General features: G+C 53.0%; 59 protein-coding genes, 3 tRNA genes and 1 pseudogene (1 of these 63 cut by a window edge). 34 read left to right on the top strand and 29 right to left on the bottom strand.

The annotated features are described in order from the left end of the window. The 6 genes in view from fliK to fliF are tightly spaced (at most 21 nt apart) and all read right to left on the bottom strand, a layout consistent with a single transcriptional unit that may run on beyond the window. Positions 1-89 carry the beginning of a flagellar hook length control protein FliK gene (gene fliK / locus USG84_RS07965; RefSeq protein WP_151412563.1) on the bottom strand. Its footprint begins 1141 nt before the window's first position, so only the first 89 of its 1230 coding nucleotides appear in the window; the start codon lies at positions 87-89; the stop codon falls past the left edge of the window. Beyond that, the gene (gene fliJ, locus USG84_RS07960) at positions 86-529 is read right to left on the bottom strand and encodes a flagellar export protein FliJ (RefSeq protein WP_045631642.1); all 444 of its coding nucleotides are present in this window, start codon (positions 527-529) and stop codon (positions 86-88) included. Before fliJ ends, fliK begins: the two co-directional genes overlap by 4 nt. 21 nt (positions 530-550) lie before the next feature. Next, the gene (fliI, locus tag USG84_RS07955; protein WP_023330814.1) at positions 551-1921 is read right to left on the bottom strand and encodes a flagellar protein export ATPase FliI; all 1371 of its coding nucleotides are present in this window, start codon (positions 1919-1921) and stop codon (positions 551-553) included. After that, positions 1921-2628 carry a flagellar assembly protein FliH gene (gene fliH, locus USG84_RS07950; RefSeq protein ID WP_061097759.1) on the bottom strand — a complete coding sequence of 236 codons (708 nt, stop codon included), beginning with the start codon at positions 2626-2628 and terminating at the stop codon, positions 1921-1923. The genes fliI and fliH overlap by 1 nt, the downstream gene beginning before the upstream one ends. Further along, positions 2621-3619, bottom strand: a complete 999-nt coding sequence (gene fliG / locus USG84_RS07945; RefSeq protein ID WP_008500327.1) for a flagellar motor switch protein FliG — start codon at positions 3617-3619, stop codon at positions 2621-2623. Before fliG ends, fliH begins: the two co-directional genes overlap by 8 nt. Then, a complete protein-coding gene (fliF, locus tag USG84_RS07940) occupies positions 3612-5291 on the bottom strand; it encodes a flagellar basal-body MS-ring/collar protein FliF (protein WP_151412564.1) in 1680 nt (559 codons plus the stop codon). Before fliF ends, fliG begins: the two co-directional genes overlap by 8 nt. A 228-nt stretch (positions 5292-5519) precedes the next feature. On the opposite strand from fliF, the gene fliE reads away from it, so the two are divergent. Beyond that, the gene (gene fliE, locus USG84_RS07935; RefSeq protein ID WP_028013699.1) at positions 5520-5834 is read left to right on the top strand and encodes a flagellar hook-basal body complex protein FliE; all 315 of its coding nucleotides are present in this window, start codon (positions 5520-5522) and stop codon (positions 5832-5834) included. Between the two features lie 26 nt (positions 5835-5860). On the opposite strand, the pseudogene USG84_RS07930 reads toward fliE, so the two are convergent. The 5 genes and pseudogenes from USG84_RS07930 to USG84_RS07910 form a co-directional block, all read right to left on the bottom strand. Continuing rightward, a pseudogene (locus USG84_RS07930) lies at positions 5861-6053 on the bottom strand (integrase); the annotation flags it as partial. A gap of 392 nt (positions 6054-6445) precedes the next feature. Next, positions 6446-7540 (bottom strand): acyltransferase family protein, encoded by a 1095-nt coding sequence (locus USG84_RS07925; protein WP_253542642.1) that lies wholly within the window; start codon positions 7538-7540, stop codon positions 6446-6448. Between the two features lie 107 nt (positions 7541-7647). Continuing rightward, positions 7648-9282: a DUF6056 family protein gene (locus USG84_RS07920; RefSeq protein WP_266178829.1), complete on the bottom strand. Its 1635-nt coding sequence runs from the start codon at positions 9280-9282 to the stop codon at positions 7648-7650. Beyond that, entirely contained in the window at positions 9279-10202 is a 924-nt protein-coding gene (locus USG84_RS07915) for a glycosyltransferase family 2 protein (protein WP_266178830.1), read from the bottom strand. The genes USG84_RS07920 and USG84_RS07915 overlap by 4 nt, the downstream gene beginning before the upstream one ends. Further along, on the bottom strand, positions 10199-10561 hold the full coding sequence (locus USG84_RS07910) for a GtrA family protein (protein WP_151412606.1): 363 nt from the start codon (positions 10559-10561) through the stop codon (positions 10199-10201). Before USG84_RS07910 ends, USG84_RS07915 begins: the two co-directional genes overlap by 4 nt. Before the next feature lie 384 nt (positions 10562-10945). Between USG84_RS07910 and yedD the strand changes: the two genes are divergently transcribed. Further along, a complete protein-coding gene (yedD, locus tag USG84_RS07905; RefSeq protein ID WP_045260349.1) occupies positions 10946-11359 on the top strand; it encodes a lipoprotein YedD in 414 nt (137 codons plus the stop codon). Between the two features lie 102 nt (positions 11360-11461). Here the strand turns inward: yedD and amyA are convergent, their stop codons facing one another. From amyA to fliD, 4 genes are read right to left on the bottom strand one after another with little or no spacing between them, the layout of a single operon-like run. After that, positions 11462-12949: an alpha-amylase gene (amyA, locus tag USG84_RS07900; protein WP_151412570.1), complete on the bottom strand. Its 1488-nt coding sequence runs from the start codon at positions 12947-12949 to the stop codon at positions 11462-11464. 52 nt (positions 12950-13001) lie between these two features. After that, positions 13002-13376 (bottom strand): flagella biosynthesis regulatory protein FliT, encoded by a 375-nt coding sequence (gene fliT, locus USG84_RS07895; RefSeq protein ID WP_045260347.1) that lies wholly within the window; start codon positions 13374-13376, stop codon positions 13002-13004. A 5-nt stretch (positions 13377-13381) separates the two neighbouring features. Then, entirely contained in the window at positions 13382-13786 is a 405-nt protein-coding gene (fliS, locus tag USG84_RS07890; protein WP_253542636.1) for a flagellar export chaperone FliS, read from the bottom strand. Positions 13787-13807: 21 nt separating this feature from the next. After that, positions 13808-15232 carry a flagellar filament capping protein FliD gene (gene fliD, locus USG84_RS07885; protein WP_253542633.1) on the bottom strand — a complete coding sequence of 475 codons (1425 nt, stop codon included), beginning with the start codon at positions 15230-15232 and terminating at the stop codon, positions 13808-13810. A gap of 398 nt (positions 15233-15630) precedes the next feature. Between fliD and USG84_RS07880 the strand changes: the two genes are divergently transcribed. The 9 genes from USG84_RS07880 to sdiA all read left to right on the top strand — a co-directional run bounded on the left by USG84_RS07880 (position 15631) and on the right by sdiA (position 23542). Continuing rightward, on the top strand, positions 15631-16455 hold the full coding sequence (locus tag USG84_RS07880; protein ID WP_151412571.1) for a flagellin: 825 nt from the start codon (positions 15631-15633) through the stop codon (positions 16453-16455). A 62-nt stretch (positions 16456-16517) separates the two neighbouring features. Next, entirely contained in the window at positions 16518-17723 is a 1206-nt protein-coding gene (gene fliB, locus USG84_RS07875) for a flagellin lysine-N-methylase (RefSeq protein ID WP_151412572.1), read from the top strand. A gap of 129 nt (positions 17724-17852) precedes the next feature. Beyond that, entirely contained in the window at positions 17853-18572 is a 720-nt protein-coding gene (locus USG84_RS07870) for an RNA polymerase sigma factor FliA (protein ID WP_014170714.1), read from the top strand. A 54-nt stretch (positions 18573-18626) separates the two neighbouring features. After that, positions 18627-19178 (top strand): flagella biosynthesis regulatory protein FliZ, encoded by a 552-nt coding sequence (gene fliZ / locus USG84_RS07865; RefSeq protein WP_061097767.1) that lies wholly within the window; start codon positions 18627-18629, stop codon positions 19176-19178. An 86-nt stretch (positions 19179-19264) separates the two neighbouring features. Continuing rightward, a complete protein-coding gene (gene tcyJ / locus USG84_RS07860) occupies positions 19265-20065 on the top strand; it encodes a cystine ABC transporter substrate-binding protein (protein ID WP_047652374.1) in 801 nt (266 codons plus the stop codon). A 107-nt stretch (positions 20066-20172) separates the two neighbouring features. Beyond that, positions 20173-21159, top strand: coding sequence for a D-cysteine desulfhydrase (gene dcyD / locus USG84_RS07855; RefSeq protein ID WP_320738231.1), 987 nt, complete (start codon positions 20173-20175; stop codon positions 21157-21159). Between the two features lie 21 nt (positions 21160-21180). Further along, a complete protein-coding gene (gene tcyL / locus USG84_RS07850) occupies positions 21181-21849 on the top strand; it encodes a cystine ABC transporter permease (protein ID WP_028013677.1) in 669 nt (222 codons plus the stop codon). Further along, positions 21846-22598: an L-cystine ABC transporter ATP-binding protein TcyN gene (gene tcyN, locus USG84_RS07845; RefSeq protein WP_041909387.1), complete on the top strand. Its 753-nt coding sequence runs from the start codon at positions 21846-21848 to the stop codon at positions 22596-22598. The genes tcyL and tcyN overlap by 4 nt, the downstream gene beginning before the upstream one ends. A gap of 221 nt (positions 22599-22819) precedes the next feature. Next, on the top strand, positions 22820-23542 hold the full coding sequence (gene sdiA / locus USG84_RS07840) for a transcriptional regulator SdiA (protein WP_151412573.1): 723 nt from the start codon (positions 22820-22822) through the stop codon (positions 23540-23542). 66 nt (positions 23543-23608) lie between these two features. Here the strand turns inward: sdiA and USG84_RS07835 are convergent, their stop codons facing one another. Beyond that, positions 23609-23833, bottom strand: coding sequence for a DUF2594 family protein (locus tag USG84_RS07835; RefSeq protein ID WP_014832453.1), 225 nt, complete (start codon positions 23831-23833; stop codon positions 23609-23611). Positions 23834-24298: 465 nt separating this feature from the next. Between USG84_RS07835 and uvrY the strand changes: the two genes are divergently transcribed. The 6 genes from uvrY to USG84_RS07805 all read left to right on the top strand — a co-directional run bounded on the left by uvrY (position 24299) and on the right by USG84_RS07805 (position 27836). Continuing rightward, positions 24299-24955, top strand: coding sequence for a UvrY/SirA/GacA family response regulator transcription factor (gene uvrY / locus USG84_RS07830; protein ID WP_013096026.1), 657 nt, complete (start codon positions 24299-24301; stop codon positions 24953-24955). Then, positions 24952-26784: an excinuclease ABC subunit UvrC gene (uvrC, locus tag USG84_RS07825; RefSeq protein WP_151412574.1), complete on the top strand. Its 1833-nt coding sequence runs from the start codon at positions 24952-24954 to the stop codon at positions 26782-26784. The genes uvrY and uvrC overlap by 4 nt, the downstream gene beginning before the upstream one ends. A gap of 56 nt (positions 26785-26840) precedes the next feature. Beyond that, positions 26841-27389, top strand: a complete 549-nt coding sequence (gene pgsA / locus USG84_RS07820) for a CDP-diacylglycerol--glycerol-3-phosphate 3-phosphatidyltransferase (protein WP_041909393.1) — start codon at positions 26841-26843, stop codon at positions 27387-27389. Positions 27390-27541: 152 nt separating this feature from the next. After that, positions 27542-27617, top strand: a tRNA-Gly gene (locus tag USG84_RS07815). Between the two features lie 46 nt (positions 27618-27663). Then, positions 27664-27737 (top strand) — tRNA-Cys (locus USG84_RS07810). Positions 27738-27749: 12 nt separating this feature from the next. After that, positions 27750-27836: transfer RNA gene (locus tag USG84_RS07805), tRNA-Leu, on the top strand. Between the two features lie 147 nt (positions 27837-27983). Here USG84_RS07805 and USG84_RS07800 read toward each other — a convergent pair. Beyond that, entirely contained in the window at positions 27984-28475 is a 492-nt protein-coding gene (locus tag USG84_RS07800; RefSeq protein WP_320738230.1) for an Hcp family type VI secretion system effector, read from the bottom strand. Between the two features lie 203 nt (positions 28476-28678). On the opposite strand from USG84_RS07800, the gene USG84_RS07795 reads away from it, so the two are divergent. Beyond that, complete coding sequence (locus USG84_RS07795; RefSeq protein WP_080329511.1) at positions 28679-29071, top strand: polymorphic toxin type 44 domain-containing protein; 393 nt, start codon at positions 28679-28681, stop codon at positions 29069-29071. Then, on the top strand, positions 29049-29513 hold the full coding sequence (locus USG84_RS07790; RefSeq protein ID WP_151412576.1) for a hypothetical protein: 465 nt from the start codon (positions 29049-29051) through the stop codon (positions 29511-29513). Before USG84_RS07795 ends, USG84_RS07790 begins: the two co-directional genes overlap by 23 nt. Before the next feature lie 51 nt (positions 29514-29564). On the opposite strand, the gene USG84_RS07785 is transcribed toward USG84_RS07790, so the two are convergent. The 5 genes from USG84_RS07785 to USG84_RS07765 all read right to left on the bottom strand — a co-directional run bounded on the left by USG84_RS07785 (position 29565) and on the right by USG84_RS07765 (position 34571). Further along, on the bottom strand, positions 29565-30281 hold the full coding sequence (locus USG84_RS07785) for an ABC transporter ATP-binding protein (protein ID WP_151412577.1): 717 nt from the start codon (positions 30279-30281) through the stop codon (positions 29565-29567). Then, positions 30278-31153 (bottom strand): ATP-binding cassette domain-containing protein, encoded by an 876-nt coding sequence (locus USG84_RS07780; RefSeq protein ID WP_320738229.1) that lies wholly within the window; start codon positions 31151-31153, stop codon positions 30278-30280. The genes USG84_RS07785 and USG84_RS07780 overlap by 4 nt, the downstream gene beginning before the upstream one ends. After that, positions 31150-32424, bottom strand: coding sequence for a high-affinity branched-chain amino acid ABC transporter permease LivM (livM, locus tag USG84_RS07775; RefSeq protein ID WP_320738228.1), 1275 nt, complete (start codon positions 32422-32424; stop codon positions 31150-31152). Before livM ends, USG84_RS07780 begins: the two co-directional genes overlap by 4 nt. A gap of 11 nt (positions 32425-32435) precedes the next feature. Continuing rightward, a complete protein-coding gene (locus USG84_RS07770; RefSeq protein ID WP_028013668.1) occupies positions 32436-33350 on the bottom strand; it encodes an ABC transporter permease subunit in 915 nt (304 codons plus the stop codon). A 99-nt stretch (positions 33351-33449) separates the two neighbouring features. Then, positions 33450-34571 (bottom strand): branched-chain amino acid ABC transporter substrate-binding protein, encoded by a 1122-nt coding sequence (locus tag USG84_RS07765; RefSeq protein ID WP_061097836.1) that lies wholly within the window; start codon positions 34569-34571, stop codon positions 33450-33452. Between the two features lie 414 nt (positions 34572-34985). Here USG84_RS07765 and USG84_RS07760 point away from each other — a divergent pair, with 414 nt between their 5' ends. Continuing rightward, positions 34986-35654 (top strand): YecA family protein, encoded by a 669-nt coding sequence (locus USG84_RS07760; RefSeq protein ID WP_061097837.1) that lies wholly within the window; start codon positions 34986-34988, stop codon positions 35652-35654. A gap of 33 nt (positions 35655-35687) precedes the next feature. Here the strand turns inward: USG84_RS07760 and tyrP are convergent, their stop codons facing one another. The 3 genes from tyrP to yecR all read right to left on the bottom strand — a co-directional run bounded on the left by tyrP (position 35688) and on the right by yecR (position 38184). Next, entirely contained in the window at positions 35688-36899 is a 1212-nt protein-coding gene (gene tyrP, locus USG84_RS07755) for a tyrosine transporter TyrP (protein ID WP_151412578.1), read from the bottom strand. 245 nt (positions 36900-37144) lie between these two features. Further along, positions 37145-37642, bottom strand: coding sequence for a non-heme ferritin (gene ftnA / locus USG84_RS07750; protein ID WP_028013664.1), 498 nt, complete (start codon positions 37640-37642; stop codon positions 37145-37147). A 203-nt stretch (positions 37643-37845) separates the two neighbouring features. Beyond that, positions 37846-38184 carry a YecR family lipoprotein gene (yecR, locus tag USG84_RS07745; protein WP_151412579.1) on the bottom strand — a complete coding sequence of 113 codons (339 nt, stop codon included), beginning with the start codon at positions 38182-38184 and terminating at the stop codon, positions 37846-37848. Positions 38185-38437: 253 nt separating this feature from the next. On the opposite strand from yecR, the gene USG84_RS07740 reads away from it, so the two are divergent. From USG84_RS07740 to USG84_RS07730, 3 genes are all read left to right on the top strand, one after another. Beyond that, positions 38438-39076 (top strand): RpiB/LacA/LacB family sugar-phosphate isomerase, encoded by a 639-nt coding sequence (locus tag USG84_RS07740; protein ID WP_151412580.1) that lies wholly within the window; start codon positions 38438-38440, stop codon positions 39074-39076. A 118-nt stretch (positions 39077-39194) separates the two neighbouring features. Continuing rightward, positions 39195-39278 (top strand): stress response protein AzuC, encoded by an 84-nt coding sequence (gene azuC, locus USG84_RS07735; protein WP_014884364.1) that lies wholly within the window; start codon positions 39195-39197, stop codon positions 39276-39278. Positions 39279-39387: 109 nt separating this feature from the next. Then, a complete protein-coding gene (locus USG84_RS07730) occupies positions 39388-39639 on the top strand; it encodes a DUF2766 family protein (protein ID WP_041909410.1) in 252 nt (83 codons plus the stop codon). 41 nt (positions 39640-39680) lie between these two features. Here USG84_RS07730 and USG84_RS07725 read toward each other — a convergent pair whose 3' ends face one another. After that, positions 39681-41024: an anaerobic C4-dicarboxylate transporter gene (locus USG84_RS07725; protein ID WP_253542603.1), complete on the bottom strand. Its 1344-nt coding sequence runs from the start codon at positions 41022-41024 to the stop codon at positions 39681-39683. Between the two features lie 164 nt (positions 41025-41188). Next, the gene (locus USG84_RS07720; protein ID WP_061097842.1) at positions 41189-41692 is read right to left on the bottom strand and encodes a non-heme ferritin-like protein; all 504 of its coding nucleotides are present in this window, start codon (positions 41690-41692) and stop codon (positions 41189-41191) included. A 788-nt stretch (positions 41693-42480) separates the two neighbouring features. Between USG84_RS07720 and araF the strand changes: the two genes are divergently transcribed. The 5 genes from araF (at position 42481) to otsA (ending at position 48430) form a co-directional block, all read left to right on the top strand. Continuing rightward, positions 42481-43470 carry an arabinose ABC transporter substrate-binding protein AraF gene (gene araF, locus USG84_RS07715; protein ID WP_008500409.1) on the top strand — a complete coding sequence of 330 codons (990 nt, stop codon included), beginning with the start codon at positions 42481-42483 and terminating at the stop codon, positions 43468-43470. Between the two features lie 71 nt (positions 43471-43541). Beyond that, positions 43542-45056 (top strand): L-arabinose ABC transporter ATP-binding protein AraG, encoded by a 1515-nt coding sequence (araG, locus tag USG84_RS07710; RefSeq protein ID WP_266178841.1) that lies wholly within the window; start codon positions 43542-43544, stop codon positions 45054-45056. 14 nt (positions 45057-45070) lie between these two features. After that, a complete protein-coding gene (gene araH / locus USG84_RS07705) occupies positions 45071-46051 on the top strand; it encodes an arabinose ABC transporter permease AraH (RefSeq protein WP_032644894.1) in 981 nt (326 codons plus the stop codon). Between the two features lie 176 nt (positions 46052-46227). Next, positions 46228-47031 (top strand): trehalose-phosphatase, encoded by an 804-nt coding sequence (otsB, locus tag USG84_RS07700; protein ID WP_320738227.1) that lies wholly within the window; start codon positions 46228-46230, stop codon positions 47029-47031. Then, entirely contained in the window at positions 47006-48430 is a 1425-nt protein-coding gene (gene otsA / locus USG84_RS07695; RefSeq protein ID WP_320738226.1) for an alpha,alpha-trehalose-phosphate synthase, read from the top strand. The genes otsB and otsA overlap by 26 nt, the downstream gene beginning before the upstream one ends. 15 nt (positions 48431-48445) lie before the next feature. On the opposite strand, the gene uspC is transcribed toward otsA, so the two are convergent. Then, complete coding sequence (gene uspC / locus USG84_RS07690; RefSeq protein WP_320738225.1) at positions 48446-48874, bottom strand: universal stress protein UspC; 429 nt, start codon at positions 48872-48874, stop codon at positions 48446-48448. 796 nt (positions 48875-49670) lie between these two features. Here uspC and flhD point away from each other — a divergent pair. The 6 genes from flhD (at position 49671) to cheW (ending at position 55103) form a co-directional block, all read left to right on the top strand. Further along, positions 49671-50021, top strand: a complete 351-nt coding sequence (gene flhD, locus USG84_RS07685; protein ID WP_028013654.1) for a flagellar transcriptional regulator FlhD — start codon at positions 49671-49673, stop codon at positions 50019-50021. Between the two features lie 2 nt (positions 50022-50023). Then, positions 50024-50602 (top strand): flagellar transcriptional regulator FlhC, encoded by a 579-nt coding sequence (gene flhC / locus USG84_RS07680; protein ID WP_013096051.1) that lies wholly within the window; start codon positions 50024-50026, stop codon positions 50600-50602. A gap of 123 nt (positions 50603-50725) precedes the next feature. Next, a complete protein-coding gene (gene motA, locus USG84_RS07675; RefSeq protein ID WP_008500417.1) occupies positions 50726-51613 on the top strand; it encodes a flagellar motor stator protein MotA in 888 nt (295 codons plus the stop codon). Then, positions 51610-52539: a flagellar motor protein MotB gene (gene motB / locus USG84_RS07670; RefSeq protein WP_061097847.1), complete on the top strand. Its 930-nt coding sequence runs from the start codon at positions 51610-51612 to the stop codon at positions 52537-52539. Before motA ends, motB begins: the two co-directional genes overlap by 4 nt. Before the next feature lie 4 nt (positions 52540-52543). Further along, positions 52544-54580, top strand: coding sequence for a chemotaxis protein CheA (gene cheA / locus USG84_RS07665; protein WP_320738224.1), 2037 nt, complete (start codon positions 52544-52546; stop codon positions 54578-54580). 19 nt (positions 54581-54599) lie between these two features. Beyond that, a complete protein-coding gene (gene cheW, locus USG84_RS07660) occupies positions 54600-55103 on the top strand; it encodes a chemotaxis protein CheW (protein ID WP_014884351.1) in 504 nt (167 codons plus the stop codon). A 103-nt stretch (positions 55104-55206) separates the two neighbouring features. On the opposite strand, the gene USG84_RS07655 is transcribed toward cheW, so the two are convergent. After that, positions 55207-56478 (bottom strand): dicarboxylate/amino acid:cation symporter, encoded by a 1272-nt coding sequence (locus USG84_RS07655; RefSeq protein WP_151412581.1) that lies wholly within the window; start codon positions 56476-56478, stop codon positions 55207-55209. Between the last annotated feature and the right edge of the window lie 193 nt (positions 56479-56671).

Here is a 56671-nt window from a genome sequence, read left to right as displayed (position 1 = left end):
AAGTCCTGTGCACCCTCGGTGCCTTTCCCTGTTTGCATCCCGCCTGACAGGTCGCTGTCGCTCATCAGCAGTTGTTGCAGTGTGATCATTCCGGTTTCCTCATTGATGCGCGCTGGGCAAACTCATCCATTTTTTTCTGATCCAGGCGGTTTTCCGCCAGGGTTGAGGCTGCAATCTGCCGGTCCTGTAAGGTCTGCCAGGCCTGCAGCCGCTGTTTTTTTTCGCGCCAGAAATTCAGCGCGGTATCGACTTTTTGGGTCCACTGGCTGAGCTGCTGGCGGTGCTGCTCTATCGCCTTCTCGAGCGTCTGGATAAACTGCTGATAGTTAATCCAGCGCTGGCTGCCAATGCCCTGCGTCATATCGGTATTGAGGTTGGTGCGATATTCATGCTGATAGTCGATTAACATCTTCAACTGTTCTTCAGCCTGCTGGCACCCGCGTCGCATTGCGCCAAGCTGCAATGCGGCATCATCAACTTCTTTCTCAGCCAGATCTTTCAGCGTTGATAACGCGCTGTTTTGCGCCATGACCTTCGCCCTCCACCTGTGTTACACCTGCGGGAAAATCAGCTCCAGCGCCTGGATTGAATCTTCCCAGTCGGCACGCTCAAAAATGCCCTGTTGTAAAAATGCCTCCAGCTGCGGCCACAGGCTAATCGCCTTGTCGAGCATCGGGTCGCTGCCTTTGGCATACGCCCCCACGCTGACCAGATCGCGGTTGCGCTGGAAGCTGGAAAGCAGTTGTTTAAAGTTACGCACGCGGGCGTAGTGCTTCTCGGTTATCAGCGCCGTCATTGCGCGGCTGATGGACGCTTCAATATCAATCGCCGGGTAGTGTCCGGCTTCGGCCAGGCGGCGCGACAGCACGATATGGCCGTCAAGGATCGCGCGTGCGGAGTCGGCAATCGGGTCCTGCTGGTCGTCGCCCTCGGTCAGTACCGTATAGAAGGCTGTGATAGAGCCGCCGCCGCTGATGCCGTTCCCCGCACGCTCGACCAGCGCCGGAAGTTTGGCGAAGACCGAAGGCGGGTAGCCTTTGGTGGCCGGCGGCTCGCCGATAGCCAGCGCGATTTCACGCTGCGCCATCGCGTAGCGGGTGAGGGAATCCATGATCAGCAGCACGTGCTTGCCGCGGTCACGAAAATCTTCGGCGATACGGGTGGCGTAGGCGGCACCCTGCATACGCAGCAGCGGCGAAACGTCCGCCGGCGCGGCGATAACCACCGAGCGGGCGCGGCCTTCCGCACCCAGAATGTTTTCAATAAAGTCTTTTACTTCGCGACCACGCTCGCCGATAAGCCCCACGACGATCACGTCGGCCTGGGTATAGCGCGCCATCATGCCGAGCAGGACGGATTTCCCCACGCCTGACCCGGCGAACAGGCCCATGCGCTGCCCGCGCCCCACGGTGAGCAGGGCGTTGATCGGGCGCACGCCGGTATCCAGCACGTGCTCAATAGGGGTACGCTGCAGGGGGTTGAACGGCTGGGTGATCAGCGCGCCGGTTTCGGTGGTGTCCGGCGCGGGCAGCCCGTCGAGCGGCTTCCCGCTACCGTCCAGAACGCGGCCGAGCAGGGCAGGGCCAAGCGGCAGCTGTTTCCCGCTTTGCAGCCCGTCGCCGCTGATGTTTTTCGCGTAGACGCGCGCGCCGGGCAGAATGCCTTCCACCTCTTCAAGCGGCATCAGGAACAGGCGCTGGCCGTTAAACCCGACCACTTCGCTTTCCACTTCACGCGTTTCCTGCCCATCCTGACGCTCAATGACGCAGGTTGCCCCCAGCGGAAGCTGCAGGCCGGTGGCCTCCAGTACCAGACCGGTGGCGCGCGTCAGACGCCCATAACGACGAACGGACGGCAGTTGCGCCATCTTCGTTTCAAAGTTGTCGAGCGTGGTGAGCCAGCGGGTGAGGCGCGCGGTCATCAGACGACTCCCGGTGCCGCCAGGCGGCACAGTTCCTGCCAGCGGGTGGCGACGCTGGCGTCCAGATCGCCTTCATCGGCAGAGACTTTGCATCCGCCGTGGTGTAACGACGGGTCGCCGCGCAGACGCCAGCCGTGCAGGCTAAGCGTTGCGCCCAGGCTCTCTTCAACGCGCTGCAGATCGTCCGGGTGGACGCGCAGCTGCGGTTTGCCGCTGAACAGCGGCTCCTGCTGAAGCAGACCCTGAATTTGTTTGATCAGCGCGGTGTTATCCACCACCGGCGTCTGGCCGATAACCTGACGCGCCGCCTCCAGCGCCATCTGCATCAGGCGCGAGGCAATCACGCTGTCCAGCGCGTCCAGCGTGTGCTGAAATTCGCTGACCAGCTGCTGCATGCGGGCATGGATCGGCGCCTGCTGCTGGCGCGCCTGATCGATGCCGTGCTCCAGCCCTTTCGCCAGACCTTCCTGATACCCGAGATCGTGACCCTTCTGGCGGCCCTCGTTCAGACCGGCGTTATAGCCCTGCTCGTGCGCCTGCATTTGCAGCTGCGCCAGCATCTGCGCCTGCTGCTCCTCTTCGCTCAGCTCGGGCTGTTCGGCTTCCGGGTCAAGCTCCTCGGCCGCTACTACGGCCGGGGTGAACTCTGAAAGGGGAGGGGCCAGATCGTCCGGCGTCCAGCGCTTCCACGACAGCTCGTTAGACATAGGTGTCGTCTCCGCTGCCAATCACCATCTCGCCGGTTTCCGCCAGACGACGAACAATAAGCAGGATCGCTTTCTGCTCGTTTTCCACCTGAGACAGACGCACCGGGCCGCGGTTGGCAAGGTCGTCGCGCAGGATATCCGCCGCACGCTGGGACATGTTGCGCAGGAACTTCTCGCGCAGCGGCTGCTCGGCGCCCTTGAGGGCGATAAGCAGCGACTCGGAGTCCACTTCCTGGAGCAGGCGCTGGATGCTGCGGTCGTCCACTTCGACCAGGTTTTCGAACAGGAACATCTCGTCGATGATTTTCTGCGCCAGCTCGCCGTCGAATTCGCGAACCGCCGTAATGACTGCCTCTTCCTGCTGCGTTTTCATCAGGTTGATGATCTCCGCCGCCGTTCTCACGCCGCCCATTTTGCTGCGCTTGAGGTTCTGACCGTCGAGAAGGTTGTTCAGCACTTCGGTCAGCTCCGCCAGCGCGGCCGGCTGGACGCCGCCGAAGGTCGCGATACGCAGCATCACGTCGTGACGCAGACGCTCCTCGAACAGGGCCAGAATATCCGCCGCCTGGCCACGTTTGAGGTGAACCAGGATGGTGGCGATAATCTGCGGGTGCTCGTCGCGAATAAGGTCGGCGGCACTCTGCGGCTCCATAAAGTTGAGCGTTTCGATCCCGCTGGCGGTATCGCGCGTTTCCAGAATATCTTCCAGCAGGCTGGCCGCGCGCTCTTCGCCCAGCGCCTTGACCAGCACGGAGCGCAGGTAGTCGTTGGCGTTGACGTTGAGCGCCGCAAACTGTTCGGCTTCCTGCTCAAATTCCGACAGCACTTCGGTCAGCTGCTTGTTGGAGATCTGACGCACGTTGGCCATGGCCGCGCTGAGAATTTGCACTTCGCGCTGGGAGAGGTGCTTGAACACCTCTGCCGCGCGGTCTTCGCCAATGGTCATCAGCAGGATGACGCTTTTATCGGTGCCCGTAAGCGTATTACTCATGTTCGTTACCCATCCACTGGCGGATGACCAGCGCCACGACGCGCGGATCGTTATCTGACATTTCGCGAATGCGCTGGCTCATTACCTCTGCGCCCATGCGCTGGTTAGCACGACGCTGCTGCATCTGTTCATCTTTACTGAGGCGTACTTCAACCGCTTCTTCCACTTCCTGACGCGCGCTCATCTGCTCGCGAGCCGCTTTTTCGGCTTCAGCACGGCGCTGAAGCTGCGGACGAACGCCCTTACGCCACAGCAGCCACGCGACAATCAGCACCAGCAGCCAGCGTCCTGCGGACATCAGCTGGTCGATAAACGCCTGCTGTTGCCAGAACGGCAGCTCGCCGCCGGTCTCTTCAACCGCGTTGAACGGCGAGTTGACCACGTTGAGGGTATCGCCGCGCTTCTCGGAGTAGCCCATCGCTTCGCGGGTCAGGTTTTCAATCTGCTTCATCTGCTCGGCGGTTAACGGCAACGGTTTGCCGTCCGGCAGGGTTTTGTAGTTCACCACCACCGCAACGGAAAGACGCTGAATATCGCCCACGTTCAGCTTAGTGTGGCGAATGGTCCGGTCCACTTCATAGTTCGTGGTTTCGTTACGGCTGCTGGAGCGCGGACCGGCGTTACTGGTCGTTGAGGTGGTCTGCTGATTGTTTTGCTGACCGTTCTGCTGATTGGCCGGCGGCGTGGAAATCGGCGCCGCGTTAGCCGGAGCAGGCTGGTTAGAGAGCGCGCCCGGCACCCCGCCAGGGTAGGCCCCGCCGACCTGTTCGCTGGAGTTGATCTGGCGTGAGCGCATTACCGCCTGAGCCGCATCGCCGTTCGGGCTGTATTGCTCTTCGGTTTGTTCTTTATTAGAGAAGTCAATCTGCGCGGTCACCTGGGCGTGAACGTTGCTGTTGCCCACCACCGGGCCGAGGATCGCTTCGATACGGCGCTGAAGACGGCTTTCCACGTCGGCGGCGTATTTCAGCTGCGCGTCGTTCAGGTCACGCCCGGCGGTATTGGATTGGGTCAGCAGGTGTCCGCTTTGGTCCACCAGCGTCACGTTACCCGGCGGCAGGCCGGCGACGGCGCTGGAGACGAGATGCGTCACCGCGCTGATTTGCCCTTCGTCCAGCGCGCGGCCAGGTTCGAGGTTCACGGTAACGGAAGCCGAAGGGGATTTCTGTTCACGAACGAATAAAGAGGGTTTAGGCATCGCCAGGTGCACGCGGGCACTCTTCACCGGGCCTAACGTTTCAATGGTGCGGGCCAGCTCGCCTTCCAGCGCACGCTGGTAGTTAACCTGCTCGCTGAACTGGCTGATGCCGAACTTTTCCTGGTCCAGCAGCTCAAAGCCGACCGCGCCGCCCTTTGGCAGGCCCTGCTGTGCCAGACGCAGACGCAGCTCGTGCACCTTATCCGCCGGTACCTCCAGCGCACCGCCATTATCGGCAAAGCGATACGGGATGTTCATCTGGGTAAGCTGGGTGACGATGGCGCCGCCATCCTGATCGGAAAGGTTGCTGTAGAGCGTGCGGTAATCAGGGCTTTTCGCCCATAAAACCATCGCTACAAGGATCGCAATTGCGGCAGCGCCTGCCACGATCAACGGGATTTTAGGATTCGCGCGAAGGCGGTTCATCCACTCAAGTGATTTATTTTGTGGCGCTGTCGATGCTGTTGCACTCATTGCGCACCTCTTAAATCCTGGTGGTTTACGTTATTCGTGTAGAGAAACAAAACTGACTCCCGGGTCGGCAAACACGACAAAAGTTCCATATTGATGGCCCTGCCATTATTTGACGATTCCGGATTTTCTATGCGTCAAATAACCTGGTTTTTTCACGCTATTTACCGCCATTATCTTATTGACAAGCTGTTAGTCTTGACCGCGTAAAAAACCATCCAGGGGAGAGTCATGGCTATACAGGGCATTGAAGGGGTAATCAGTCAGTTGCAGGCAACGGCGATGACGGCCCGTAATCAGAATGTGGCAGAACAACAGCCGACCATCAGCTTTGCGGGGCAACTGCACGCCGCTCTTGACCGTATCAGCGATACCCAGACCGCTGCGCGTACGCAGGCGGAGAAGTTCACCCTCGGCGAGCCGGGCGTGGCGCTGAATGATGTGATGACCGATTTGCAAAAAGCCTCGGTTTCTATCCAGATGGGGATCCAGGTGCGTAACAAGCTGGTGTCGGCTTATCAGGAAGTGATGGGGATGCAGGTTTAGGTTATCTAACCTAATGATATTTATTATTAATAATCATCCGATCCCACAGCGTGGGGCATGGATGGGGCAAACTCACTCAATTTCTGGTTGAGGATAAGTACCTGGTCCTGGTTATTTTTAGCCATTCAGAATCCCTATACCCGGTAAACCATTTGCGCGCCGCATTGCTGCCTCCTGTGACTGGTTGTAAGACCCGACTGCGTAATGATGGCAGGCACGGGTTATCATTGTTCCTGATTGTAGGGTTATACCCAATTACTGGGTACGATTAAAAGCAGCAATTGCACACCTTCCCGATGCGTCATCGTCACGTCTGAAAACTTGGATACAGCTTTCAAAAAATAATGGTTGAGATATTTCCCATTACAATCATAGGAATATTAGTGGAACTGAGAAGAATTTCGCTGGCACGCATGTCATGAGCCCCAAATATGGGGCTGATCTGATAATAAATGGACAAAAATTCATTCGGGAACGCATGATTGAACTGAGATTCTATGGGGATGATGGCGTTCTATGTATCACGGTGATAATTACCTCCATTATAGTGAATTATTTTATCTGGTTAAACGCTATCATTTTTTGAATGACGCACATTGTGAACTATTTAGCTATGAAACAATACGCTCTGGGTTGTTTCTGTCTATCCATGATATGATTTTCTTTGAAAGGTTAATTGATGGAATCTCAATGAGATTGAATGAAATCCAGGCTATTGCAATTGAGCAGGTTGTCATAATGGCTAAGGTATAAAATCCATTCATTGAAATACTTGGGAAATATGTGTTAATTATTTCTATAAAAATGAAATGCCACATGTAAAGAGAAAATGAAATATCCCCGAGTATAATTAGGGGCTTGTATTTTGCTGTCGTGAAACTTGCTTCCATTAAAGTCATTGATACGACAATGATAAATGCCATACCCCCCCAACCTAAAGGGCCGTGGTCATTGTGTTTTGTTGTAAATATTAATGCTGTAGTAACAATTACGGTTGAAATTAGCAAAACGTTTAAAACTGTTCCCTTGTATCTCAATAGTGCAGGTAAAATATTTATATATATAATATATGAAGTTATGCCATACACAAAGTCAATGTATATAGGTGATGAAATAAGAGTGATGAAGTCATTTTTGATATAGTTTGTATTTACGCCATTGAGTGTTGGAGTGGCGCTCATTAATTGTGAAGAGAAAACCATTGTCAAGATTATGGATGAGCATAATATAGCCCTATACTTGTGGGATATAATCATGGCAGCAAGAAAAATAATATAAAAAGAAATCTCGTAAGTTAATGTCCATGCTATTGCAAGTACATTGTATCCAAAGAAAGGAGCCCCAGCATGATAATCGATTTGGAGAGGTGCGATTGACCATATAAACCACGCGTCTAAGCCGGTTGATCCCTTTTTGATTGTCAAAAATATAAAGTAAATTGACACTGTTAAGATCAATAGTGGATAGATTCTAAAAAATCTTCTAACAAAAAACTTAAGTGGATAAAAATATTCCTTTTTTTGAGTTGCAAAGCAGATTATAAATCCACTAATTACAAAGAATAAATCTACACCAAAAGCTCCATTAACAAACAGTAAATCCCCAAGATTTGACTGAACGTATGTGTTGTTAACATAGCCTCTTAAATGGAACAGAACCACGAATAAAGCCGCAATTCCCCTTAAGTAATGAATGCTTTTGACCATATCGATGTCCTTCATATAAGTAGGGATACTTTTTTACGTAATACTTCAAAAAGAATGGCGTTCTGGATAACGCCATTTCCGAATATACCAGTAAAACTGCAAGGTGATTATTTAAATTCTAAATAATTGCTTGACAGTATTTTTACTGGATCAGTAGTGTACATTCCGATATTGATTTTATTTATTTCTGATAAATCTAACTTTCCTGCATCACTATAAGTATACCAATCACTCCCTACTTTAATCGCCTTAACGATAGTATCCATGTTTATGTTATCATTGTTTTTTAAAGTAACATGAGAAAAAATGGCGGTGTTATTCATCAAATAATCATTTATGTTACCCGAGATACGATATATAAGCTTATTTTTCCCTGATAATTTATCAGTATAAAAATAAATCGATTTCAATGTTATGTCTTCATGTAATTTTGCATTAACGTCTCTCTTGGGAAGTGAGTCAATAATTGAGTAATCGAAATTAATTGGCTCTTCAGTGATTTTATCTACTTTAAAATAATTAAACATATATGAGTTCTTAAAAGTAGGGAAACCATCTGATTTTTTTAAAAGTCGGTTTAGGTAAAAGTCAGGTATTACGATCTCTTTTTTTCCTTCGTTGATTTGCTGTGTTAACATTGCCATGCGTATTGCATCTTGCTTTGACGCTCTAATATTGGAATAGGAAATTAAGCCGTAAGAGGGTACAAAGTAAGTCATAGCGAACACAATGACAATGCCAAATATCGAGTTTTTATATATTTTTTCATTTGAAAAGTTAGCAGAGTAAATTAAAAAAGAAAGGGTTATTAAAAACATAAATAAGGCACCAATACCAGCTCTTTCAGGCATGTATGGTGAAGCAACAAATGCAAGGTCACATAATATCCCACCAATGAAAAATGCTAGTGCACAAATTAATGAACCCCTAGATTCTATTTTGAGTAGTCCAAATGAAAGTGCAATGAAAATGATGATTAGAAATATTGGCCATAAGCTATTCAGCGCTGCAGGCAGTCTTTCAAATAAATGTAGATCAAGTTTTTCTATTAATGTTAATGAGTGCCAATCTTTAAAATAAGACGATCTGATGGCAGAGCCTGGACTGAATAAAAGCACCGCAGAGCCTAAGAAAATCCCAATTAAATAGGGTGCCGATAGTTTAAAGCGGTTAAAACAAATAGAATATGACACTGTCAGTATCGTTGCGACAATGCACGTGTTTTCGTTTGAGCAACCTGCTAAAAAACCAACTAAAATCGCCCCAGAATAACTAAGTAATGTATGTGGTTTTCTTTGTCGAGCGAGAATAACGAAAAATAAAGATATGTAAAATATAGGCCATAAATAGTTCGATGCGCCAACAAACCAGAAAAAAGTTTCACCAAGCGCTGGATTTGATATCCAAAGAGCTAAAAAGATAATTACTATCGAAATGGCGCTTGGTTTTGGCTTGCCATCAAATAAAGCAGATGGTATCGCTGCAATAAGATAAACGCTGGCAACTAGCGCAGCAGCTGTCAAAGATTGATAAATATCATGATTGACATATTTGAGCATATATGAGCTAAATATGTTAGTAATTAGCCTCCCGCTCCAGACTAAATAATGACCAATTTGCTCCTGCAGGCTGGCATGAAAATAATAATAATAATCATCTGACAATACTGGTGTGTGTAAGTATGGCACCAACATAAGTAAAAAAATAACACTTAGAACTAACAGATTATTTTTGGAAATCATTTTTCTTTATTCCGTTTTAAACAATAGCGTGGTCTTTTTTTGGTTTCGATATAGATGCGTCCTATATATTCACCTAAAACACCAATGCCGATTAATTGAACGCCGCCGATAAACAGGATGGATACCAATAGAGATGTGTACCCTTTTATCGGATTGCCTATAATTAATGTTTGCAAAGTCATCCATGCGCCGTATAAGAATGAAATAGATGCAATTATGAAGCCAATATACGTCCAAACCCTTAACGGGAAAGTAGAGAAACTTGTTATTCCCTCAAGTGCAAGGTTCCACAGTTTCCAGCCGTTAAATTTAGTGCTGCCAGCAACGCGCTTAGCGCGTGCATACTCCACGACATCAGTACGCCCGCCAACCCAACTCAGCACGCCCTTCATGAACAAGTTGCGCTCTGGCATGAGCTGAATATTTTCCACGACCTCGCGGGACATCAGACGGAAGTCTCCAACATTCTCTTCGATTTGCGGATTGCTGATTTTGTTATGTAGCTTATAAAACCACTCAGCGGTCTTGCGCTTCAGACGGCCATCTGTAGAGCGATCGGAGCGTTTGGCAAGCACCATATCTGCTCCGGCCTGCCACTTCTCTATCAGATATGGAATGACTTCAATAGGGTCCTGCAGGTCAACATCAATCGGAATAATAGCTTCTCCGCTAGCGTGATCCAGACCTGCGAACAGCGCAGGTTCTTTACCAAAGTTGCGAGTGAAGGACAGCGGAACTACAAGCCGATCGGCAAGAGCAAGTGCGTTAATAATTGATTCTGTACTATCTTTGCTGCCGTCATTAATGAACACTATCTCGACTTCATGTTGCTTAAGCTCTTCAAATTCCCGCACGGCTTTGTAGAAAATCGGAATTGCATCCTCTTCATTAAAAACTGGAACGACCAGTGAAATTTTCATTTAGCATCCCTGAATACAACGAACTTTGAATATACAAACCCACACACCAGACTGATGGCGGAGAACATGATTAATGTGATGACAGGAGCCATGCCTGATTTGTCTGCACACCAGCCAAAAGCGGCACTCAATGAGCCCATAAAACATACGTAAAGCATGTAGCGAATGGTTGTTGTGGAAGATTTAAAAGTGAATTTGGCATTGGCGAAGAAGCTGAACGACACAGCGACAACGAATCCGGCAAAGTTGCCAAGCGCCTGCCCTGTGTGGAATGCGTATATGCATGCAGCAAAGACGGCCCAGTGAATTAGCGTGTTTATTACACCTATTGATGTGTACCTGACGAATAACTTGAACATTTTATAAATCAGTAAATTCAGAAAAGTCTGAAGTGTAGCATCTGGCATTCACTTGATCGACCCTCATGTTTAACTGCGCAGCGTATTTATACAGTTGATTTTATGAATGATCATGCCACGCACTGCAGACATACACACCGTCTTCGTTGCGGCAGTAGAGCTCACCACTCATCTGCTTTCGTGGCCGTGAGCTGCGTCCAACCGTCCAGCTCATTCCAATGGACAGCACGTACTCGATGATCATGAAGGTCGACCAAGCCTTTGTTGATTATGAAAAATGTCCGCTCATAACATTTATATACAGTTCTAAGACCTGTCGATCTTCGCTGGCAGCCTCAGCGCTTTAATGCCACAATATTTTTTTCTTCGAATGCAGGAAAGATGATGAAAAAAATAGCAATTGCTGGCGCGCTGCTGGCACTGACCGGGTGCGTTCAGGTCGATAACTATAATGACGTGATCAAGCATCCCGTCCCGGCGAACCTGGCGGGATACTGGCAGTCGAAAGGGCCGCAGAGCAGTCTGGTCAGCCCTGAAGCGATTGCCACGCTGGTGGTGACGGAAGAGGGCGATACGCTGGACTGCCGCCAGTGGCAGCGCGTGATTGCCGTGCCGGGTAAGATCATGCTGCGCTCAGACAGTTATTACAACGTCACGCGCAAGCTGGATATCTATCCGCTGGATCGCGACGGCGCTACGCTTGAGTATGACGGGATGGAGCTGCAAAAGGTTGACCGCCCAACGGTGGAATGTGCTGATTACCTGAGCAAAAACCCGCTGGAGAGTAAGCTGCCCTAAGGGTAAACGCAAAACGGCAACCTCGTTGCCGTTTTTGGTGTTTGCGCCCTCTCCCACAGGGAGAGGGACGGGGTGAGGGCATCAGGCCGCACGTTTCCCGTTCTACAACGCATCCTCAATCACCCACACGCTTACGCTTCCCCCTTTACAGGTAAAGGTACCTTCGCCATCCGCCGCGGTGGTGACCGTTTCTTCGCGATTGCCGAGGAAATCACGCCACGTTTTGTTGCCGTAGTTTTCCCCCAGGCAAATTACCTTCTCGCCGTCGTCGCCGTTCGACATCACCACCACGCAGCCGGGATCGTCCTCGGTTCCGCTGCGGCTGAAGGCGATGCAGTTTGGATGGTCAAAAAACAACGTCTGCACGCCGTGGGCAAAGCGCTGACGGGCGAGGATCAGTTCGTGAAGCTGCTCAATGACCGGCATGTCGATGTGATAGGTCTCACCGTTGCCTCCCGTATCGTCATAGCTTGCGCCGAACAGATCCGGGTAGAAAACGCTCGGCACGCCGTTTTCCCGCAGCAGGATCAGCGCGTACGCCAGCGGTTTAAACCAGGCTTCGACCGGCGCTTCCAGCGCCTGCAGAGGCTGCGTGTCATGGTTAGCGACGAGAGTGACCGCATGGAACGGGTCGGCCTCCACCAGCGTGCCGGTGAAGATCTGGCTCATGTCGTAATCCCGACCCTGGCGTGACGCCTCGTGGAATTTCATCTGCAGCGGGGCATCAAACAGCATGGTTTTACCCTCGACCTGGTCAATATAGGCCTGCAGTTTATCCACCTCGTGGGACCAGTATTCCGCTACGATAAACAACGGCTGTTCGGCGACTTCCTGAACGTGCTCAATCCACTCTTTGTAAAACCAGGCGGGAATATGCTTGACGGCGTCCAGACGAAAACCGTCGCAGCGCGTCTGTTCCATGACCCAGCGGGCCCAGTATTTTATTTCCTCGGTGACGGCGTGATTGCGAAAGTCGATGTTTTCGCCCATCAGGTAATCGAAGTTACCCATCTCATCATCAACCTGGTCGTTCCAGCCTTCGCCGGTGTAGTCGTTGACGATTTTAAAGATCCCGTCTTCATCCGGGTTTTCAATATGGTCGACGCCGCTGAAGCATTTGTAATCCCAGATGAACTGCGAATATTGCCCGGCGCGGGCAGGGAAGGTGTAGCGTGTCCACGCTTCACACTCGACGATCTCATCATTGATTTGCGTGCGATCCTGCTCGTTCACGCGCTGAACGCGGACGGGCTCTTTCTCATCAGCCCCCATTTTGTGGTTAACCACCACGTCCAGCAGTACGGCAATGTCGTTGCTTTTCAGGGCGTCGATGGCCTCCAGCAGCTGCGCTTTATCGCCATATTTCGTGGCGATGCTGCCTTTCTGATCAAACTCGCCGAGGTCAAACAGATCGTAAGAGTCATAGCCAACCGAATACCCGCCGGAAGCCCCTTTATAGGCGGGCGGCAGCCAGATCATGTTGATGCCGATTTCATTAAGATTGGGGGCTAACGCCGTGACTTCTCGCCACAATTCACCGCCAGCGGGGTAATACCAGTGAAAGCATTGTAACAGGGTGGGGTTTTTCATCGTCCGTGCTCCAGAAGCCATATGGCAGACTTCTGGAGTATGGATGAAGAAATCATAATTGTGTGTCGCGGGTAACACTTTCTGGATAAAGAATATTCCCTGACAGCTTTCCATAGGTAGATGTGATGGATTGCTGTTTGCCGGTCTGATCGATGAGATTACGCAGTTCGTCCATCCGCACTTTCAGCAGCGCCTTTAACGTATTCTCATTGTCGAGGATCATTTCCAACAGCGCACGCGCTTGCTCAACCTGAGCCGGGGGGCATGACATGATGGGCGTTTGCGAAATCCTCTCCACCAGTTGAACGTAATGCATTTCCTGCTCAATAAGCGCATCCCATTGACCAGAATGTGCGAGATTTAGCATAGCAATGCTCTGAGCATGTAACGCCTGCCAGTGGCTAAGCGCTGCGCTGGGATTATTCATCAAAATTATCCTGAAATAGAGGACGCATTGGGGCCGATTTGCTTCCACGCATCCGCAATGTTGTTTAATAAACCCTCGACTTCAACAATTGCGTCTACGTCATTACTGACGTTCGCCAGTAATAAACGTCGAACCATATATTCGTACAAGGAGGCAAGATTGCTGGACAGCTCGCTCTCAACCTCCATGTTCAGTCCTGCTTTTAAACCGTTGTCAATGATGTTAATGGCTTTCGATAACGCTTCGCCTTTTTCACGAATTTGTCCGGCTTCAATGAACAAACGCGCGCGGACGAGGGCGCTATGCGCCCCGTCGAACAACATGACAATCAGCTGGTGTGGACTGGCATTCATAACTGCGCTTTCTACTCCTATCTGCTGATAGGATTGAACACCAGAGGTCTTATACATATCCACTCCTGAAGGCTACGACTATTTTTGTGAGAACTGTTGGGTCAGATAGTTGGCCGTACTGGTCATTTTGGTGACTAATACGTCCAGGCTGGTGAACTGCGCTTTGTAACGGGCCATGGTGGCATCAATAGAGGCTTCCATAGAGTCGTAACGTTCGCCCAGGGTTTTCAGCGTTTTGTTGATACCGTCTTTCGCGTTCTGGATCACGCCCGCGCTGCCGGTGCTGGTGCTGAGCATGGTGGTAAGCGTGTTGTTCATCTGGGTCGCCAGACCGGTTTTCTTTCCGTCACCGATAAAGTACTGCTGTACGGCGGTCGGGTTGTCGGTCAGCGCTTTTTTCAGCTTATCGGTATCCACTTTGAGGTTACCGACCGTACCGTCTGCGCCTTTGACTGGATCCTGGGTAATCCCCAGCTGAGCCATGATCTGAACGGAGCCGGCCTGAACTTCGGTCAGCAGACCGCGCAGCTGGGACTGGATCCCGCGCACGTTTGCATCACCCACCAGCGCGCCGTTGCTGGTGGACTGACCGCCTGCACCCGCGTCGACCGCGACATATTTGGTCAGGCTGTTAATGGTGGACTGCAGCGAGTTATACGCGGTTACCCAGTCCGTTACGGCTTTTTGGTTTGCATCCGTGGCGCGCGTCACTTCCAGCATTTCATCCGCTTTACTTTCGGCCTTCACGGTGAAGGTCATCCCCGGCAGCGCATCGGAGATGGTGTTCGATTGACGCTCAATCTTGATGTCGTTCACAACGACAATCGCGTTCTGGGCCGCGGTATTTACCGCCAGCGCGCCGGTTTTGGCGGTTGAGTCGTAGCCGATTACGCTTTGCAGCTTGTCGTCCCCGGTGACGCTGATGGTCATCTCGCCATCCGTACCGGTGGTTTTCGAGGAGAGCATCAGGCGGTAATCGCCGTCTTTCGCCTTGATGACGCTGGCGGTGACGTTGCCGTTCGCTTTATTGATAGCGCTGGCGATCCCGGCAAGCGAGGTATCGCCATCGGCCAGGTTCACCTCTAAAGGCGTTTTTGTCCCCGGCTGGGTAATCGTAATTTTACGCGTCGTGCCGGTCGTATCGCCCAGCAGTTCCGTGTTGGTGGCATACGAACCCGTCGTGAGCGCCTGTGCTTTTGCCACCTGGTTGACGTTAACCACATAAGAGCCGACGGATGCGTCTGCGGTCGTGGTTGCCGTAAAGGCCGTGTTGGTGCTGCTTACGGCGGTTGAGTTCCATGTGGTCGCTTTACCCAGCGCAGCGGTCGCAGTCTGCAGCGAGGTCATGGCACTCTGCAGCTTGCCGTACGCGCTTAACTGTGCGTTATACGTTGATTGCTGGGTAGTAATCGTCGTCAGCTTGGTTCGTTCTGCTGCATCCAACTGATTATATAATTCCCCGAGTCCTGCAGAACCTATCCCGAGGTTACTGATAGTAGCCATGCATATTTTCCTTAAATACGAAAGTAGTTCAGGACTCTTATCGGCCTCGAATAGTAAAAGTTTACGATGGTGAGAAAAAAATAATCCAAAGAATAGGCATGTCCTGGCGCGTTAAATGAAACGATTGCGCTTAGGGACGGTTTTTAGTGCGCCAATAACACAGATAAGTGTGTGCCTTTTTTGGCATATTCCGCGTAATAAAAAGCCGTAAATAATAACCTTATGACGAACCTTAATTGATTTTTTAAAATAAAATCATTAATAATCATGGAGTTGTAATTTTTTCGAAATTGATTCTAAAGTCTTTTCGGGACCCGTCGATAACCTTGTTGACGGTGAGAGACGCTGTGAGTGTTAGGCACCGGACCTAAAACCCAATTTTTGAAGGAAAGAAAATTATGGCAGTTATCAATACTAACCTGTTGTCCCTGACTACTCAGAACAACCTGAACAAATCTCAGTCTTCTCTGGGCACTGCTATTGAGCGTCTGTCTTCAGGTCTGCGTATCAACAGCGCGAAAGACGATGCCGCTGGCCAGGCGATTGCAAACCGCATGACCTCCCAGATCAAAGGCATGAACCAGGCAGCGCGTAACGCCAACGACGGTATCTCCATGGCGCAGACTGCTGAAGGTTCCCTGAACGAAATCAACAGCAACCTGCAGCGCATTCGTGAACTGGCTGTTCAGGCAACAAACGGTACTAATAGCCCGACTGACCTGGCCTCTCTGCAGGACGAAGTTAAAGCTCGTCTGGATGAAATCGGCCGCGTTGCCAGCAAAACTGACTTCAACGGCATCAAACTGCTTGACGGCACTGCAGGTACTGCTGGTGTGGTTAAAATTCAGGTTGGCGTAAACGATGGTGACACTATCAACCTGGATCTGACTACTGCTAAAGCAGACACGGCTACTCTGGGTGTTGCAGCTATCGACCTGAAAAACCTGGCTGGTACTGAATTGAAAACTATCGACGATGCTATCGCTAAAGTTGATACCGCTCGTTCCGGTCTGGGTGCTGTGCAGAACCGCTTCACTTCTGCAATCAACAACCTGAACAACACCTCTAACAACCTGTCTGCTGCTCAGTCCCGTATCCAGGACGCTGACTACGCAACTGAAGTTTCCAACATGTCCCGCGCGCAGATCCTGCAGCAGGCTGGTACTTCTGTTCTGGCTCAGGCAAACCAGGTTCCACAGACCGTTCTGTCTCTGCTGCGTTAATTTTACGCATCAAGCCCCGCTTCGGCGGGGTTTTTTTGTCTCTGAATTTTGAGGATCCGCCCGTGAAACAGATCGTTATTACCCAGCCTAAACTGGTCGCAGATTTTTCCTGTGTCGGTGGGGAATGCCGTGAACATTGTTGTCAGGGCTGGACCATCGCGTTTGATAAATCCTCCGTTAATCGCTATCTGAACAGTAAAAATGCCGCCATTCGTCACACGGCGAAAACGGCGATAAAAGTCACAAAAAAACAGTATGGCAACTGGGGCGAAGTGATTTTCCATACGGAAAGTAAAAATTGCCCGTTTATGGATACGGAAAAGCTCTGTTCTATTCATAGCGCCATGGGTGCCCAGGCGTTAAGCCCAACCTGTTCGACGTTCCCGCGGACAAACCGGGTCTATAAAAATGAAATTGAAAAATCACTTAATCTCTCGTGCCCGGAAGTGACTCGTCTGCTGTTGAACGATCGGGCGTCGATGTCGATGATGGAATCGATCAGCGTTCAGCAGGACGTGAATAATGCGCCAGCGATGGATTTGAAGGCTAAGGTCATCAATCTCTTCTGCCAGAACCTGTTCAGCGTTGAGGCGGTTAGCGTTGAAGAACAAGTTTATGCCGTGGTGAAATTCCTGATGGTGGCTGAAAAGCTTGAAAACCTGGAAGAGAATATCAGCACGCTCGAAACGGTTTATTATTCGCTGGTGAACGAGCTGGTAAGCGGTAAAATCAAGACGGAGTTAGGCGGGTTTAATCAGAACTACAGCCTGAAATTCGCATTAATCTCTCTCATCCAAAGCTACTTTACGAAGAAAGCGACGGCCCGCGGCGGCGCCGTATTAAACCGTTATTTTGACCAGCTTTATAAACAGTTTGAATCTGTCGATGACACCGTTTCGGCAGAAAAGGTCATGGAAAACATCGAGTCCGTCTGGCGCGATGTGGCGGGCGGTTACCTGACGGAAAACGATCACCTGTTTAAGAACTTTTTTAAATACAAGCTCTGGGAGCAGGGCTTCCCGCAGAGCAATGGCCGCAGCATGTTGAATAATCTCTATTTAATCGTCGCGGAGTTCTATTTCCTCAAATCGCTGCTTGCCGGTCAGGCCATCGCGGCGGGGAAAATTGAACAAGACAATATTATTGACGTTATTTACAGTTTCCACTCCCTGAGCCAGCATAATCAGGAAGCAGGAAAGCTCTTTCATCAACATATAGATAGCGTCAAATTGGGCGACGATATCTCATTGCTGCAACTGTTAATTTAGCCAGAAAAGTTGCCCCTCCTGCGGGCAACCTCAGAATAACCTCACTTTATCCCCCTTTTTCATCCAATTGAACGCCCTGCAGAATCGGATAATCATGCCGATAACTCAACTAACGCAGGGCTGTTTATCGTGAATTCACTCTATACCGCTGAAGGTGTAATGGATAAACACTCGCTGTGGCAGCGTTATGTCCCGCTGGTGCGTCACGAAGCATTGCGCCTCCAGGTGCGCTTGCCGGCGAGCGTGGAACTTGACGATCTGCTACAGGCGGGCGGTATCGGGTTATTGAATGCAGTTGACCGATACGACGCTCTGCAAGGAACGGCATTTACGACTTACGCAGTTCAGCGTATTCGTGGTGCGATGCTGGACGAGCTGCGCAGCCGCGACTGGGTGCCGCGCAGCGTTCGCCGCAACGCGCGCGAAGTGGCGCATGCGATGGGGCAGCTGGAACAGGAACTGGGACGCAACGCAACGGAAACCGAAGTGGCGGAACGTCTTGGCATTGCTGTTGAAGAGTATCGTCAGATGTTGCTCGATACCAATAATAGCCAACTCTTCTCCTATGACGAGTGGCGCGAAGAGCATGGCGATAGCATCGAGCTGGTGACGGACGAGCACCAGCAGGAAAACCCGTTACACCATTTAATGGAAGGGAATTTACGCCAGCGCGTAATGGAAGCGATTGAAGCTCTGCCTGAGCGCGAACAGCTGGTGTTGACCCTTTATTACCAGGAAGAGCTGAATCTTAAAGAGATTGGCGCGGTTCTGGAGGTGGGGGAGTCGCGGGTTAGCCAGCTGCACAGCCAGGCCATTAAACGCTTACGAACCAAGCTGGGTAAGTTATAGGTGATCCAATCACCCGAAAAATGCCGCACAACGTATTGACAACCAGGAGTTATCATGACGGTGCAGCAATCTAAAAGACGGCCTTTAAGCCGCTACCTGAAAGACTTTAAACACAGCCAGACGCATTGCGCCCACTGTAACAAATTACTCGATCGTATCACGCTGGTTCGCCGCGGCGAGATCGTGAATAAAATCGCAATCTCTCGCCTCGACACGTTAATGGATGAAGCCGCGTGGCTCGAAGAGCAAAAAGAGTGGGTGGCGCTTTGCCGTTTCTGTGGCGATCTCCACTGCAAAGAGCAAAGCGACTTCTTCGATATCATCGGCTTCAAACAATTCCTGTTTGAACAAACGGAGATGAGCCACGGCACCGTGCGCGAATATGTGGTTCGCCTGCGCCGCCTTGGGCAGCATCTGACCGTTAACAATATCTCTCGCGATCTGCTCAAGACCGGTTATCTGGATGAAAATCTCGAGCCGTGGCTGCCTGCAACCAGCACCAACAACTACCGTATTGCGCTGCGCAAGTATGCGCAATATAAGGTACAAATGCCGGGTTCCGTGAAGCAGAAAGCGCTCGCCGGAACAACTTCTGATATATATTAAAAAAGAATAAGATGTAGCGCAGTCGCCTTTGACGTTGCAGGCGATTTCTCTACACTACGTAAAAATTCCACTATATCGGGGTATTTATGAAATTTGCACTTCTGGGTCGTCAGGCGCTGATGGGAGTTATGGCCGTCGCGCTGGTTGCGGGCATGAGCGTAAAAACGTTCGCCGCAGAAAACCTGCTGAATAAAGTAAAAGAGCGCGGTACGCTGCTGGTCGGGCTGGAAGGAACTTATCCTCCGTTCAGCTTCCAGGGTGATGACGGCAAGCTGACCGGTTTTGAAGTGGAATTTGCAGAAGAGCTGGCAAAACACCTCGGCGTTAAAGCCTCCCTGAAACCGACCAAATGGGACGGTATGCTGGCCTCGCTGGATTCAAAACGCATTGACGTGGTGATTAACCAGGTGACCATTTCTGACGAGCGTAAGAAGAAGTATGACTTCTCCACGCCGTACACCGTGTCCGGTATTCAGGCGCTGGTGAAGAAAGGTAACGAAGGCTCCATTAAAACGGCTGCCGATCTGAAAGGCAAAAAAGTCGGCGTCGGTCTGGGAACCAACTACGAAGAGTGGCTGCGCCAGAACGTTCAGGGCGTGGATATCCGCACCTATGATGATGACCCGACGAAATATCAGGATCTGCGCGTAGGCCGTATCGACGCCATTCTGGTTGACCGTCTGGCGGCGCTGGATCTGGTTAAGAAAACCAACAACACCCTCGCGGTCGCCGGTGATGCGTTCTCTCGTCAGGAATCCGGCGTGGCCGTCCGTAAAGGCAACGAGGATCTGGTGAAAGCCATTGACTCCGCGATTGCTGACATGCAGAAAGACGGCAGCCTGAAGGCGCTGTCTGAGAAGTGGTTCGGGGCGGACGTCACCAAGTAAGTTGGTGACGTGAAAAAAAGGCGCTTTTAAAAGCGCCTTTTTTATTTCTTACGCGTCTGCGTGCATAATGAAAAATATCACATTTTGTCTGAGTTACCGGAGAATCCATGTCACTACAGAATTTAACGCGCTTTCCCCGTCTGGAGTTTATCGGCGCGCCGACGCCGCTCGAGTACCTGCCGCGATTTTCTGATTATCTGGGACGCGATATTTTCATTAAGCGCGATGACTTGACGCCGATGGCGATGGGCGGCAATAAGCTGCGCAAGCTGGAGTTTCTCGCGGCTGACGCGCTGCGCGAAGGCGCGGATACGCTGATCACCGCCGGGGCCATTCAGTCCAACCACGTTCGTCAGACGGCGGCCGTGGCGGCAAAGCTCGGACTTCACTGCGTGGCCCTGCTGGAAAATCCGATTGGCACGCGAGCGGAAAACTATCTGTCCAACGGGAACCGTCTGCTGCTGGATCTGTTTAACGTGCAGGTGGAGATGGTTGATGCGTTGACCGACCCGACCGCACAGCTCGACGATCTGGCCACGCGCCTGGAAGCGCAGGGTTTCCGTCCCTACGTCATTCCCGTCGGTGGTTCGAATGCGCTGGGCGCGCTGGGCTATGTGGAAAGCGCGCTGGAAATCGCCCAGCAGTGCGAAGGGGCGGTGAGCCTCTCGTCTGTGGTGGTTGCCTCCGGAAGTGCGGGCACCCATGCCGGGCTGGCGGTGGGGCTGGAACAACTGCTGCCGGAGGTCGAGCTGATTGGCGTAACGGTGTCCCGCAGCGTCGCGGACCAGAAGCCAAAAGTAGTGGCTCTGCAACAGGCGGTGGCAGACCAGCTGGAGTTGAAGGCAAAGGCTGATATTCTGCTCTGGGATGACTATTTTGCGCCGGGTTACGGCACGCCTAATGAAGAGGGAATGGAAGCCGTTAAGCTGCTGGCGCGCCTTGAGGGTATACTGCTCGATCCGGTCTATACGGGTAAAGCGATGGCCGGGCTTATCGATGGCATTGCGCAGAAACGCTTTAAGGATGAAGGGCCGATTTTATTTGTGCACACCGGCGGGGCGCCCGCGCTGTTTGCTTATCATCCTCATGTCTAAAAATCAGGTCGAAAAATAATAATGCAAGAAAGTATTCAACTGGTTATTGATTCTCTGCCGTTCCTGCTGAAAGGTGCGGTATTTACGTTACAGCTGAGTATCGGCGGGATGTTCTTCGGGCTGGTGCTGGGCTTTGTACTGGCCTTAATGCGCATGTCGCCCATTCTGCCGGTACGCTGGCTGGCGCGCTTTTATATCTCCGTGTTTCGCGGTACGCCGCTCATCGCTCAGCTCTTTATGATCTACTACGGCTTACCGCAGTTCGGCATCGAGCTGGATCCGATCCCGGCGGCGATGATTGGCCTGTCGCTTAACACGGCGGCCTATACCTCCGAAACCCTGCGCGCGGCGATCTCGTCGATTGATAAAGGCCAGTGGGAAGCGGCGGCCAGTATCGGGATGACGCCGTGGCAGACGCTGCGTCGCGCCATTCTGCCGCAGGCGGCGCGGGTGGCGTTGCCGCCGCTCAGCAACAGCTTCATCAGCCTGGTGAAAGATACCTCTCTGGCGGCAACCATTCAGGTGCCTGAGCTGTTCCGTCAGGCGCAGCTCATTACCTCGCGCACCCTTGAAGTTTTCACCATGTATCTGGCCGCCTCGCTGATTTACTGGGTGATGGCGACGGTGTTGTCCGCGCTGCAAAACTACTTTGAAAACCAGCTTAACCGCCAGGAGCGTGATCCAAAATGAGTGCTATCGACGTTAAAAACCTGGTGAAAAAATTCCACGGGCAAACGGTGCTCCACGGGATCGACCTGGAAGTTGAGCAGGGCGAAGTCGTGGCGATTATTGGTCCGAGCGGGTCGGGGAAAACCACGCTGCTGCGCAGTATCAACCTGCTTGAACAGCCGGAAGGGGGCACTATTCGGGTTGGGGAGATAACGATTGATACCGGTAAATCCATCAGCCAGCAGAAAGGGTTGATTCGCCGCCTGCGTCAGCATGTTGGCTTTGTGTTCCAGAGCTTCAATCTTTTCCCGCACCGCACGGTGCTGGAAAATATTATTGAAGGGCCGGTCATCGTAAAAGGTGAGCCGAAAGAGGAAGCGACAGCGCGCGCGCGTGAACTGCTCGCTAAAGTCGGGCTGGCAGGGAAAGAGACCAGCTACCCGCGCCGCCTGTCGGGCGGGCAGCAGCAGCGCGTGGCCATTGCGCGGGCGCTGGCGATGCGTCCTGACGTGATCCTGTTTGATGAACCGACCTCCGCGCTCGATCCCGAGCTGGTGGGAGAGGTGCTGAATACCATCCGCCAGCTGGCGCAGGAAAAACGCACCATGGTCATCGTGACCCATGAAATGAGCTTTGCGCGCGACGTGGCGGACAGAGCCATCTTTATGGACCAGGGGCGGATTGTGGAGCAGGGACCGGCGAAAAGCCTGTTTGCTAACCCTCAGCAGCCGCGAACCCGTCAGTTCCTGGAAAAATTCCTCATGCAGTAGCATTTTTGCACTAATTTGCTCCAGAAAGTTCTTCTGGAGCAAATTATCCTCGCTATTCGCCTTAAACGGTGTTCTTTTATTCCACCCAAACAGAATAAACCTTATCCATTGCGCAGTTAATTGTGCTGTTGCCGATATTTTGTAGTTGAAAATAAGTTTTATGTGTTAGGTTATATTCACCATAATAATGATTATCTTTTCAGAGGCTTCTTTTAGTAAGTATGAAGGATTCAGACTTTTTCACCTGGCGACGGGATTGCTCCCTCCGGTTTCAGGAATTGACCTGTGCCGCCGAGGTATATCATGAACTTCAGCGACAAACTCAGGCGCTGGAATTCGATTATTACGCACTCTGTGTGCGCCATCCGGTGCCGTTTACGCGGCCTAAAATTGCTGTGCATACCACTTATCCACAACAGTGGCAGGCGCAATATCAGTCAGAGAACTATTTCACCATCGATCCGGTGCTCAAGCCCGAGAATTTCATTCAGGGGCATTTACCCTGGACGGACGAATTATTTGCGGATGCTCAGGAATTATGGAGCAGCGCGCAGGGCTTCGGTTTACGTTCGGGAATAACGCAGTGTCTGATGCTGCCTAATCATGCGCTCGGCTTCCTTTCGGTTTCCCGTACTAGCGCACAGGAAGGACCGTTTTCCAGCGAGGAAATAGAGCTGCGGCTGCAGATGCTGGTGCAAATGGCATTAACCGCGCTGTTGCGTTTTGAAGATGAGATGGTTATGCCGCCTGAGATGAAATTCAGCAAACGCGAACGAGAAATTCTGAAATGGACTGCGGAAGGGAAGACGTCTGCGGAAATAGCGATCATTCTCTCTATTTCAGAGAATACGGTTAACTTCCATCAGAAGAATATGCAGAAAAAATTTAATGCGCCAAACAAGACGCAGATTGCCTGTTATGCGGCGGCTACGGGACTGATCTGATTAGAGAGTACGTTCTGCGTGACAGACGAGTGGACGGCTGAATGCACTGCATCCAGCCGTTTTTTGTTACTGGCGGTACGCTTGTTTGATTTGCTTAACGGTGTTAGCAAATACGGCCGATTCCGCCTGGTCTTCCATCTGCGCGATTTGTTTTTCCATTTTAATGATCACACGACCAGCATCAGCCTGGCCCATCGCCTGCAGCATCAGCGTTAGCAGCGCTTTCAGGCAGTTTACTTCCTGTGCCAGTTCCTGGTTATTTTCCGCAGTGGCAAATTCAGGTGTGCTCATTTATTTTCCTCATTATTAAACGGCGCTAAAGCGCGACGACGAAAGTCAAGGCGGCGGAGTATACCACAAGCTGCAGCAAAAAATGCAGCGGTTGTTTTTCGTACTTTTACGCCGGTGTTTATTTGCGTAAACAGAGCCAGCCGGTAAACTGGCGCTCAGGTTCGGCTATTAATTGTTTGCGCCCGGTTTACTTGCCGTTAATTATTGTTACAAAAATTTGAGAACCGTTTTTTCGCGAGGAAAACGTGCAAGTTTTTTGTAACTTTTTGAATACAGATGCTTAAAAAAAGCCGCAAAAGCTCTGATGGCAAGGGCTCTCTTTCCATGGACTGTAAGGGCTAATTTCCAAAAACGAGAGCAAAATCGAATAGCCGATTTTTTAACGTTTTAATCTTGTCATGAAAACCGTTAATATAAGCCAAATTATCACTCAGTAGCGTTATCCCTATTCTGGAGACATTTCCTTTGATCAACGTCCTTCTTGTTGATGACCACGAACTGGTGCGCGCAGGGATACGACGCATTCTTGAAGATATTAAAGGTATTAAAGTTGCCGGTGAGGCGTGCTGTGGGGAAGATGCCGTAAAATGGTGCCGCACAAACTCGGCCGATGTGGTGCTGATGGATATGAACATGCCCGGTATCGGTGGCCTTGAGGCAACGCGCAAAATCGCGCGTACCTTTGTTGATACGAAAGTCATCATGCTGACCGTGCATACTGAAAACCCGCTTCCCGCGAAGGTGATGCAGGCGGGAGCAGCCGGTTACCTGAGCAAAGGCGCCGCACCTCAGGAAGTCGTCAATGCTATCCGTTCTGTATTTGCCGGGCAGCGTTACATTGCCTCTGACATTGCGCAGCAGATGGCGCTGAGCCAGATCGAACCCGAGAAAACGGAATCACCGTTTGCCAGTTTGTCTGAGCGTGAATTGCAGATTATGCTGATGATCACCAAGGGTCAGAAAGTGAATGAGATCTCAGAGCAGCTGAATCTCAGCCCGAAAACGGTCAACAGCTATCGTTATCGTATGTTCAGTAAATTGAACATTCATGGTGATGTTGAACTGACTCATCTGGCCATCCGGCACGGTTTATGTAACGCGGAGACGTTGTTAAGTCAGTGAGTGATGTATTCGATTCAAAAGCATTTCTGAAAACCGTAACCAGCCAGCCAGGCGTCTATCGGATGTATGACGCTGGCGGTACGGTTATCTATGTGGGGAAGGCCAAAGATCTCAAAAAACGTCTTTCCAGCTATTTCCGCAGCAACCTTGCCTCCCGTAAGACCGAAGCGCTGGTCTCACTCATTCAAAATATTGATGTCACCGTGACGCATACCGAGACGGAAGCGCTGCTGCTTGAGCACAACTATATTAAGCTCTACCAGCCGCGCTATAACGTGCTACTGCGGGACGACAAGTCCTATCCGTTTATCTTTCTGAGTGGCGACACCCATCCGCGTCTCGCGATGCACCGTGGCGCAAAACATGCGAAGGGTGAATATTTCGGCCCTTTCCCGAACGGCTATGCCGTGCGGGAAACGCTGGCACTGCTGCAAAAAATCTTCCCGATCCGCCAGTGTGAAAACAGCGTTTACCGCAACCGCTCGCGCCCGTGTCTGCAGTACCAGATTGGGCGCTGCCTTGGCCCCTGTGTTGCCGGGCTGGTCAGTGAAGACGAGTATGCGCAGCAGGTGGAATATGTACGCCTGTTCTTAGCTGGCAAAGACGATCAGGTCTTAACCCAGCTGATCGCCCGGATGGAAAAAGCCAGCGCCGCGCTTGAGTTTGAAGAGGCTGCGCGGATCCGCGACCAAATCCAGGCGGTGCGCAGAGTCACTGAGAAACAGTTTGTCTCGAATACCGGCGACGATCTCGACGTTATCGGCGTGGCCTTCGACGCCGGCATGGCCTGCGTGCACGTGCTGTTTATTCGCCAGGGCAAAGTGCTCGGCAGCCGCAGCTATTTTCCGAAGGTGCCTGGCGGCACCGAGCTGGGAGAAGTGGTGGAAACGTTTGTCGGTCAGTTCTATCTGCAGGGCAGCCAGATGCGTACGCTGCCTTCTGAGATCCTGCTCGATTTTAATCTTGACGATAAAACCCTGCTGGCCGACTCGCTTTCCGAACTGGCCGGGCGTCGGGTCAATGTTCAAACCAAACCGCGCGGCGACCGTGCACGTTACCTGAAGCTGGCGCGGACCAACGCGGCGACGGCGCTCACCACTAAGCTGTCCCAGCAATCGACGGTCAGCCAGCGTTTAACCGCGCTGGCGACGCTCCTGAAGCTGCCGGAAGTGAAGCGTATGGAATGTTTTGATATCAGCCATACGATGGGTGAGCAGACGGTGGCGTCCTGCGTGGTGTTTGACGCCAACGGCCCGCTGCGCGCCGAATATCGCCGCTATAACATCACCGGCATCACGCCGGGTGACGACTATGCCGCCATGAATCAGGTGCTGCGTCGCCGCTACGGTAAAGCGATTGAAGAGAGCAAGATCCCGGACGTGATCCTTATCGACGGCGGGAAAGGGCAGCTAGGCCAGGCGAAAGCGGTATTCGAGTCGCTCGACGTTGAGTGGGACAAAAACCATCCGCTTTTGTTAGGCGTGGCAAAAGGGGCCGATCGTAAAGCGGGCCTGGAAACGCTGTTTTTTGAGCCGGAAGGTGAGGGCTTCAGCCTGCCGCCGGACTCCCCGGCGCTGCACGTCATCCAGCATATTCGCGATGAGTCGCACGACCATGCCATCAGCGGCCACCGCAAAAAACGGGCGAAGGTCAAAAATACGAGCACGCTTGAGACTATTGAGGGCGTGGGGCCAAAACGCCGCCAGATGCTGCTGAAGTATATGGGCGGATTGCAAGGATTACTCAACGCCAGCATGGAGGAAATTGCAAAAGTGCCGGGTATTTCGCAAGGGCTGGCAGAAAAGATCTACTACTCGTTGAAACATTGAGGGCTCTGTAGCAACATAGAGCTAAATTTTACTGACAACAAATAGTTACCGTCACTATGCAATATAATATCCCTACGTTGCTCACTCTCTTTCGTGTTGTACTCATTCCGTTCTTTGTGCTGGCATTTTACCTGCCGGTCGTCTGGGCACCGTTTGCCTGCGCATTGATCTTCCTTATCGCAGCGGTAACTGACTGGTTTGATGGCTATCTGGCGCGCCGCTGGAACCAGAGCACCCGTTTCGGCGCGTTTCTCGATCCGGTAGCGGATAAAGTGATGGTCGCTATCGCGATGGTGCTGGTGGCTGAGCACTATCATACCTGGTGGGTGACGCTGCCCGCCGCAACGATGATCGGCCGTGAGATCATCATCTCTGCGCTGCGTGAGTGGATGGCGGAGCTGGGGAAACGCAGCAGCGTGGCGGTGTCCTGGATTGGTAAAGTGAAAACCACCGCGCAGATGGCCTCGCTGGTCTGGATGCTCTGGCGCCCGAACGCCTGGGTAGAGTGGGCTGGGATCGGTCTCCTGTGGGTGGCGGCAGTGCTGACGCTGTGGTCAATGCTGCAATATTTGAACGCTGCGCGCGGGGATTTGCTTGATCAGTGATCGTTTCGCCGTAATTTTCAGCAAACGATCCAGACAAGCAAAAAATAACGTTGACTCATAACGTCATATCAGTAGAATGCAACGCATCGAACGGCGGCACAGCAAGCCGGACGATAGTGAAATCAAGCGGTTAGCACTAAGCTTGATGACATGCGGGAATAGCTCAGTTGGTAGAGCACGACCTTGCCAAGGTCGGGGTCGCGAGTTCGAGTCTCGTTTCCCGCTCCAGATTAAAGACATGCGCAACAGCGGGTGTCAGTTTGAAAAGTTTTACGGCGCGTTAGCAAAGCGGTTATGTAGCGGATTGCAAATCCGTCTAGTCCGGTTCGACTCCGGAACGCGCCTCCACTTTCTTCCCGAGCCCGGATGGTGGAATCGGTAGACACAAGGGATTTAAAATCCCTCGGCGTTCGCGCTGTGTGGGTTCAAGTCCCACTCCGGGTACCATGGGAAACAAAGAATAATCAAAGCAATAAGCAGTGTCGTGAAACCACCGAAAGGTGGTTTTTTTGTGCCTGAAGTCTATCTTTCCACTTTCAATCCAATGACCCTGTGCGGTCGTTATAAAACAGTGGGCGGATTAACCGCCCTTGATTACGCTGTCACACGCTCATTCCATGCATCTGAGTATTGGACGTTTCCGTCACAATACTTCCAGGTAATACGCTCATAGCGGAGTTGTATACCTTCATTATGATTGTGTATCTGAAGCGCTGGCTCTTTGCAGTTATGCATGACGGGGTTAATACTGACTACCCTGACGTTTTCAAGCAGCATGTTAAAGTATTCAACCTCTTGTCCCGCATGGTTAATTTTATACCACTTGATCTCAGCACTTTTTAGCGTCTGGCCAGTGGCAACTGCTTTGTAGAGATACGGACTTGAACTATCAAACTCTTTTTCTATTACGAGCGGTGCGTGTAGGCGCGTACCCGTTATTTTACCTGTCCCATTATCGGTTGGTATTAATAATCCGTGACTAAATGAAAGGACTTCAATGCTTCCTTCACGATCCTGTATATCAACTGATCCTTTGATATCCGCGCCGCCGTCGTCCTTAAGCCAGAGATAAGCCGGAATAGCCATTTTCAACACTCCTTTTTGGTGGGTAAAAGGTTATTAACAGCTAAAACGGGTTTGTATGTAATACAGATTGTGTTATCGATGAGATTAAGCAAATAGCATTACCTATTGATATAAATAATAAAATTAATATATTGATCTCAAACAGTACACTGCGTAGTCGTTGCCCTTATGTTGCTGGTTTTGCCAGGTCAAAGGAATTAACGATGGCATGCATACCGATTTACCCGCCCCGTGGGCTGGAGATTTTGCGGGAACACATCAGGCTTGCCAGGGCGCGGCGCGAAGTGCAGGATATGGCCACCCCACTTACATATATCTGGTTTTATCAGCGAGTCAAAAACGGCGGGCCGTGGGATTACAAACAAAAAAATCGACTGTGGGCTGATTTTGGTAACTTTCATTTTGGCGCAGTGGGTTATGCAGCATGCATTCCCGCAAAAATTCTACATATGGCCGCTGGCGCAGCACAGTGGAAAGCGGGCACATCACGAGAAGAATGGGGAAATTTCATGCAAGGTCCCCCGTTCGGCGATGACCCGATTGATCAGTTCTGGATAAAACAGGGAATTGACTATGCTAAACAGCATCACTTTTAGAGTGCTGCATTGGATCGTCACTCTAATCATGGTCGTTGTGATCGCTGGGTACTGTTATTTACAGCATATCGAGCGTTTAACGGTGCGTGACAAACTTTATGAGGTTCGCCAGCTCACACCGCGAACATGGTTATACATTACTGAATACGCTGAGCCTGACATGACCACGGGCTACATTTACCGTTATTTTTTAGCGAGCAAGGTTGACGGCGATCCGCTGGTGGCTCTCGAAAAACAGAATATCGCCCCGACACTCACAACAAATACTCCGCAGGCAAAGGTTGATGGGATCGGCAATAACATCTCTTTCACTGTTCACGGGACCATATATGACTTTACTAGCTCTGCATTTTTTTATGATGCAGAGGGAACAGCAGTTGCACCGTCAGTCGACTTAACCGCCCGAGGTGAAGGTTGGGATAAAGGAAAATTCAAAAGATAAACAGTGGCGGGCGATCTGTCGGGGTTGACGTCGAAAACCAGCTTCCGCCAGTCACACCCCACCCAAATACGCCTTCCTCACCTCCTGATTTCCCAGCAGCTCCTCGCCGCTGCCGCTCAACCGGATCTGCCCGTTAACCATCACATACCCGCGATCGGAAAGCTTCAGCGCGTGGTGCGCGTTCTGCTCCACCAGAAAGATGGTCATGCCGTTGCGGGCCAGTTCGCGCAGCGTCTGGAAGATCTGCTTCACCACTATCGGCGCTAAGCCCAGGCTCGGTTCATCCAGCAACAGCAGCCTGGGACGGCTCATCAGCGCCCGGGCGATCGCCAGCATCTGCTGTTCTCCGCCGGACATGGTCATCGCGCGCTGCTTGCGTCGCTCCTTGAGGCGAGGGAACAGGTCGAACATGGTTTGCATATCTTCAGCCGCAAACTGGTTGCCAATGGGGATGGTCCCCATCAGCAGGTTCTCTTCAACGGTCATATCCGGGAAGACGCGCCGGCCTTCAGGCGCCTGCGCAATGCCGCTGGACGCGACGTAGTGGGTGGATTGATGGCTGATGTCGTCACCGCTGAACAAAATCTGACCGCTGCGGATGCGCGGCTGGCCAAAGATAGACATCAGCAATGTCGATTTACCCGCGCCGTTCGCGCCAATCAGCGCCACGGTCTCACCCTTATTGACCTCCAGGGAGACCTGCTTCAGCGCCTGAATGGCGCCGTAAAACACATCCACCTCGCGAAATGCCAGCAGCGGTTCGGTCATAGGGTCACCTCGCTTTCGTCCGTGCCCAGGTAGGCGGCGATCACTTTTTCATCATGCTGAATTTGTTCGGGTTTGCCTCTGGCAATCACGTCACCGTGGTCGAGCACGATAATGTCGTCCGAAATCTCCATCACCATCCCCATATCATGTTCAATCAGTAAGACCGTGATGTCATGACGATCCCGAAGAAAACGAATAATGCTGCTCAGCTTATACGTTTCGACCGGGTTAAGCCCGGCGGCGGGCTCATCCAGACAGATCATTTCCGGCCCGGTACACATTGCCCGCGCGATCTCCAGACGCCGCTGCTGCCCGTACGACATCTCACCCGCCAGGCGATTAGCGCACTCCACCAGATCCACCACTTCCAGCCAGTAGAAGGCCCTGTCCAGGGCGTCGCTTTCCGCCCGCCGATATGCCGGCGTGTTTAAGATCCCGGCGAGCAGATTGCGGTTAACGCGCATATGCTGCGCGACCAGCAGGTTTTCCACGACCGACATCTCGCGAAAAAGGCGGATGTTCTGGAATGTGCGAGCCAGCCCGGCGCGGTTGACCAGGTGCGTTCCGCCAAACATTTTGTAGAACAGGCGCTGCCCGAACTGCGCGGGGTTAATCCAGTCGCCCGGCTGGAATTTTTGTCCGAGGACCTGAATAACGTTGGTCGTTTTAGTGCGGGTAGAAAATAAAATATTGCCGCCGGAGGCCTTATAGAAGCCGGTCAGGCAGTTAAACACGGTTGTTTTTCCCGCTCCGTTTGGCCCGATAAGGGCGGTAATGGAGCCGCGCTGCACGTCCAGATTCACGTCGTTAAGCGCCTTAATCCCGCCGAAGTGCATCATCAGATGCTCAACGCGCAATATCGTCCCGTTCATGGCGCCACGCCCTTACGCACGGCAAACCCGCTGCGGTTAATGCGGATCAGGCCGCGTGGACGCCAGATCATCATCACCACCATCAGCATGCCAAACAGCAGGACACGGTACTCGGCAAAACTGCGCAGCAGCTCCGGCGTGACCGTAAGCACAAAGGCGGCCAGCACCACGCCAAGCGTCGAGCCCATGCCGCCCAGCACCACGATGGCGAGGATCAGCGCGGATTCAAAGAAGGTAAAGGAGGTCGGATTCACGAACCCCTGATAGGTGGCGAAGAACACCCCGGCAATGCCGGCGGTCGACGCCCCCAGCGTAAAGGCGGAGAGCTTCACCAGGACGTGATTCAACCCCATCGAGCGGCAGGCAATTTCGTCTTCACGCAGGGCTTCCCACGCCCGGCCAATCGGCATCCGCGTCAGGCGGTGCTTGACGTAGAGCACCAGCATCACCACCAGAAACAGCACGGTATAGATAAAGATAAACTTCATGTTCGGGTTGTAGGTCAGGTGGAAAAATTCGTGGAAGGGCACGCCGCCTTCTTTCGCGCGTCGTCCAAATTCCAGGCCGAAAAAGGTAGGGGGAGGGGCCGACACGCCGTTTGGCCCCCCGGTGAAGGTCAGCCAGTTGTTCAGGATCAGGCGAATAATCTCCCCGAACCCGAGGGTGACGATCGCCAGATAGTCGCCGTGCATGCGCAGTACCGGGAAACCGAGCAGGGCACCGGCGGCGGCGGCCATGATTGCCGCCAGCGGCAGCATGCTCCAGAAGCCTAGGCCGAGATACTGGTATCCCAGCGCCAGACCGTACGCGCCAATCGCGTAGAAGGCAACGTACCCCAGGTCCAGCAGGCCTGCCAGCCCCACGACGATGTTCAGCCCCAGACCGAGAAGCACGTAGATCAGCCCGAGAATGGCGACGGTCAGGACATATTTAGTGGCGACAAACGGAAAGCAAACCGCAAGGGTAATCACCAGAGGAATAATCCAGCGCATGCGGCTTTTATATTCCGGTGGCCGAACGTAGACGCCCGCGCTATCGGCTTCGAAGCGCGCCTGGAAACGGGCGCCCACGGCGGTACCTAAAAAGGCGCTCAACAGAAAACGCCCGAGCATGACGATGCCAACCATCCAGGCCAGCCGCTGTCCGGCGAAGTTAAAGCTGTACCCGTCCAGCACCACGCCCGCAATGGGGCCGAAGATTATCAGCGCAATCAGTCCGGAAAAAATCGCGTCCAGAATGCAGCGCTTAAGCGAAAAACCGTGTGATGTCATCAGTCTCTCCCTCACACTTTGGCTACGACCGGGCGCCCGAGCAGCCCCTGGGGCCGGAAAATCAGGATCATGACCAGCAGGCCAAACGAGAAGACATCTTTATAGTCCGAGTTCACCATGCCCGAGAACTGGGCTTCCGCGACGCCAAGGATAAGGCCACCCAGCATGGCGCCGGGGAGGGAACCGATGCCCCCCAGCACCGCCGCCGTAAAGGCCTTAATGCCAATCACAAACCCGACGTAGAAATCAAAGGTGCCGTAATTCATGGTGATGAGCACCCCCGCCAGGCCGGCCATCGCCGCGCCGATAACAAAGACCAGCGAAATAATTCGGTCGGTGTTAATGCCCAGAATGGAGGCCATCTTCCGATCCTGCTGTACCGCGCGGCACATCCGCCCCAGCCGGGTATGGTTGATTATCCAGGTGAGCACCAGCATGCCGGCAAACGAGGCGAGCAGAATAAACACTTTGGTGTAGGTTATCTGCACGAACCCGTCGCCAAGATGCAGGCGAATCACGCCGTCGAGCATGGTCGGCACCCCTTGCTGGCGCGGACCCTGGCTCAGCTGGGCGTAGTTTTGCAGGATAAGGGACATCCCGATGGCGGAGATAAGCGGCGCCAGGCGCGTGGAGTTTCGCAGCGGCCTGTAGGCGATACGCTCGATAGTCCAGCCGTACACGCCGGTTACCGCGATGGTGAACACCAGCGTACCCAGAATCAGCAGGGGGAAGGACTCAAGCCCGAAGAAAGAGAGCAGCGCCAGGCCAATGGCGCAGAGATAGGCGGAAATCATATACACTTCGCCGTGGGCGAAATTGATCATCCCGATAATGCCGTACACCATGGTGTAGCCGATGGCGATCAGGCCGTAGACGGAGCCCAGCGTTAAGCCATTGACTAACTGCTGCAGGAAGAATGTACTCATCTTAGCGCGCTCGTTTTATAGGCTGCGCGAGGCGCGCAGCCTGATGTTTATTACGCGCCGACGGGCAAGCCCGCCGACGTTGAGCGTGACTCCATCCCGTTACTGCACTTCCTTATATTTTCCCTTGTCGTCCCACTGGTAAACCACGTAGTCAGACACTTTCAGGTCGCCTTTGCTGTCCCAGGCTTTTTTGCCCATCACCGTGTCGACGGAATTGGCTTTCAGCCACTCGCTGGCTTTAGCGGAGTCCTTGCCGCCGGTTGCCTTGAAGGCTGCGGCAATGGCCTGTACGGAGGCATAGGAGTAGAGGGTGTAACCTTCCGGCTCGAATTTACCGGCGCGGAATTTGTCGATAACCGCTTTACCATCCGGGATCAGGCGCGGATCTTTACCGAAGGTCATGTAAATGCCGTTGGTGTATTGCGGGCCGCCCGCCGCCGTCACCATCTCTTCGTTGACGATGCAGTCGCCGGAGAAGAATTTCGCCTGCACCCCCTGTTCACGCATCTGGCGAACCAGCGGGCCGGCTTCCGGGTGACAGCCGCCGAAGAACACCACGTCAGGTTTTTGCGCGCCGATCTTGGTCACCAGCGCGTTAAAGTCTTTTTCTCCGCGGGATAAACCTTCGTACATCACATCCTTGACCCCGCGCTTCGCCAACGCCGCTTTGGTGGCGTCTGCCAGCCCCTGTCCATAGGTGTCTTTATCGTGAATGATGACTACGCGTTTGGCTTTCAGCTTGTCGATGATGAAGTCGCTTGCGACCTGGCCCTGCTGATCATCGCGGCCGCACATGCGGAACATGTCGCTCATGCCGCGTTCGGTGATCTGCGGGTTAGTTGAGCCGGGGGTAATCGCGATGATGCCTGCGTCGCTATACACCTCGGAGGCGGGCATGGTGGAAGAGGAGCAGAAATGGCCGACCACGGCGTTGACCTTATCCTGGTCGACCAGGCGGTTGGCGACGGCCACGGCCTGCTTAGGCTCGCAGGCGTCATCCCCCTGAACCAGTTTGATCTTCTCACCGTTAATACCGCCTGCGGCGTTAATGTCTTCGGCGGCCTGCGTTGCGCCGTGCCAGTACTGATCGCCGTAGGTGGCATTAGGGCCCGTGAACGGTCCGGCGACACCAATCACGATATCTGCCCGGGCGGAAAACGCCGTCACCAGACAGCCGGCCAGCACAAGAGAAACAGGAGTTCTGATAAATTTCAGCGACATTATTATGTTCCTTAGCAAAGAGGTTTTTGCACCACGGCGTAAGCCTGAACGCCCAGGGCGCAGCTAATCCAAAAACACGAGCAAGAACAAAATGCACTAAACGAACGGCATCCTGCGTGATACGGCGAGGTTTCCATGCGCAGCGTCGCGCGAAGAACAGCAAGCAAAAACGTTGCCAGAATGGTTAACCCCTTGACGGGGTTATGACATGTTTGAGTATAGAGCGCCGCGTTATCCCGCCCTGCGGCAGGAGAAGAAATTACAGCGGAGATCACACAACGTTAACAATAAAGCCCATAAGTTGTGCAACGGTCACGATTTGCACACTTTTGCAGCAATAAAGACCTAAACTTCAGCCAGGGCAGGCGTGCGATCTGTGGTAGGATCCTTTCCTTTTTATCAGGAGTGTCCGCGATGACGGAAGGTCCATTAAATGAAAGCGAAATGGCGTGGCTGGAAGAGACGTTAATGTCTTACGGTCACGACGATGCGTCCGTGATTGACGTGTCCGAGCTGGACGGCATGCTTACCGCAGTGCTTTCCGGCCCTGTTGTCGTTGAGCCAGATGCCTGGCTGGTGGCGGTTTGGGGCGGAGATAAGTACATCCCGCGCTGGAAAAACGATCGCGAGATGAACCGTTTTATCGATCTCTGCTTTAAGCATATGAACGACATTGCCGAGCGCCTGAGCGAGTACCCGGATCAGTTTGAGCCGCTGTTCGGCTATAACGACGTTGACGGTGAGAGTTACACCGTGGTGGAAGAGTGGTGCTATGGCTACATGCGCGGCGTGGCGCTGACGGACTGGTCAGCCCTGCCGGAAGCCCTGAAGGCCGATCTCGACGTGATAGCCCTGCACGGAACGGAAGAGAACAGCGAGAAGCTGGATGAACTGTCCGAAGAGGAGTATATCGCCAGCATTGAGCGCATCCAGCCTGCGGCCCTGCGCTTATACAACTACTGGGTGGAGAACCCGCAGCAGCCGGAAGCGAAGAAGCCTGTCGTGAACGGCACGAAGGTGGGGCGTAACGATCCGTGTCCTTGCGGCAGCGGGAAGAAGTTTAAGAGCTGCTGCCTGCACTGATAAAAAAGGGGCTGACGATAGCCCCTTTTTTATTTAACCCACTTCCGGCAGCATTCCGGCTGCTATCAGCACCTGCACCAGAATAATCATCACCCCGCAGCCAAACACAACGCACAGCAGCGGTTTTCCCCCCGCGACGCGATATCCTTGCTGAGGATGCTGCTGACGGCTTTTCCACGCCAGCAGGGAAGGGAGCAGCAGGGCCAGGACCGAGAGCGCCACCCCCGCGTAGCCCAGCGCCATCACAAACCCGCGAGGGTAAAACAGCGCAAACGCCAGCGGTGGCAGGAAGGTGATGGCTCCGGTCTGCAACCGCCCGGCGGCGGTATTGCGGCGCTGGAACAGGTCGGCCAGGTAATCGAACAGGCCGAGCGCTACGCCCAGGAACGAGGTCGCCAGCGCCAGGTCGGCGAACAGATGAACCGCCAGCTCCACGTGCGGCGAGGTGACCACCTCGCGCAGAGACATTAGGAAACCGTTGAGGCCAGCGTGCTGCGCCATCAGCCCGACGAAGGTGGAAGAGTCAATGCTGCCCAGCGTCACCAGCTGCCAGAAAATGTAGGCGATCAGCGGAATGGCGCTGCCGATAATAAACACGCGACGCAGCTTGCGGACATCGCCGTTCATATAGCTGACGATGCTCGGCACGCTGCCGTGGAAGCCAAACGAGGTGAAAATGACCGGAATGGCGGAAAGCGCCAGCCCTTGCTCCAGCGGCAGCGTCAGGAGGTTCACCTTGTGCACGTGCGGTGCCAGCAGCGCCAGCATGACAACCAGAAACAGGATTTTTGCGCTGAAGAGAAAGCGGTTAAACAGATCGACCAGCGAGGTCCCCACGCAGACCACGCCGCCGCCGATGAGCGCAAAGAAGATGGCACCCGTTGCAGGGGTAATGTCTGAGCCAAACCAGTCGTTGACGCTGGAGGCGATAAGCTCCCCGGCACCGCTGATATACGCGGCCGTGAGGGCGTACATCAGGAACATCATGCTAAAGCCGGTGATCCACTGGCCGTAGCGTCCCAGGTAGCGCGCCGCAAGCGAACCCAGCCCGGTATCGGCAGGCACGTGCTGGTAAACCTCAAGCAGCAGCAGTGCGGTGTAGCACATTAATGCCCAGATCGTGCCAAGCAGCAGCAGGGTCATTCCAAATCCCACTCCCGCGGCAGCCAGAGGCATTGCCAGCATTCCTGCGCCAATCGTCGTTCCGGCGACGATAAAAATACTTCCCAGGGTTCTGTTTTTCACGCTTTCCTCTACAACGACGCTTAACCGCAACAAAATCTGCGGCGCAGAGTAAGGCAAAAGCGGTAATTCGTCAAACCACTGTTACAAGGGGTGTAATGAAAGATTTACGTATTGCGCTACCGCCAATCCTGAGTGGGGCGACGACCAGGCGTGACGTAAAAAAGGCGTACGGGGAATAAAATGCGTGTTTTGAGGCGTGGGGAAGGTAAATAAACGCGGTGCCGGAAACCGGCACCGCGCTGATATTAATTCTGCGTATCGAGAGTCGAGAGTTCTTTATCAATAAAGTAAAGACCTTCGCCGGATTTACCTACCAGCGACAATTTATCCAGCACGGATTTAAACAGCTTCTCTTCTTCGTGTTGTTCAGCGACGTACCACTGCAGGAAATTAAAGGTTGGATAATCCTGGCCGATCATTGCCGCATGAACCAGTTCGTTAATTTTTTGGGTGATCAGCTGCTCGTGCTCGTAGGTGGCGCGGAACAGTTCGTCGAGAGAATTATATTCAGCAAAAGGCGATGCCACGTTCTCGATGCGCGGCAGGCTGCCCGTATCGGTCAGATAATCGAACAGGCGCTGCATGTGGGTCATCTCTTCCTGAGCGTGACGACGCAGAAACGCGGCTGCACCTTCAAAGCTGTGATAGCTGCACCAGGCGCTCATCTGCTGGTAGAGAAGGGATGAATAGAGCTCAAGGTTCATTTGTGCATTGAGCTTGTCGATCATTTCAGTTTTCAGCATGGTGGCGCTCCGGATTATTATTACGAGTTCATAATAAGCGACACTATAATTTGTTATTTAATTATTTGCAAAACGTAAAATTAAATATTTATTTGTTCAAAATACGAATGGGAATAAAACGCATTGGCGATATTTATTTTTATTAATGCGAATTATTTTTGTTCTTAGTTAAATAAAGCGCCAGCAAACGCTGGCAGCTTTGATTAATACCAGGGATTATTTGCCTTAGGGTTAACGGCATACCCCATGCACTTATACTGGATAGTAACGCTTTCGTTCAGGCACAACGAGCCGCTTGTCAGGGTGCAGGTTTTGACGGGCTGCCCGTAGGCAGAGGCGGTGGCATAGCCCATGTTCTGACAGGCTTTTACCGCGGTACCGTTATTAACATATTCATCGGACCAGGCGTTTTGCAGCAGTGCCTGGCCATAGTCGAGGCGGACAATGCCGTTCGGCGCGTCCAGGCTGCTGATTTCCGCCTGGCGATTAACGCTGCATCCCGCGAGCAGCAGGACTGTAGCGGCTACGATGGCTCTTTTCATGGTTCGCTCTGAGTGGATGGAAATACGTTATCGTACCCGCAGATGCCCGCTGCAATGCCAGGAATAGCCGGACGATCTACCCTCACTCTTTGCAACGGACGACGTAGATCCTGCCCGTCACAAAATTGTGAGCGCGCATTTGGTTTTTTAAAACCATATTTCATTTACTTTGAAAGTCTGTTCATTTGATGCCAGGATGAACGGGTACAGGTATCCATGGCGGGAGCGCCCGCAGCGCATTCGGGAGAGATAAATGAAAATTGCACTGATGATGGAAAACAGCCAGGCGGCTAAAAACCCAGTCATATTAAAAGAGCTGAAAACGGTAGCCGATGAAAAAGGGTTCCCGGTTTACAACGTGGGTATGAGCGACGAAAACGATCATCACCTGACCTACATCCACCTGGGCATTATGGCGAGCATTTTGCTGAATGCGAAAGCGGTGGATTTCGTTGTCACCGGCTGCGGCACCGGACAGGGGGCGCTGATGTCGTTAAACATCCACCCTGGCGTGATTTGCGGCTACTGCATCGATCCCGCAGACGCGTTTCTCTTCGCGCAAATCAATAACGGCAATGCGCTCTCGCTGCCTTTTGCCAAAGGGTTTGGCTGGGGAGCGGAGCTAAACGTTCGCTTTATCTTTGAAAAGGCGTTTACCGGCCGTAAAGGGGAGGGTTATCCACCAGAGCGTAAAGAGCCGCAGGTGCGTAACGCCGGTATTCTGAACCAGGTAAAAGCGGCCGTGGTGAAAGATAACTATCTGGACTCGCTGCGCGCCATCGATCCTGAGCTGGTGAAGACCGCTGTTTCCGGCCCGCGTTTCCAGCAGTGCTTCTTTGAAAATTGCCAGGATAAGGCGATCGAGGATTTTGTTCGCGGTATGGTAGGTTAATGCGTATTGCGCGGTTTAAATTGTGATACGCATCACAAAAATGTTGATTTTTGTGATGGCGGTCATATTATAGGCACATTGACTATAAAGTTGTATAACAAGTTAATGGAGCTTCACAATGAAACTGCGCAAAATCCTCAAAAGCATGTGGGCCAATTACTGCCGCACCTTCAAAGACGTGCCGCCGGGCGCCATGTTCTGATAAAAAAACCTGCTTCGGCAGGTTTTTTTATGTCCTGCGGCAATGAAGGGCAGATGTCACGGGCCACGTTTTGATACTATGGCGGCCTTTGAATAAGGAGAAAGCCCCCATGTCACAAAACCTGAACGCCGATCAGGAACTGGTCTCTGACGTAGTCGCCTGCCAGCTGGTTATTAAGCAAATTCTTGATGTTCTGGACGTGATTGCACCGGTTGAAGTGCGCGAGAAGATGTCCACCCAGTTGAAAAACATCGATTTTGCCAGCCATCCTGCCGCTGCCGATCCGGTTACGCTTCGCGCGATCCAGAAAGCCATCGCGCTGATTGAGCTGCGCTTCACCCCGCAGGGCGAGTCTCATTAAAATTGCAAACGGGCGACCGCGCGTGTCGCCCGTTGACGCGGTTAAAAGAAGGTCTGCACCAGCAGGTAGCTCGCCGCGCAGGCGCAGCTTACGCCAATTAGCCCCGGCAGAATAAAGCTGTGGTTAATGATGAATTTGCCGATGCGGGTTGTTCCCGAGCGGTCAAAGCCGATGCAGGCTAAATCGCTCGGGTAGGTCGGCAGGACAAAATAGCCGTAGGACGCCGGAAAGAAGGCGATCAGCATTTTTGGATCGATACCCAGCATCAATCCCATCGGCGCCACGGCCGTCAGGGCCGCCGCCTGGCTGTTTACCAGCTTCGACACCAGGAAAAGCACGATGGCATACGTCCACGGATGGCTTTTAACCACGCCTTCCAGCGCCAGCTTTAACTCATCGAGGTGCGCCTGGAAAAAGGTATCGCTCATCCACGCCACCCCGAACACCGAGAAGATCGCCACCATCCCGGCCTTGAATACCGCACCGTTTGAGATGGCGGAGGCATTGACCTTGCAGGCCATCAGCATCACGGCACCGGCAATAAGCATCATCATCTGAATGACGAGGTTCATCGACAGCGCCGTCATTTTGCCTTTCAGCTCGAAGGCGGGGCGCAGTTCGGGGAAGGCCCCGAGCAGGACTACCACCGCAATACCGGCAAAGAAAATCCATGTCGACCAGTAGGCCTGCTTAGGAAAACGCTGGTTCATTAACGTCTCCGTGCCGCCATAGATAAACTCGCGCTGTTTAGGGTCTTTCAGTTTCTCCTGAAACTCCGCGTCGTCAGCTAAATCTTTCCCGCGGCGTAAACTCCACAGGGCCGCAATTGCGACGCCGAAAAGCGAAGCGGGAACCGACACGGCGAGGATTTCCAGGATCCCCCACGCGTGCCCAATCCCATGCTGTGCGGCCAGGATGGATACCAGCGACACAACGGCGACGGAAACCGGAGATGCGGTGATCGCCATCTGGGATGCCACCGATGCCACCGCCATTGGGCGTTCCGGGCGGATCCCTTTTTTCAGGGCGATATCCGCAATGATGGGGAACATGGTGTAGACCACATGCCCGGTGCCGCACAGAAAGGTCAGCGTCCAGGTCGTAAAAGGGGCGAGAAGCGTGATGTGCTGCGGGTGTTTGCGCAGCAGGCGTTCAGCAAACTGCATCATGACGTTGAGGCCACCCGCCGTCTGCAGGGTGGCGGCACAGCCAATCACCGCGAGAATGGTCAACATGACGTCAACCGGAGGCTTGCCGGGCTGGAGCCCAAAGACAAAACACAAAATAAAAAGGCCAATCCCGCTGATTAACCCAAGCCCCATGCCGCCGAAACGTGTTCCCGTCAGCAGGCAGAGGAGAATGACAACAAACTCAATGGTGATCATGCTTTTCCCTCGTCAATGATTATGTAATTAAATAAATCATTACATGTTGTAGGGGTAATCATTGAGAGCGAGATCTGATTTGTTAAATTTCAGCAAAAGCAGAGGGTTGGAGAGGTAGAAAGGAACCTGCCCCCCTGAACCAGGGCAAGGGCAGGTTTAAACGCTTAGTGGTGCTGCACCGTCACAAGATCGAGCAGGTGGCGGTCGGCTTGCTCCGGGCATAAACCGGCCTGTCGCGCATTGTGGATCTCATCCGCCAGCGTTTTCAGCAGCACGCCGTCCTGCTGCTGTTCTTTATCCATGTCGCGTAAAAATTTAAGGGTGATGACGTCATGCTGTGCTCGGGCTTCATCGGCCAGCTTGTTGAGCGTCGTGCAGCGCTGCTCATGCTCTTCCAGCGTTTTCTGAAACAGTTCTTCCAGAGAAGAGTAATTTTCGTTGATCCCATCGAGGGCTTTAACAACCGGGTTAGCCCCCGCGGCCTTCAGGAAGTTAAAGACGCGCATCATATGGGTGACGTTGCTTTGTGCCTGTGAACGAAAGAACGTGGCAGAGCCCGTGAGGCTTTTTTCGGAACACCATGCACTTAAGTGAAGGTGCAGGTTCGAGGCGTAGAACTCAAGGTTCATCTGCGCGTTAAGTTTTTGCATCATCGTTTGGGTAGCCATACTCATATCCTTATAGACTGTGGGACGCGATGTCCGCTGCTTAACCTGACAGCCAGGCAAATACGAAGAAAAACAGAATTGCAATTTTTGCAGTGACTAAAGTCGATCGAAAATTCACTTCCTGTGTTCGATATAAATAAGCATACCTTTGTCTCTGGATTAAGAAAACTCTTAATTAGGCTGTGTTTACCATACATTACAAACTTTAATATAGTACAAAAATACAAATATATAGCCATCAAGTGGAATTTTATTAAAACGTTGATATTAAAGGATAAATGTCTTTCCTGGTGTGCTGGTTTCCTTTCGTGAACATTTAGCCTGAATAATGCTCTGTGAGAAAAATAAAAACAGATTATTCCTTTCAAATATATGATGCGTTGCTAAATTTGCGCCAAATCAATTTTAACGGAATAACCCTTTTTCATGACTCTTTTGTTTTTTTGATGAAAAGCATGAATCCCGTTCAGGGGGTAACCGCAGCGCCATCTGCCGTAAGGGTATCAGGGATTTCTTAGCTAATCTTATGGATAATTCTGCTCAGCCTGCTTTCATTTGTCTGACAATTCCGGCCTTTTTTATGTCATTTTTCGCTGAATTTATGTACGCAATTACTGTAATTCTGCGGTGTGATGCGGCTCTCTTATGGATGATTAATTTCCCGCTAAAACTATCACCAGCAATAACGCTTATGACGAGGTAAGCGCTAATGCCTTGTTTTAAGTCCGATTAAATAAGAAGCACGCAAATCTTCCCTACAGAAAAGAATGCTAAAGCTGGAGTTTACCATGCACAAATTTACTAAAGCGCTGGCGGCCATCGGTCTGGCTGCCGTTATGTCACAATCCGCTATCGCTGAGAATTTAAAACTCGGTTTTTTGGTAAAACAGCCGGAAGAACCCTGGTTCCAGACCGAGTGGAAATTCGCTGATAAAGCCGGAAAAGATTTAGGTTTTGAGGTGATTAAAATCGCCGTGCCGGACGGTGAGAAAACGCTGAACGCCATCGACAGCCTGGCGGCCAGCGGCGCGAAAGGCTTTGTTATTTGTACTCCGGACCCAAAACTCGGGTCAGCAATTGCGGCGAAAGCCCGCGGTTACGACATGAAGGTTATTGCGGTTGACGATCAGTTCGTTAACGCCAAAGGCAAACCGATGGACAGCGTACCGCTGGTCATGATGGCGGCGACCAAAATCGGTGAACGTCAGGGGCAGGAGCTTTATAAAGAGATGCAGAAACGCGGCTGGGATGTGAAAGAGACCGCCGTCATGGCCATCACCGCGGACGAGCTGGACACGGCGCGTCGTCGTACGACCGGTTCAATGGACGCGCTGAAAGCGGCCGGCTTCCCGGAAAAACAGATCTATAAAGTGCCAACCAAATCTAACGATATCCCGGGCGCTTTCGACGCTGCGAACTCAATGCTGGTCCAGCATCCGGAGGTCAAACACTGGCTGGTGGTCGGCATGAACGACAACACCGTGCTGGGCGGCGTGCGCGCAACGGAAGGTCAGGGCTTCAAGGCGCCTGACGTGATCGGCATCGGCATCAACGGCGTGGATGCGGTGAGCGAGCTGTCCAAGGCGCAGGCCACCGGCTTCTACGGCTCTCTGCTGCCAAGCCCGGACGTTCACGGCTACAAATCCAGCGAAATGCTCTACAACTGGGTAACCAAAGGGGCTGAACCGCCGAAATTTACCGAAGTGACCGACGTGGTGCTGATTACCCGCGACAACTTCAAAGAGGAACTGGCGAAAAAAGGACTGGGCGGTAAGTAATACGCTGTGATTGTGCCCCTTACTCGCCGTAAGGGGCCAGACGTACACACTACAGGAATCACGGAGTCGTTATGCAACAGTCTAATCCGTATCTCTCTTTTCGCGGCATCGGGAAAACGTTCCCCGGTGTTAACGCGCTGACCGATATCAGCTTCGACTGCTATGCCGGCCAGGTTCATGCCCTGATGGGGGAAAACGGAGCGGGGAAATCCACGCTGTTAAAAATCCTCAGCGGCAACTACGCGCCAACAACCGGCACGCTGGCCATTCGCGGTGAAGAGGTGGCCTTTGCCGATACCACGGCGGCGCTCAACGCCGGTGTCGCTATTATCTATCAGGAACTGCACCTCATCCCTGAGATGACCGTGGCCGAAAACATCTATTTAGGGCAGCTTCCGCACAAAAGCGGCGTGGTGAATCGTTCGCTACTTAATTATGAAGCGGGGCTGCAGCTTAAGCATCTGGGTCTGGACGTCGATCCCCAGACGCCGCTGAAATACCTCTCCATCGGCCAGTGGCAGATGGTTGAAATTGCCAAGGCGCTGGCGCGTAACGCCAGAGTTATTGCCTTTGATGAACCCACCAGTTCGCTCTCCGCGCGTGAAATCGAAAACCTGTTCCGCGTGATCCGCGAGCTGCGTCAGGAAGGCCGCACCATTTTGTACGTCTCGCACCGCATGGAGGAGATTTTTGCCCTGAGCGATGCCATCACCGTCTTTAAAGATGGGCGCTATGTGCGCACCTTCACCGATATGCAGCAGGTTAACCATGACCAGCTTGTTCAGGCGATGGTCGGGCGCGATCTGGGCGATATCTATCACTGGAAACCGCGCGAGTACGGCCCCGAGCGCCTGCGTCTGGACAACGTTAAAGCGCCGGGCGTGCGAACGCCGGTTTCGCTATCCGTACGCAGCGGTGAGATCGTCGGGCTGTTTGGTCTGGTGGGGGCGGGGCGCAGCGAGCTGATGAAAGGGCTGTTCGGCGGTACCCGCATTACCGCAGGGCAGGTCTCTATTGACGGCGAGCAGGTGGATATCCGGAAACCTGCCCATGCGATCGGGGCCGGGATGATGCTCTGCCCGGAAGACCGCAAGGCGGAGGGGATCATTCCGGTGCATTCGGTGCGCGACAACATCAACATTTCTGCCCGCCGTAAGTTTATTCGCGCGGGGTGCCTGATTAACGACGGCTGGGAGTCGAGCAACGCCGACCATCATATTCGCTCGCTGAATATCAAAACGCCGGGACCGGAACAGCTGATTATGAATCTGTCAGGCGGGAACCAGCAGAAAGCCATTTTAGGCCGCTGGCTGTCGGAGGATATGAAGGTCATTTTGCTGGACGAGCCGACGCGCGGTATCGATGTGGGCGCAAAACACGAGATTTACAACGTGATCTATGAACTGGCAAAACGCGGCGTGGCGGTGCTGTTCGCCTCCAGCGATCTGCCTGAGGTGCTTGGCGTTGCCGACCGCATTGTAGTGATGCGCGAAGGCGAAATCGCCGGTGAATTACTTCATGAACAGGCGAATGAACAACAGGCGTTGAACCTCGCCATGCCTAAAGTCAGCCAGGCAGTCGCCTGAGTAAGGAGTTAATGATGTCCTCTGTTACTACATCCGGAGCGCCGAAGTCGGCTTTCAGCTTTGGCCGTATCTGGGATCAGTACGGCATGCTGGTGGTCTTTGCCGCACTCTTCATCGCCTGTGCGATCTTCGTGCCTAACTTTGCCACCTTCATTAATATGAAAGGGCTGGGGCTGGCTATTTCCATGTCCGGCATGGTGGCCTGCGGCATGCTCTTCTGTCTGGCCTCCGGTGATTTCGACCTGTCGGTGGCCTCGGTTATCGCCTGCGCGGGCGTCACCACGGCGGTGGTGATCAACATGACGGAAAGCCTGTGGATTGGCGTTTTTGCCGGTCTGTTGCTCGGCGTGATCAGCGGTCTGGTGAACGGTTTTGTTATCGCGCGCCTGAAGATTAACGCCCTGATTACCACGCTTGCGACGATGCAGATAGTCCGCGGTCTGGCCTATATCATCTCCGACGGTAAAGCGGTGGGGATTGAAGACGAGCGCTTCTTTACGCTGGGCTACGCCAACTGGCTGGGCCTGCCGGCGCCTATCTGGCTCACCGTGGCCTGCCTGATCCTGTTCGGCTTCCTGCTGAACCGCACCACCTTTGGCCGTAACACGCTGGCGATCGGCGGTAATGAAGAAGCTGCGCGGCTGGCAGGGGTGCCGGTCGTACGCACCAAGATTATTATCTTCGTGCTCTCCGGGCTGGTCTCCGCCGCTGCCGGGATTATTCTGGCCTCGCGTATGACCAGCGGACAGCCGATGACCTCCATCGGTTATGAGCTGATCGTCATTTCAGCCTGCGTTTTAGGGGGCGTTTCCCTCAAGGGCGGCATCGGAAAAATCTCATATGTGGTGGCGGGCATCTTGATTTTGGGCACGGTGGAGAACGCCATGAACCTGCTGAATATTTCGCCGTTCTCTCAGTACGTCGTGCGTGGCCTGATCCTGCTGGCAGCCGTGATTTTCGACCGTTACAAGCAAAAAGCGAAGCGTACCGTGTAACCCCAGCGCTGACTTTTTATTGCTCAACTAATAACCATAGTTGACCCCTGAACCGCCTCGCCAGTTTTGCTGGCGGGGCGGTTGTCAAATGGCGAGGCCCATCACACTGTCTATACTTACATGGCTATGAAAGAGGTAAAGGCGTTTACCTCTCGTAAACCGTAAGGAGGATTAGGGTGGCTGACTTGTTAACCGCACCGCCTGTACTGCCCGGAAAATATGCTTTCTTTTTTGACCTCGACGGGACGCTCGCCGGGATCCAGCCGCATCCTGACGACGTGGTCGTACCGGATACGGTGCTAGAGAATTTGCAGCAGCTCTCCAGACTGAACGAGGGCGCATTGGCATTGATTTCAGGGCGCTCAATGGCCGAGCTGGACGTGCTCGCCAGTCCTTACCACTTTCCGCTGGCCGGTGTACACGGAGCGGAGCGCCGCGATATCCATGATCAACTGCATGTTGTATCACTCCCCGATACCTTAATTCAGGCGTTACACGCTGAACTCTCCACGGCGCTGGCGTCGCTTCCGGGCACGGAACTGGAAGCGAAAGGCATGGCGTTCGCCTTGCACTATCGGCAGGCTCCGCACCACGAAGCGGCGATCTTTGCGATTGCCCGCAGCGTGGCCGATGCACATCCGCAGCTCGCGCTGCAGCCGGGGAAGTGCGTTGTTGAGATAAAACCTCAGGGCATTAATAAGGGGGCCGCTATTGCGGCGTTTATGGCGGAAGCGCCATTTAAGGGACGTACACCGGTATTTTTTGGCGATGACCTGACCGATGAGGCCGGGTTTCGCGTGGTGAAACAGGCCGGAGGGATCGCCGTCAAGGTGGGGCCTGGTGACACTGTCGCTGAATGGCGTCTGGCAAATGTCGCCGGCGTCTGGCAGTGGATTTCTGATATCGCTAACCAGCAACAACAACAAATAGCGCAAAACAAAGGGGGAAACCATTATGGGTCGCTTAGTCGTCGTCTCTAACCGAATCGCACCGCCTGATGATAAAAAAGCCAGTGCAGGTGGCCTGGCGGTAGGGGTATTAGGTGCCTTAAAAGCTGCTGGCGGGCTGTGGTTTGGCTGGAGCGGTGAAATCAATGAACAAGATAAACCGCTTAAAAAGGTGACGCGCGGAAACATTACGTGGGCTTCATTTGCGCTTAAAGAGAAAGACTATGACGAGTATTACTCGCAGTTCTCCAATGCCGTCCTGTGGCCTGCGTTTCACTATCGTCTTGACCTGGTGAAATTCCAGCGTGAATCCTTCGAGGGCTACTCGCGGGTGAATGCGATGCTGGCGGATAAACTGCTGCCTTTAATAGAGGAAGACGATATTTTATGGATCCACGATTATCATCTGCTCCCCTTCGCCAGAGAGCTGCGTAAAAGGGGAGTCAATAACCGAATTGGCTTCTTCCTGCACATTCCGTTCCCGACGCCGGAAATTTTCACCGCGCTGCCGCCGCATGAAGAACTGCTGGAGGCGCTGTGTGATTACGATCTGCTGGGCTTCCAGACCGAAAATGACCGTCTCGCGTTCCTGGACTCCGTGTCAGGCAAAACGCGCCTGGCGACCAGCGGCGGCAAAACTCATACGGCGTGGGGGAAAACCTTCCACACTGAGGTCTATCCGATTGGTATTGAACCCGACGAAATTGCGGAACAGGCCTCCGGCCCGCTGCCGCCGAAGCTGGCCCAGCTTAAGAATGAACTCAAGCACGTGAAGAATATCTTCTCGGTAGAGCGTCTGGATTATTCCAAAGGGCTGCCGGAACGCTTCCTGGCGTATGAAACGCTGCTGGATAAATACCCTCAGCACCACGGTAAAATCCGCTATACCCAGATCGCGCCAACGTCGCGCGGGGAAGTGCAGGCCTATCAGGATATTCGCCATCAGCTGGAGACAGAAGCGGGACGCATCAACGGGCGCTACGGCCAGCTGGGCTGGACGCCGCTCTTTTATCTGAATCAGCATTTTGACCGTAAGATCCTGATGAAGGTCTTCCGCTACGCCGACGTGGGGCTGGTTACGCCGCTGCGCGACGGGATGAACCTGGTGGCAAAAGAGTATGTGGCGGCTCAGGACCCGGCGGATCCGGGCGTGCTGGTGCTTTCCCAGTTTGCCGGGGCCGCGAATGAACTGACTTCCGCGCTGCTCGTGAATCCTTACGATCGGGATGACGTGGCTAACGCTCTTAACCGCGCGCTGACCATGCCGCTGACGGAGCGTATTTCCCGCCATGCCGAAATGATGGAGACGATCCGTAAAAACGATATTAATCACTGGCAGGCACGTTTTATTGAGGATCTACGCGAAATAGCCCCGCAAAGTCATGAAGGCGATCTGCAAAAAAAGATCGCGACCTTCCCTAAACTTGCCTGATATTCCTCTGGGGGGTTAAGACCCCCCAAGCGGCACTAACAGCACGTCCACCTGGCTTGAGGCGATAATAGATTTTGCCGCGCAGGTCGCTCGCGATATAAAGCTGTGGTTATGGTTCCCGCAAATCACTAAATCAATATTCTGCTTGCGGCACATATCAAGAATATGGGCATTCAGTTCCCCCGTCGCAATAACGGTTTCATGAACAGGGTAATCTGCTTTTTCGACAAGCTCTCGCAGAAACTGCTGCGTTTCTTCCTGCAATACCTCACGAATATCTTCCAGCATGGGGGCCGCCAGCTGATTGTACATCTCGGGTTCGGCCTCAAGGGTGATGAGGCTGATGCGCGCATTGTGGGGCCTGGCGATCGAAACGGCCCGGGCGATGAGCTGGTGGCTTTCGGGGGAAACGGCAACAGAAACAAGAAGATGGGAGTAACTCATGGCGCACTCCTTAAGATGTCTGACAGACAGCGTTACATCACCATTACCGCGAATTTCCTGGTTCCGCAAGAGTTGAATAAGACATTAGTGTGAAGCTTATCATAATTATTCATTAATTATTCTTATAAGAAGAATAACTAAAAAACGCGCCTAAATGAAAAAAATTAACAACTTAACGTAAGTCACACAATTCTGCCCTTTCGCTATTAAATGGTTTTAACAAGTTATAAACGCATTTCAAATGATTACGTGCAGAAACAATTTTTTTAGTCACCCCGCATAACTATATGTTTTATCGAGGTAATCAAAATGTGTCCCTGAGACACACGCGTTGTAAACGATTGCTGATGCTGCACGTACCGATAAAAGCACGTTGCGTGCCACTTTTGCTCACGCTTCTGCATGAGTATTCGTCGATTAAGAATACAAAACAGTGCTGATTGAGTAAAAAATGAGCAAATTAGAAGTCATACTGATGGATTTATGGGGCCTATTCACTTAAATTATGTGACGCAGATCACATTTTTTTTAAATTTGAGGGTGCCTGCATTGTATGTGGCAAATCTGACGAGTAGAGTTTGCGTCGAATTAGGAAAAATCTTAGTTATTTGTAAGAAACGATAAAACATGTAAGAGATGTAACCGAGTTGCATCCCATACGCGTTTGGATGAATACAAACCTAGATTCAACTATGCATTTAGCCTTTTCTTTTTTATACCGGGTGATTTCCCGGCGACATCACGGGGTGCGGTCTTTCCGCATAAAAATAATAGTTGGTTATTCGGGATGGGAACAATGCATACATCCGAGTTGCTAAAACATATCTATGACATCAATCTGTCATATTTACTGCTCGCGCAGCGTTTAATTAGTCAGGACAAAGCGTCCGCGATGTTTCGTCTGGGTATTAACGAAGAAATGGCAACCATGCTGGGCGGATTAACCCTCCCGCAGATGGTAAAACTGGCGGAAACGAATCAACTGGTGTGCCAGTTCCGTTTTGATAATCCGCAGACGATAACGCGTCTGACGCAGGAATCCCGCGTTGACGATCTGCAACAGATCCATACCGGTATCCTGCTCTCCACTCGCTTGCTTAGCGACATCAGCCAGCCTGATGACGCAGCCCGTAAGAAAAGGGCCTAGCAATGAGCGAAAAAAGCATTGTTCAGGAAGCGCGTGACATACAGCTGGCCATGGAGCTGATTACGCTGGGTGCTCGTTTACAAATGCTGGAAAGCGAGACTCAGCTGAGCCGTGGTCGCCTCATCAAACTGTATAAAGAGTTACGCGGTAGTCCCCCGCCGAAAGGCATGCTGCCGTTTTCTACGGACTGGTTTATGACCTGGGAGCAGAACATCCACGCTTCCATGTTCTGTAATGCCTGGCAGTATCTTCTCAAAACCGGTTTGTGCAGCGGCGTAGACGCCGTGATCAAAGCGTACAAACTTTACCTTGAACAATGCCCACAGCAGGAAGAAGGCCCTCTGCTGGCGCTGACCCGCGCATGGACGCTGGTGCGTTTTGTTGAGAGCGGAATGCTTGAACTGTCGCGCTGTAATTGCTGCGACGGCAATTTTATTACCCATGCTCATCAGCCTGCAGGCAGCTTCGCCTGTAGTTTATGTCAGCCGCCATCCCGCGCAGTAAAAAGACGTAAACTTTCCCGGGATGCTGCCGATATTATTCCACAACTGCTGGATGAACAGATCGAACAAGCTGTTTAACCCGAACGTGTGGGCAAGATTCCAGCAGCGGTAAGCCATTACCGCTGCTTTTTTTTACCCCGCAAACGGTAAACGCTGCGAGCTGGACGTCCTTGCCATAGTCACTAGCGGAAGGATGATGTCGTGCTTATCTTATTAGGTTACCTGGTAGTTCTCGGTACAGTTTTCGGCGGTTACATGATGACCGGCGGGCACCTTGGAGCACTCTATCAACCGGCTGAACTTATTATCATCGGCGGCGCAGGGGTAGGGGCTTTTATCGTTGGTAACAACGGTAAATCGATCAAGGGCACGTTAAAAGCAATTCCATTGCTGTTCCGTCGCTCGAAATACACCAAAAGCATGTATATGGATCTGCTGGCGCTGCTCTATCGCCTGATGGCGAAGTCGCGTCAGCAGGGGATGTTCTCGCTTGAGCGGGATATTGAAAACCCGAAAGAGAGCGAAATTTTTGCCAGCTATCCGCGCATTCTGGCGGACGCCATGATGCTGGATTTCATCGTCGACTATTTGCGACTCATCATCAGCGGCAATATGAACACCTTCGAAATCGAAGCGCTGATGGACGAAGAGATCGAAACCCACGAAAGCGAATCTGAAGTGCCGGCCAACAGCCTGGCGCTGGTGGGCGACTCCCTTCCGGCGTTTGGTATCGTGGCGGCGGTCATGGGGGTGGTACACGCCCTGGCCTCAGCGGATCGCCCGGCGGCCGAACTGGGCGCACTGATTGCCCATGCGATGGTGGGCACCTTCCTCGGTATTTTGCTGGCTTACGGTTTTATCTCTCCGCTGGCAAGCGTGCTGCGCCAGAAGAGCGCGGAAACCACCAAAATGATGCAGTGCGTGAAGATCACGCTGCTCTCTAACCTCAACGGTTACGCGCCACCGATCGCGGTTGAATTTGGCCGTAAAACGCTTTACTCCAGCGAGCGTCCGTCGTTTATCGAGCTTGAAGAACACGTTCGCGCGGTGAAAAACCCAAACCAACAGACGACAACTGAGGACGCATGAAAAACCAGTCCCATCCGATCGTCATCGTCAAAAAACGCAAGCACAAGGGCGGCGGACACGGTTCCCACGGCTCCTGGAAAATCGCGTACGCCGACTTTATGACCGCAATGATGGCGTTCTTTCTGGTGATGTGGCTGATCTCCATCTCCAGCCCGAAGGAGCTTATCCAGATTGCCGAATATTTCCGTACCCCGCTGGCGACGGCAGTGACCGGTGGGCAGCGTATCTCTAATAGCGAAAGCCCGATTCCTGGCGGCGGCGATGATTACACCCAGCAGAAGGGTGAGGTGAAAAAAGAGCCGAACATCGACGAGCTGAAAAGAAAGATGGAGCAGGCGCGTCTGAAAAAACTGCGTGGCGATCTCGACCAGCTGATTGAAGCGGACCCTAAACTGCGCGCGCTGCGTCCGCACCTGAAAATCGATCTGGTCCAGGAAGGGCTGCGTATTCAGATTATCGACAGCCAGAACCGCCCGATGTTTAAAACCGGGAGTGCGGAAGTTGAGCCCTACATGCGCGATATTCTGCGCGCGATTGCTCCGGTGCTGAACGGCATTCCTAACCGAATCAGCCTGTCGGGCCACACGGATGATTTCCCGTACGCCAGTGGGGAGAAGGGATACAGCAACTGGGAGCTTTCTGCCGATCGTGCCAACGCCTCGCGTCGCGAGCTGGTGGCAGGTGGGCTTGATGATGGCAAGGTACTGCGCGTGGTCGGCATGGCAGCAACCATGCGCGTCTCCGACCGCGGGCCGGATGACGCCATCAACCGTCGTATCAGTCTTTTAGTGCTGAACCAGCAGGCGGAGCAGGCCATCCTGCACGAAAACGCCGAAAGTCAGAATGAGTCACTGGACGATTTAAAACAGCCTGGGGCCGTCCCTGCGGCTGCCGTTCCAACATCGCCACCAGCCAATCCGAGGTGATAGCGTGAGCATGGATATTAGCGATTTTTACCAGACATTCTTTGATGAAGCCGACGAACTGTTGGCGGATATGGAGCAACATTTGCTCGATCTGGTGCCAGAAGCACCGGACTCCGAGCAGCTCAATGCCATCTTCCGTGCGGCGCATTCCATTAAAGGCGGAGCCGGAACGTTTGGATTTACCATCCTGCAGGAAACGACCCATTTAATGGAAAACCTGCTTGATGAAGCACGACGCGGTGAGATGCAGCTCAATACCGACATTATCAACCTGTTTTTGGAAACCAAAGATATTATGCAGGAACAGCTCGACGCCTATAAAAGTTCGGCAGAGCCTGATGCCGCCAGCTTTGAATACATCTGCAATGCGCTGCGCCAGCTCGCCCTGGAAGCAAAAGGTGAGGTCGCTGCAGCCGTTGTCCCTGCGGCAAAACTGAGCGTTGTCGATGCGGTTGCTGCTGAAGAGGGCGCGCCAGCCGCTGCGCAAGCGGGCAAACTGCGCGTTGTGCTGTCACGCCTGAAAGAGAGCGAAGTTAACCTGCTGGAAGAAGAGCTGGGTAACCTGGCAACGTTAAGTAATGTAGTGAAAGGCAAAGACAGCCTCGCGGCGACCCTCGATGACGGTATCAGTCAGGACGATATCGTGGCGGTGCTGTGCTTTGTCATTGAAGCCGACCAGATCGCCTTCGAAACGGAAACCGCAGCGGCAGAAGCGCCAGCTGCGCAAGAAGAGGTGGCCGTCGTCGCGCAGGCTGCGGCACCGGCTGTTGCGCCTGCGGCTCCGGTATTGAAAGCGGTGCCAAAAGAGGCCGCGGCACCTGGCCGTGGTGAAAAACCGGCCGCGCGCTCCAGCGAGTCCACCAGCATTCGCGTGGCCGTTGAGAAGGTTGACCAGCTGATTAACTTGGTGGGTGAACTGGTGATCACCCAGTCCATGCTGGCGCAGCGTTCTAACGAACTGGATCCGGTCACGCACGGCGATCTGATCACCAGCATGGGCCAGCTGCAGCGCAATGCCCGCGACCTGCAGGAGTCGGTGATGTCCATCCGCATGATGCCGATGGAATATGTCTTCAGCCGCTTCCCGCGCCTGGTGCGAGACCTTGCCAGCAAGCTGAATAAGCAGATTGAACTGACCCTGATGGGCAGCTCAACGGAGCTGGATAAGAGCCTGATCGAGCGCATCATCGACCCGTTAACGCACCTGGTGCGTAACAGCCTCGACCACGGTATCGAACTGCCGGAAAATCGCATTGCCGCCGGGAAATCCCCGGTCGGGAATCTGATTCTCTCGGCGGAACATCAGGGCGGGAACATCTGCATTGAAGTGACCGATGACGGCGCGGGCCTTAACCGCGAGCGCATCCTGGCGAAGGCCATTTCACAGGGGATGGCGGTGAATGAAAACATGACCGACGAAGAAGTGGGCATGCTGATCTTCGCGCCGGGCTTCTCGACCGCCGAGCAGGTGACGGACGTTTCCGGGCGCGGCGTCGGCATGGACGTGGTGAAACGTAACATCCAGGAGATGGGCGGCCACGTTGAGATCCAGTCTAAACAGGGCTCCGGCACCACCATTCGTATTCTGCTGCCGCTGACGCTGGCGATCCTCGACGGCATGTCGGTCAAAGTCGCAGACGAAGTCTTTATTCTGCCGCTGAACGCGGTGATGGAATCCCTCCAGCCGCGTGAAGAAGATCTGCATCCGCTGGCGGGCGGCGAGCGCGTGCTTGAGGTGCGCGGCGAGTACCTGCCGCTGGTCGAGCTGTGGAAAGTGTTCGAAGTGGACGGGGCGAAGACCGAGGCCACGCAGGGTATCGTGGTGATCCTGCAAAGCGCGGGCCGCCGCTACGCGCTGCTGGTCGATCAGCTGATTGGTCAGCACCAGGTGGTGGTGAAGAACCTCGAAAGCAACTACCGCAAGGTGCCGGGTATTTCTGCTGCCACCATTCTGGGGGATGGTAGCGTGGCGCTGATCGTCGACGTGTCGGCGCTTCAGGGATTAAATCGTGAACAACGTGTGGCGTACACAGCCGCCTGATTAAGTAGAAGGTAATAACATGACCGGTATGAGTAATGTAACGAAACTGGCGGGCGAGCCATCAGGGCAGGAGTTCCTGGTATTCACTTTGGGCGATGAGGAGTACGGCATCGATATCCTGAAAGTGCAGGAAATTCGTGGTTACGACCAGGTTACCCGCATCGCTAACACGCCAGCGTTTATTAAAGGCGTCACCAACCTGCGCGGCGTGATTGTGCCAATCGTGGATCTGCGCGTGAAGTTCAGCCAGGGCGACGTTGACTACAATGACAACACCGTGGTGATCGTCCTGAACCTGGGACAGCGCGTGGTGGGTATCGTGGTGGATGGCGTATCTGACGTCCTCTCGCTGACGTCTGACCAAATCCGCCCTGCGCCGGAGTTTGCGGTCACGCTGTCGACCGAATACCTGACCGGCCTGGGCGCGCTCGGCGAGCGTATGCTGATTCTGGTGAACATCGAGAAGCTGCTGAACAGCGAAGAGATGGCGCTGCTGGATATCGCGGCGAATCATGTAGCGTAGGTAAATGCAAAACGGCAACCAGGTTGCCGTTTTCGTGTTTGCTCCCTCTCCCCGTGGGAGAGGGCCGGGGTGAGGGCATCAGGCCTCACCCTTTTTCATGCCATTACGCTTCCTGCTTTACCAGCTCAGCTTCAGCTTCAGCTTCCGCTTCCCGCGCGCCTTCATTCTGCGAGAGCATCGCCGTCGCAATCCCGTTCCCCAGCACGTTAATCGCGGAACGGCCCATATCCAGGAAGTGGTCGATCCCCATCAGCAGCAGAATGCCCGCTACCGGAATGTTAAAGCTCGGGATCGTCGCGGCCAGCACCACCAGCGAAGAACGCGGCACGCCCGCAATCCCTTTCGACGCCAGCATCAGGGTCAACATCAGCACCGTTACCTCAGAGAAGCTCAGGTGAATGTTGTACGCCTGAGCGATAAACATCGAGGCGAAAGAGCAGTACACCATCGACCCCACCAGGTTGAAGGAGTAGCCAATCGGCAGGACGAAAGAGGCGATGTTGCGCGAGCAGCCAAAGCGCTCCAGCTGCTCCAGCGTTTTAGGGTAGGCCGCTTCAGAACTGCTGGTGGTGAACGCGACCAGCACCGGATCTTTCAGCATGCTGACCAGGCGAAACACCTCTTTTTTCAGCACCATGTAACCCACGGCCAGCAGCACCATGCAGGTTAGAAGGATGGCAACGTAGTAGCCGCCAATAAAGGAGGCGTAGTTCAACAGGATGCCCAGACCCTGCGTGGCAATGACGGAGGAGATCGCCGCGAAGATGGCCAGCGGCGCAACGTACATCACGTAACCCGTAACCTTCAGCATGATATGGGAAACCACATCCAGCGCGGCCACCAGCGGCGCGTTGAATTTCTGCCCCAGCGACGCGCCGCCGATGCCGAAGAACATCGAGAACACCACAATTTGCAGGATCTCATTGTTCGACATCGCCCCCGCGATGCTGGTGGGAATGGTGTGGGACAGGAACGCCTTCAGCGTCATCCCGCCCACGGCAAGACCGGTATCCACCGCCTCGGTTGGGATCGTCAGGTTCAGGCCGCTTCCCGGACGCTCCAGCGTGACGATAAACAGTCCGACCAGAATGGAGAGCACGGATGAGCTGATAAACCACACCATCGCTTTGCCGCCCACCCGGCCTATGGTGGAGGTCTCTCCCAGCTTCATAATGCCCACGGTCAGCGTGCTGAAGACCAGCGGCGCAATAACCATTTTGATCAGACGGAGGAAAATATCGGTCAGAAGGGTAATATTATCCGACCAGGCTTTGATGGCATCCGCAGATGCGTACTCGTGAATTGCCGCCCCTGAAAGAATACCCGCCAGCATGAATATCACGATGAAGAGTGTGAGTTTGTTTGCACTTGCCACGAAAAAAGACCCTCTATGCGCTTCAGATGTAACCCGCGCCGATACATATAAATTTTTTATTACTGCGCGGGAAAATATTCGGCACATAAATTGACGCAAAGCGTAGGGGGATACAACTCCTTTTTAATTTTTATTAATTTTGTTGTTAATGCCCGAACGATATATTGTGATCCTTATCACATTTTGATGGATA

The organism is Enterobacter sp. 168J2, from assembly GCF_034107265.1.
Classification (GTDB): Bacteria; Pseudomonadota; Gammaproteobacteria; order Enterobacterales; family Enterobacteriaceae; genus Enterobacter; species Enterobacter nematophilus.
The sequence above is the reverse complement of the archived record's forward strand: the minus strand, read 5'-3'. Positions and strand labels throughout refer to the sequence as shown.

Coding starts and splice junctions, on each gene's coding strand:
- USG84_RS07785 (WP_151412577.1), bottom strand. CDS start 30,281: ATGACCGAACCGCTGCTGGCATTTCGCGAGGTGGATGTGTTTTACGGC.
- USG84_RS07910 (WP_151412606.1), bottom strand. CDS start 10,561: ATGTTCAAGTTATTCGTCAGGTACACATCAATAGGTGTAATAAACACG.
- dcyD (WP_320738231.1), top strand. CDS start 20,173: ATGTCACTACAGAATTTAACGCGCTTTCCCCGTCTGGAGTTTATCGGC.
- tcyL (WP_028013677.1), top strand. CDS start 21,181: ATGCAAGAAAGTATTCAACTGGTTATTGATTCTCTGCCGTTCCTGCTG.
- fliS (WP_253542636.1), bottom strand. CDS start 13,786: ATGTATAAGACCTCTGGTGTTCAATCCTATCAGCAGATAGGAGTAGAA.
- flhC (WP_013096051.1), top strand. CDS start 50,024: ATGAGCGAAAAAAGCATTGTTCAGGAAGCGCGTGACATACAGCTGGCC.
- USG84_RS07835 (WP_014832453.1), bottom strand. CDS start 23,833: ATGAGCACACCTGAATTTGCCACTGCGGAAAATAACCAGGAACTGGCA.
- araF (WP_008500409.1), top strand. CDS start 42,481: ATGCACAAATTTACTAAAGCGCTGGCGGCCATCGGTCTGGCTGCCGTT.
- USG84_RS07740 (WP_151412580.1), top strand. CDS start 38,438: ATGAAAATTGCACTGATGATGGAAAACAGCCAGGCGGCTAAAAACCCA.
- USG84_RS07780 (WP_320738229.1), bottom strand. CDS start 31,153: ATGAACGGGACGATATTGCGCGTTGAGCATCTGATGATGCACTTCGGC.
- fliZ (WP_061097767.1), top strand. CDS start 18,627: ATGACGGTGCAGCAATCTAAAAGACGGCCTTTAAGCCGCTACCTGAAA.
- fliI (WP_023330814.1), bottom strand. CDS start 1,921: ATGACCGCGCGCCTCACCCGCTGGCTCACCACGCTCGACAACTTTGAA.
- fliG (WP_008500327.1), bottom strand. CDS start 3,619: ATGAGTAATACGCTTACGGGCACCGATAAAAGCGTCATCCTGCTGATG.
- tcyJ (WP_047652374.1), top strand. CDS start 19,265: ATGAAATTTGCACTTCTGGGTCGTCAGGCGCTGATGGGAGTTATGGCC.
- araH (WP_032644894.1), top strand. CDS start 45,071: ATGTCCTCTGTTACTACATCCGGAGCGCCGAAGTCGGCTTTCAGCTTT.
- ftnA (WP_028013664.1), bottom strand. CDS start 37,642: ATGCTGAAAACTGAAATGATCGACAAGCTCAATGCACAAATGAACCTT.
- USG84_RS07730 (WP_041909410.1), top strand. CDS start 39,388: ATGTCACAAAACCTGAACGCCGATCAGGAACTGGTCTCTGACGTAGTC.
- sdiA (WP_151412573.1), top strand. CDS start 22,820: ATGAAGGATTCAGACTTTTTCACCTGGCGACGGGATTGCTCCCTCCGG.
- USG84_RS07925 (WP_253542642.1), bottom strand. CDS start 7,540: ATGGTCAAAAGCATTCATTACTTAAGGGGAATTGCGGCTTTATTCGTG.
- amyA (WP_151412570.1), bottom strand. CDS start 12,949: ATGAAAAACCCCACCCTGTTACAATGCTTTCACTGGTATTACCCCGCT.
- uspC (WP_320738225.1), bottom strand. CDS start 48,874: ATGAGTTACTCCCATCTTCTTGTTTCTGTTGCCGTTTCCCCCGAAAGC.
- USG84_RS07800 (WP_320738230.1), bottom strand. CDS start 28,475: ATGGCTATTCCGGCTTATCTCTGGCTTAAGGACGACGGCGGCGCGGAT.
- tcyN (WP_041909387.1), top strand. CDS start 21,846: ATGAGTGCTATCGACGTTAAAAACCTGGTGAAAAAATTCCACGGGCAA.
- cheW (WP_014884351.1), top strand. CDS start 54,600: ATGACCGGTATGAGTAATGTAACGAAACTGGCGGGCGAGCCATCAGGG.
- yedD (WP_045260349.1), top strand. CDS start 10,946: ATGAAAAAAATAGCAATTGCTGGCGCGCTGCTGGCACTGACCGGGTGC.
- USG84_RS07760 (WP_061097837.1), top strand. CDS start 34,986: ATGACGGAAGGTCCATTAAATGAAAGCGAAATGGCGTGGCTGGAAGAG.
- azuC (WP_014884364.1), top strand. CDS start 39,195: ATGAAACTGCGCAAAATCCTCAAAAGCATGTGGGCCAATTACTGCCGC.
- USG84_RS07725 (WP_253542603.1), bottom strand. CDS start 41,024: ATGATCACCATTGAGTTTGTTGTCATTCTCCTCTGCCTGCTGACGGGA.
- USG84_RS07790 (WP_151412576.1), top strand. CDS start 29,049: ATGCTAAACAGCATCACTTTTAGAGTGCTGCATTGGATCGTCACTCTA.
- otsA (WP_320738226.1), top strand. CDS start 47,006: ATGGGTCGCTTAGTCGTCGTCTCTAACCGAATCGCACCGCCTGATGAT.
- fliH (WP_061097759.1), bottom strand. CDS start 2,628: ATGTCTAACGAGCTGTCGTGGAAGCGCTGGACGCCGGACGATCTGGCC.
- fliJ (WP_045631642.1), bottom strand. CDS start 529: ATGGCGCAAAACAGCGCGTTATCAACGCTGAAAGATCTGGCTGAGAAA.
- USG84_RS07880 (WP_151412571.1), top strand. CDS start 15,631: ATGGCAGTTATCAATACTAACCTGTTGTCCCTGACTACTCAGAACAAC.
- flhD (WP_028013654.1), top strand. CDS start 49,671: ATGCATACATCCGAGTTGCTAAAACATATCTATGACATCAATCTGTCA.
- USG84_RS07720 (WP_061097842.1), bottom strand. CDS start 41,692: ATGGCTACCCAAACGATGATGCAAAAACTTAACGCGCAGATGAACCTT.
- fliD (WP_253542633.1), bottom strand. CDS start 15,232: ATGGCTACTATCAGTAACCTCGGGATAGGTTCTGCAGGACTCGGGGAA.
- araG (WP_266178841.1), top strand. CDS start 43,542: ATGCAACAGTCTAATCCGTATCTCTCTTTTCGCGGCATCGGGAAAACG.
- fliF (WP_151412564.1), bottom strand. CDS start 5,291: ATGAGTGCAACAGCATCGACAGCGCCACAAAATAAATCACTTGAGTGG.
- yecR (WP_151412579.1), bottom strand. CDS start 38,184: ATGAAAAGAGCCATCGTAGCCGCTACAGTCCTGCTGCTCGCGGGATGC.
- USG84_RS07795 (WP_080329511.1), top strand. CDS start 28,679: ATGGCATGCATACCGATTTACCCGCCCCGTGGGCTGGAGATTTTGCGG.
- USG84_RS07765 (WP_061097836.1), bottom strand. CDS start 34,571: ATGTCGCTGAAATTTATCAGAACTCCTGTTTCTCTTGTGCTGGCCGGC.
- pgsA (WP_041909393.1), top strand. CDS start 26,841: ATGCAATATAATATCCCTACGTTGCTCACTCTCTTTCGTGTTGTACTC.
- USG84_RS07920 (WP_266178829.1), bottom strand. CDS start 9,282: ATGATTTCCAAAAATAATCTGTTAGTTCTAAGTGTTATTTTTTTACTT.
- USG84_RS07915 (WP_266178830.1), bottom strand. CDS start 10,202: ATGAAAATTTCACTGGTCGTTCCAGTTTTTAATGAAGAGGATGCAATT.
- fliE (WP_028013699.1), top strand. CDS start 5,520: ATGGCTATACAGGGCATTGAAGGGGTAATCAGTCAGTTGCAGGCAACG.
- livM (WP_320738228.1), bottom strand. CDS start 32,424: ATGACATCACACGGTTTTTCGCTTAAGCGCTGCATTCTGGACGCGATT.
- fliT (WP_045260347.1), bottom strand. CDS start 13,376: ATGAATAATCCCAGCGCAGCGCTTAGCCACTGGCAGGCGTTACATGCT.
- motB (WP_061097847.1), top strand. CDS start 51,610: ATGAAAAACCAGTCCCATCCGATCGTCATCGTCAAAAAACGCAAGCAC.
- USG84_RS07770 (WP_028013668.1), bottom strand. CDS start 33,350: ATGAGTACATTCTTCCTGCAGCAGTTAGTCAATGGCTTAACGCTGGGC.